Annotated in this window: 30 protein-coding genes (1 of these 30 running past the window's edge); 11 read left to right on the forward strand and 19 right to left on the reverse strand. The window is 64.9% G+C overall.

Annotation, left to right across the window (positions count from 1 at the left end; genetic code table 11):
* Nucleotides 1-10 precede the first annotated feature (10 nt).
* Nucleotides 11-6,382, forward strand: a complete 6,372-nt coding sequence (locus JAO73_RS03205) for a T9SS type A sorting domain-containing protein (protein WP_317191195.1) — start codon at nt 11-13, stop codon at nt 6,380-6,382.
* A 276-nt stretch (nt 6,383-6,658) separates the two neighbouring features.
* Here JAO73_RS03205 and JAO73_RS03210 read toward each other — a convergent pair whose 3' ends face one another.
* From JAO73_RS03210 to JAO73_RS03245, 8 genes are all read right to left on the reverse strand, one after another.
* On the reverse strand, nt 6,659-9,862 hold the full coding sequence (locus JAO73_RS03210) for a fibronectin type III domain-containing protein (RefSeq protein ID WP_198975732.1): 3,204 nt from the start codon (nt 9,860-9,862) through the stop codon (nt 6,659-6,661).
* Between the two features lie 441 nt (nt 9,863-10,303).
* Complete coding sequence (locus JAO73_RS03215; RefSeq protein ID WP_233168676.1) at nt 10,304-11,926, reverse strand: glycoside hydrolase family 28 protein; 1,623 nt, start codon at nt 11,924-11,926, stop codon at nt 10,304-10,306.
* Nucleotides 11,927-12,054: 128 nt separating this feature from the next.
* On the reverse strand, nt 12,055-14,199 hold the full coding sequence (locus tag JAO73_RS03220) for a hypothetical protein (RefSeq protein ID WP_198975734.1): 2,145 nt from the start codon (nt 14,197-14,199) through the stop codon (nt 12,055-12,057).
* 11 nt (nt 14,200-14,210) lie between these two features.
* Complete coding sequence (locus tag JAO73_RS03225) at nt 14,211-17,609, reverse strand: DUF4450 domain-containing protein (protein WP_198975735.1); 3,399 nt, start codon at nt 17,607-17,609, stop codon at nt 14,211-14,213.
* 176 nt (nt 17,610-17,785) lie between these two features.
* Entirely contained in the window at nt 17,786-20,785 is a 3,000-nt protein-coding gene (locus tag JAO73_RS03230) for a glycoside hydrolase family 2 protein (RefSeq protein WP_198975736.1), read from the reverse strand.
* 171 nt (nt 20,786-20,956) lie between these two features.
* Nucleotides 20,957-22,522, reverse strand: a complete 1,566-nt coding sequence (locus JAO73_RS03235; protein WP_198975737.1) for a RagB/SusD family nutrient uptake outer membrane protein — start codon at nt 22,520-22,522, stop codon at nt 20,957-20,959.
* A gap of 39 nt (nt 22,523-22,561) precedes the next feature.
* On the reverse strand, nt 22,562-25,717 hold the full coding sequence (locus JAO73_RS03240; RefSeq protein ID WP_198975738.1) for a SusC/RagA family TonB-linked outer membrane protein: 3,156 nt from the start codon (nt 25,715-25,717) through the stop codon (nt 22,562-22,564).
* 452 nt (nt 25,718-26,169) lie between these two features.
* Nucleotides 26,170-27,246, reverse strand: a complete 1,077-nt coding sequence (locus tag JAO73_RS03245; RefSeq protein WP_198975739.1) for a glycoside hydrolase family protein — start codon at nt 27,244-27,246, stop codon at nt 26,170-26,172.
* 163 nt (nt 27,247-27,409) lie between these two features.
* Between JAO73_RS03245 and JAO73_RS03250 the strand changes: the two genes are divergently transcribed.
* The 3 genes from JAO73_RS03250 to JAO73_RS03260 all read left to right on the forward strand — a co-directional run bounded on the left by JAO73_RS03250 (nt 27,410) and on the right by JAO73_RS03260 (nt 30,880).
* Entirely contained in the window at nt 27,410-28,738 is a 1,329-nt protein-coding gene (locus JAO73_RS03250; RefSeq protein ID WP_198975740.1) for a rhamnogalacturonan acetylesterase, read from the forward strand.
* Between the two features lie 128 nt (nt 28,739-28,866).
* On the forward strand, nt 28,867-29,808 hold the full coding sequence (locus tag JAO73_RS03255; protein ID WP_198975741.1) for a glycoside hydrolase family 43 protein: 942 nt from the start codon (nt 28,867-28,869) through the stop codon (nt 29,806-29,808).
* Between the two features lie 16 nt (nt 29,809-29,824).
* Entirely contained in the window at nt 29,825-30,880 is a 1,056-nt protein-coding gene (locus JAO73_RS03260; RefSeq protein WP_198975742.1) for a glycoside hydrolase family protein, read from the forward strand.
* A gap of 22 nt (nt 30,881-30,902) precedes the next feature.
* Here JAO73_RS03260 and JAO73_RS03265 read toward each other — a convergent pair whose 3' ends face one another.
* The 9 genes from JAO73_RS03265 to rhaT form a co-directional block, all read right to left on the reverse strand.
* Nucleotides 30,903-32,180, reverse strand: coding sequence for a hypothetical protein (locus JAO73_RS03265; protein WP_198975743.1), 1,278 nt, complete (start codon nt 32,178-32,180; stop codon nt 30,903-30,905).
* 61 nt (nt 32,181-32,241) lie between these two features.
* A complete protein-coding gene (locus JAO73_RS03270; RefSeq protein WP_198975744.1) occupies nt 32,242-35,109 on the reverse strand; it encodes a glycoside hydrolase family 2 protein in 2,868 nt (955 codons plus the stop codon).
* Nucleotides 35,110-35,224: 115 nt separating this feature from the next.
* Nucleotides 35,225-36,967 (reverse strand): hypothetical protein, encoded by a 1,743-nt coding sequence (locus tag JAO73_RS03275; protein ID WP_198975745.1) that lies wholly within the window; start codon nt 36,965-36,967, stop codon nt 35,225-35,227.
* Between the two features lie 91 nt (nt 36,968-37,058).
* On the reverse strand, nt 37,059-37,859 hold the full coding sequence (locus JAO73_RS03280) for a rhamnogalacturonan acetylesterase (RefSeq protein WP_233168677.1): 801 nt from the start codon (nt 37,857-37,859) through the stop codon (nt 37,059-37,061).
* A 66-nt stretch (nt 37,860-37,925) separates the two neighbouring features.
* Nucleotides 37,926-38,729 (reverse strand): rhamnogalacturonan acetylesterase, encoded by an 804-nt coding sequence (locus JAO73_RS03285; RefSeq protein ID WP_198975747.1) that lies wholly within the window; start codon nt 38,727-38,729, stop codon nt 37,926-37,928.
* 112 nt (nt 38,730-38,841) lie between these two features.
* Complete coding sequence (locus JAO73_RS03290) at nt 38,842-40,794, reverse strand: rhamnogalacturonan lyase (protein WP_198975748.1); 1,953 nt, start codon at nt 40,792-40,794, stop codon at nt 38,842-38,844.
* Nucleotides 40,795-40,958: 164 nt separating this feature from the next.
* Nucleotides 40,959-42,479: a RagB/SusD family nutrient uptake outer membrane protein gene (locus JAO73_RS03295; protein ID WP_198975749.1), complete on the reverse strand. Its 1,521-nt coding sequence runs from the start codon at nt 42,477-42,479 to the stop codon at nt 40,959-40,961.
* Nucleotides 42,480-42,512: 33 nt separating this feature from the next.
* Complete coding sequence (locus JAO73_RS03300; RefSeq protein ID WP_198975750.1) at nt 42,513-45,635, reverse strand: SusC/RagA family TonB-linked outer membrane protein; 3,123 nt, start codon at nt 45,633-45,635, stop codon at nt 42,513-42,515.
* A 305-nt stretch (nt 45,636-45,940) separates the two neighbouring features.
* A complete protein-coding gene (rhaT, locus tag JAO73_RS03305; protein WP_198975751.1) occupies nt 45,941-47,026 on the reverse strand; it encodes an L-rhamnose/proton symporter RhaT in 1,086 nt (361 codons plus the stop codon).
* Between the two features lie 243 nt (nt 47,027-47,269).
* Between rhaT and JAO73_RS03310 the strand changes: the two genes are divergently transcribed.
* From JAO73_RS03310 to JAO73_RS03340, 7 genes are all read left to right on the forward strand, one after another.
* The gene (locus tag JAO73_RS03310) at nt 47,270-49,378 is read left to right on the forward strand and encodes a bifunctional aldolase/short-chain dehydrogenase (RefSeq protein ID WP_198975752.1); all 2,109 of its coding nucleotides are present in this window, start codon (nt 47,270-47,272) and stop codon (nt 49,376-49,378) included.
* A gap of 292 nt (nt 49,379-49,670) precedes the next feature.
* On the forward strand, nt 49,671-50,681 hold the full coding sequence (locus JAO73_RS03315) for a GntR family transcriptional regulator (RefSeq protein WP_198975753.1): 1,011 nt from the start codon (nt 49,671-49,673) through the stop codon (nt 50,679-50,681).
* Between the two features lie 165 nt (nt 50,682-50,846).
* Nucleotides 50,847-52,127 carry a sugar isomerase gene (locus tag JAO73_RS03320; protein ID WP_198975754.1) on the forward strand — a complete coding sequence of 427 codons (1,281 nt, stop codon included), beginning with the start codon at nt 50,847-50,849 and terminating at the stop codon, nt 52,125-52,127.
* Nucleotides 52,124-53,509, forward strand: a complete 1,386-nt coding sequence (locus tag JAO73_RS03325; RefSeq protein WP_198975755.1) for an FGGY-family carbohydrate kinase — start codon at nt 52,124-52,126, stop codon at nt 53,507-53,509. The genes JAO73_RS03320 and JAO73_RS03325 overlap by 4 nt, the downstream gene beginning before the upstream one ends.
* Nucleotides 53,510-53,664: 155 nt before the next feature.
* Nucleotides 53,665-54,405: a (Fe-S)-binding protein gene (locus JAO73_RS03330; protein ID WP_190923312.1), complete on the forward strand. Its 741-nt coding sequence runs from the start codon at nt 53,665-53,667 to the stop codon at nt 54,403-54,405.
* On the forward strand, nt 54,402-55,799 hold the full coding sequence (locus tag JAO73_RS03335) for a lactate utilization protein B (RefSeq protein ID WP_198975756.1): 1,398 nt from the start codon (nt 54,402-54,404) through the stop codon (nt 55,797-55,799). Before JAO73_RS03330 ends, JAO73_RS03335 begins: the two co-directional genes overlap by 4 nt.
* A complete protein-coding gene (locus JAO73_RS03340; protein ID WP_198975757.1) occupies nt 55,796-56,362 on the forward strand; it encodes a LutC/YkgG family protein in 567 nt (188 codons plus the stop codon). Before JAO73_RS03335 ends, JAO73_RS03340 begins: the two co-directional genes overlap by 4 nt.
* Nucleotides 56,363-56,779: 417 nt before the next feature.
* On the opposite strand, the gene rhaM is transcribed toward JAO73_RS03340, so the two are convergent.
* Together rhaM and JAO73_RS03350 are read right to left on the reverse strand one after the other, a co-directional pair.
* Nucleotides 56,780-57,094, reverse strand: coding sequence for an L-rhamnose mutarotase (rhaM, locus tag JAO73_RS03345; protein WP_198975758.1), 315 nt, complete (start codon nt 57,092-57,094; stop codon nt 56,780-56,782).
* An 8-nt stretch (nt 57,095-57,102) separates the two neighbouring features.
* A protein-coding gene (locus JAO73_RS03350) for a glycosyl hydrolase (RefSeq protein WP_198975759.1) crosses the window boundary here: on the reverse strand, nt 57,103-57,671 show its 3' portion. Its footprint extends 2,272 nt past the window's final position; 569 of the gene's 2,841 nt are visible here — the last part of the coding sequence; its start codon lies beyond the right edge, outside the window; it ends in the stop codon at nt 57,103-57,105.

The raw sequence follows: 57,671 nt of genomic DNA on the forward strand, positions 1-57,671 counted from the left end.
GGACAATTTTGTGCAGACGGCGGGGCCGCTGGTGCTCGACGCGGCCAACAACCGCCTGCTCGTGGCCGACACCCGCCCGAGCCAGTCGACGACGAGCCTGACCAACACCAAGATTGTGGCCGTGAGCCTGGCCGCCGGCAACGCCGTGTCCACCCTCCTCACCGCCCCCTACATCGCCGGCTCCACCTCGACGGTGGTTAGTGGCCTGGCTTTGCTCGAAGCAGTGTCCCCCACCGTGACGACGGCGACGCCCGGCAGCCCGACAAATACCAGCGCGGCGCTGGGCGGCAACGTGACCGCCGACGGCGGCGCAAACGTGAGCAGCCGGGGCGTGGTGTACAGCAGCACCAACACCACGCCCACCATTGGCGGCAGCGGCGTGACGCAAGCGGCCAACGGCACGGGCACGGGCACGTTTTCGGCCACCATATCGGGGCTGGCGCCCGCCACCACCTACTACGTGCGCGCCTATGCCAGCAACAGCGCGGGAACCAGCTACGGCAGCGTGTTGAGCTTCAGCACCCTGCCCAACGCGCCGGTGATTACCAGCCCGACCAACGGACAGGCATTCGCCAGCAATACGCCCCTCTACACGGGCACGGCGCAGGCCGGCAGCACCGTCACGGTCTTTGTCGACCTCACGGCCATTGGCACCACCACGGCCACGGGCGGCAATTTCAGCCTGGCCCAACCCACGGCCCTGGCCGAGGGCAGCCACACGGTGTATGCCCGGGCCACTTTGAACGGCGCGACCAGCGCCAACAGCACCACTTTTAACTTTACGGTAGACACCAACGCGCCCAACACCACCCTCACCGCCACCCCGCCGGCGCTCAGTAACAGCGCCTCGGCCACGTTCACGTTCACCGGCACCGACACGGGCAGCGGCGTGGCGTCTTTTCAGGCCAGCCTCGACGGCGGGGCTTTTGCGACGGCCACCAGCCCGCGCACGTACACGGGCCTGGCCGACGGGTCGCACACCTTCCAGGTGCGGGCCATTGACAACGCCGGCAACGTGGACCCCACGCCGGCGACCTATAGCTGGACCGTGGACACCACTCCCCCGGCGGCGCCGGTGGTGCTGACGCCGGCCAACGGCAGCCAGTTGAGCACCACAACGCCCACTTACACGGGCACGGCCGACCCCGGTACCACCATCACCGTGCTGATAGACGGCAGTTCGGTGGGCACCACCACGGTTTCGGGCGCGGGCAACTGGACCTTCACGCAGCCCACGGCCCTGGCCCAGGGCAGCCACACGGTGAAAGCCCGGGCCAGCGATGCCGCTGGCAATAGCAGCGTCGACAGCAACACCAACACGTTCACGGTGGACACGGCCCGCCCCGCGGTGGCCATCACCTCGACGAGCGGCGCCAACGGCGGCACGACCGCCACCTCGCCCCTGCAGTTCACGGCCACGTTCTCGGAAGGCGTGGCAGGCTTCGTGCCGGCCGACGTGACGGTGGGCAACGGCACGCTCTCCGGCTTTGCCGGCAGCGGCTCGACCTACACCTTCAGCGTGACGCCGGCCACGCCCGGCACCCCGACCACGGTGAACGTGCCGGCCAACGTGGCCCAGGACGCGGCCGGCAACGGCAACACCGCCGCCGCGCAGTACAGCCTCACTTATACACCTCCCACGGCCTCGGTGGTATCGGTCACGCGCTTGACGCTCTCGCCCACGGCCACGGCCCAGGTGCGCTACCGGGTCGTCTTCTCGGGCACGGTAACGGGCCTGACCACGGCAAACTTCAACCTGACTACTTCGGTCCTGAGCGGCGCAGCTGTGGCCAGCGTGTCAGGGTCGGGCACTACCTACACGGTGGTGGTGAACACCGGCACCGGCGACGGCGCCCTGACGCTGAACGTGGCCAATTCCACGGGCGTTTCGCCCACCCTCAGCAACGTGCCCTACACGGCCGGCGAAACCTACAGCATCACCAAGAGCTTCGCCGCCGCGCCCACGCTGCGCATTCAGGCGGCGGGCAGCGCCAGCGGCAACAGCGACGTGACGGCCTTCGTGGACGTGGTGCAGGTGCTGCAAAGCGGTACGAGCACGGTGGTGCCCAACGGCTTGCAAAACGGCAGCTTTGAAACCAACAACGTGCCGGCTGCCGGCTTCAAGAAGACGGCCGACGGCGTGGTGGCCGCGCCCTGGAGCTTCACCAGCACGTCCGGCGTGGCGCGCTACGGCAGCGGCTTCGACTCCCAAGTCCCGGGCCAGCCCCAGCCCCTGCCGCCCAACGGCGACGCGGTGGCCCTGATACAGAGCGCCGGCGACAACAACGCCAGCCTCTCGCAGAACCTGGCCGTGCCCACGGGCAGCTACCAGGTGAACTTCCAGACGGCCCAGCGCTACTACACCGCGGTCGACCAGCGGTTGAACGTGTTCGTCAACGACGTGTTCGTGGGGGCCATCCAGCCCGGCCAAACCCCGGCGTACGAGCCCTTCACTTCGGCCACGTTCACCGTGTTTGCCCCGGCCCTGACGGCCACCGTGAGCACGACCGCAGCCAGCCCGACCAACACCTCGCCCATTCCCTTCGCGGTGAGCTTCTCGCAGAGCGTGGGCACGAGCTTTACGGCTGCGGACGTGACGGTGACGGGCGGCACGCTCACCAGCGGCAGCTTCTCGGGCAGCGGCGCGGGTCCCTACACCTTCACCGTGACGCCAGCCGGGTCGGGCACTGTATCGGTCAGCCTGGCCGCGGGCGTGGCCCTGGACGCCAACAATACGAGTAACTCCGCCAGCAACACGATGAGCGTGCAGTACGCACAGCTCGTGACGGCCGCTCCGGTGGTCCTCGCGCCGGCGAACGGCAGCTTGCTCAGCACCAGCACGCCGGCTTACAGCGGCACGGCCCCGGCCAACAGCACGGTGACCGTGTACGTGGACTTGACGTCCATCGGCACGACCCCGGCCGATGCCACGGGCAACTGGGCCATAACCCAGCCCGTGGCCCTGACCCAGGGCTCGCACACGGTGTACGCCACGGCGCAAACCAGCGGCAGCACGGTGAGCGCCAACTCCAACACCAATAATTTTGTCATCGACGCGGTGCGGCCCACGGTGGCAATCACGAGCTCGGCCGGCGCCAGCGGCGGCACGACGGGCACGTCGCCGATTCCCTTCACGGTGACCTTTTCCGAGAACGTGAGCGGCTTCGTGACCGGCGATATCACCGTGAACAACGGCACCATCTCGGGCTTCTCGGGCGCTTCGGGCAGCACTACCTACACGGTCACGGTGACGCCCGCCACGCCCGGCACCGCCACCACCGTGACCGTGCCCGCCAACGTGGCCCAGGACCCCGCCGGCAATGGCAACACCGCGGCGCCCGCGTCTTACTCGCTGACGTTTGTGGCCCCTACCATTACGGTGGCCCCGGCTACGCTGCCCAACGGCACCGTGGCCGTGGCCTACAGCCAGACGCTGACGGCCTCCGGCGGCTCAGGCTCCTACACTTATACTGTCACGAGCGGTGCCCTGCCCGCGGGCCTGACCTTGGCTGCCGGCGGCACACTGGCCGGCACGCCCACGGCCGGTGGCACGTTTAATTTTGCCGTGACTGCCACCGACGCCTCGGCGGCACCCGGTCCGTATAGCGGCACCCGCGCCTACACCCTGACCATTGCCGCCCCGACCATTGCCGTAGCGCCGGCCACCTTGCCCAATGCTACTGCGGGTTCGCCTTACAGCCAGGTCATCACGGCCTCGGACGGCACGGCGCCGTACACTTATACCGTCTCGGCCGGTGCCCTGCCCGCAGGCTTAGCTTTAGCTCCCGGCGGCACGCTGGCGGGCACGCCCACGGCCAGCGGCACGTTTAATTTCACGGTAAGGGCCACCGACGCCACCACCGGCGCGGGCCCCTACAACGGCTCGCGGGCCTACACGCTCGCGGTGGCGGCCCAGCCCGGAACGGCGGCGCCCACGGTGTTGGCTCCGGCCAACGGCGCCCTGACGAACAACTCTACCCCAACTTACTCGGGCACGGCCCCGGCCGGCAGCACGGTCACGGTATACGTCGACCTCACGGCCATTGGCACCACCACGGCTTCGGGCGCGGGCAGCTTTTCCCTGCCCCAGCCCACCTCGCTCGCCGACGGTAGCCACACGGTGTACGCCACGGCGCAGGCCGCCGGCGCAACCGTGAGCGGCAACAGCAACACCAACACGTTCACGGTGGAAACGGCCCGCCCCGCGGTGGCCATCACCTCGACGAGCGGCGCCAGCGGCGGCACGACCGCCACCTCGCCCCTGCAGTTCGCGGTGACGTTCTCGGAAAGCGTGACGGGCTTCGCGGCCGGGGGCGTGAGCGTGGGCAACGGCACGCTTACGGGCTTTGCCGGCAGCGGCTCGACCTACACCTTCAGCGTGACGCCGACCACGGCCGGCACCGCCACCACGGTGAACGTGGGCGCCAACGTGGCCCAGGACGGGGCCGGCAACGGCAACACCGCCGCCGCGCAGTACAGCCTCACCTACCTCGCCCCCATCACGGCGACCATCTGGACCGGCAACCTGAGCACCGACTGGTTCACGGCCGGCAACTGGACCGCCGGCGTGCCCACCCCCACCGTAGACGCCACCATTCCGACGGTTTCGACCCGGTCGCCGATATTAACCGCCGGCACGGCCACGGCCAAAAACCTGACCATCGGCGTCAGCGCGGGCGTTTTGCACACCGGCGGCACCTTATCGTTGACGGGTAATTTCATCAACAATGGCACTTACACGGGCTTTAACACGACCACCGGCGGCACCGTGGCCCTCACCGGCACCAGCGCTCAGACCCTGGGCGGCAGCAGCCCGCTCCGCTTCTGGAACCTGAGCGTGGGTGCCAGCGGGGCCACGCAGGCTGTGGCCGTCGACATCGCGCGGGTGCTGACCCTCACCGGCAACCTGAGCACCGGCGGGCAGCCGCTCACGCTGCTCTCGTCGGCGCAGGGCGACGCGCTGGTGAACAACGCCGGCGGCGTGGTGAATGGCACGGCCACGGTGCAGCGCTACATCGACCCGAGCCTGAACCCCGGCCTGGGCTACCGTCACTACTCGGCCCCGGTGAGCAACACCACCGTCAACGACCTGGCCACGGCCGGCTTCGCGCCGGTGGTGAACCCGGCCTACAACACCTCGCCCACCCCGAGCCAGGTCACGGGCTTTCCCACCGTGTTTGGCTATGACCAAAGCCGCCTAGCCCTGACCAATAACCTGAACCCCTTCGACAAGGGCTTCTTCTCGCCCGCCGCCCTGAGTGACCCGCTGGCTGTGGGCCGCGGCTACACCGTCAACATTGCGGCCTCGCAACTGGTGGACTTTGTGGGCACGCTCAACAACGGCGACGTGAACGTGCCGCTGGCCAGCAACCGAGCCAGCTTCCCCGACGGCGGCTGGCAGCTGCTGGGCAACCCCTACCCCGCCCCCATCGACTACTCCACGGTGCCGGCCAGCGACCGGGTGAATCTGGAAGGCGCCATCTACGTGTACAGCAGCACGGCCCAGTACGCGGGCCAGTACCGCAGCTACGTGAACGGCGTGGGCGGCAACCCCGTCATTCCCGCGGGCCAGGGCTTCTTTGCCCGCGTGGCGGCGGGGCAGTCGGCGGGCTCCATCACCTTCCGCAACGCCAACCGCCTCACGGCACCCAGCGGCACCACCTTCCAGCGCGGCACCTCGGAAACCCGTCCGCTGGTGCAGCTGACGCTGCGCGGGGCCACGGGCGCGGCGTCCGACGAGGCGTACGTGTACTTCGAGGCCGGCGCCACGGCCGGCATCGACCCACAATATGACGCCGTGAAGCTGCCCAACACCACGGGCCTGAACCTGGCTTCGGTGGCCGCCGGCACGCAACTCGCCATCAACGGCCTGCCCACCGGCAGCACCACCACCGTGACCGTGCCGCTCGCCGTGGCCGTGCCGGCCCCGGGCACCTACACGCTGCGCGCGGCGCAGGTGCTCAACTTCCCGGCCGGCGCCCAGCCCTTCCTGCGCGACCTGCAACTGGGCACGCTCACCGACCTGAGCCTGACGCCCGCCTACACCTTCACCCAGAACGCGGCCGCCACCCCCCCGCGCTTCGAGCTCGTCTTCGGGGCCCAGCAGGTGCTCGGCACGGCCTCGGCGTCCTTGGCCGCCCAGGTGGCCTTGTTCCCCAACCCGGCCACGCAACAGGTGTATGTTGAACTACCGTCGTCGCTCAGCCGTACAGTTGTAACGGCCGGACTGGTGGACGCCCTGGGCCGCACCGTGCTGACGCAGGCCCTGCCCGCCGGCCTGGCCCGGCATACCTTGCCGCTGACCAATCTGGCCACTGGCGTTTATTCGCTGCGCTTACTTACCGAAGCCGGCGTGGTTGTGAAAAGGCTGGTAGTGGAATAACAGCCTCTTTCAATGCATGATAAAAGCCCCGGCTGTGCCAGCAGCCGGGGCTTTTTTTATCTACTCAAGACCGGCAAAAGCAGGTGCCGGCCCAGCACCAACGGCCTCCTACCAGCCATTGCCTGCATCGGGCCAGGCTCACCAAACATCTTTGCCAAATGCTGTGCGGCAACCGTTTGGAAAACTTCCTTGTAGGACCGGGCTACCTCACTCCCACCAATAAAAAAGGGCCGCCCCAGTCGGGGCGGCCCTTTTTGGCCTTTATGCAGCCGAGGCTTATTCCAGCACTACTTTCTGGGTATAGACTTCGGCACCAGCCTGCACACGCAGCGTGTACACGCCGGCGGCCAGGCCGCGGGTGCTGAGCAAGTGCTCGGCCGTGCCCGAGGGCAGGGCTTGCGAACGCACCGCCTGGCCCAGGGCGTTGAGCAGCGTGGCCTGGCTGGCACCGGGAGCGCTCAGGCGCAGGGCCAATTGGCCGGTGTTGCTGGGGTTGGGGAACACCTGCAGGGCACTGCTGTTGGTTTGGGCGCGAGCGGCCAGCACGTTGGTGGCGGCAATGGTGAACGCACCGGGGGTATCGGAGCTGCCGTAGCCGCTCACGGCCACGTAGTAGCGCGTGCCCACCGAGAGGCCGCTTACCGCCACAGGGCCGCTGAAGGCCGTGTTGTTGGCGCCGCTGCCCTGGCAGAATACCTGCGTGAACGGCCCGGCCGAGCAGCTCGGCGACGAGTACACGCGCACCGCGCCGGCGGCCGTGCCCGTGATGGTGAAGGTCGAGGTGGTGGCGTTGGCCGTGAAGGCGAACCACACGTCTTTAGGCAGCGAGCCGCCCGCGCAGGCGGGCAGCTGAATGCTGGCCTGCGTACCGGTGGTGGCGCCCACCGTGGTGCCCGACACCGCCGTGCTGCCCAGGGCCAGGGCACCGCAGGGCTCGTCGTTGGCCGGCACGGTGAGGGGCGTGGTGAAGGGGAAAGGACCGGCCAGCGTGCTGCTGCCGTTGAAGCCGCCGCAAATCTGCTGCACGTAGAACTGATACGCCGTGGTGGCGCTCAGGCCGGTCAGCGTCGTGGTGTTGGCGGTGAGGCCCGAAACGGTGGTGCCGCCCGTGGCGGGCAAGAAGCCGTTGAGGCCGTAAATCACCGAGTAGGTGCTGCCGGCGGCCAGCGTGCCGCTCCAGTTCAGCACGGCCGTGCTGCTGGTGAGGGCACCCGTGCCGAGGCCCGTGGGCGCCGGGCAGTTGGGCACCGGCGAGGCGCAGATGGTGAAGTTGCCGAGCGTGCCCGACGTGCTGTACTCGTTCACGCGGATGTAGTAGGTCGTGCTGGGCGTGAGGTTGTTCAGGTCCAGTACTGGGGCAGCCGTGTTGGAGGCCGTGCCCACGCAGGAAATGTAGGTGAGCGGGCCGGTGCAGGCCGTGCCCGAGTAGGCCCGTACCACGCTGGCCGCGCCGCCCGTCACGGTGATGCGCACCTGCGTGCTGGCGGGGCCGGTGGCCGCCGTGGTGAACCGGAACCACACGTCGCGCGGGGCCGAAATGGAGCCGCAGCCCGTGCCCTGCGCGCCGCCGGCATACACCGTGCTGGGCGTTTGGGTGGCCCCCACCGTGGTGGTCGATATGGGCGTGCACACGTTGTTGACGGTCAGCACGGTGGCACCGCAGGGGTCGTCGTTGATTATCTGCGTCGTGAAAGCCACCGGCCCGGCCGTGCCCGAGTTGGCGCCGCCGGCGCAGTTCAGCGTCACGTAAAACTGGTAGGTGGTGCCCGGCGTCAGGCCCGTGATGGTAGTGGAGGGCCCGGTGAGGCCCGAAACCGTGGTGCCGCCCGTAGCGGGGTTGAAGCCGGTGGGGCCGTACACCACGGAGTAGGTGCCGGTGCCGCCCGTGAGCCAGGTCAGCGTGGCCGTGGTGGTGGTGGTGGTGGCCGTGAGGCCGGCCGGCGTGAGGCAGCCCGTGGCCGACTCCAGGATGATGTTATCCAAGCCAATGTCGTTGCTCAGAAAGTCGCCGCGGCCGCGGAAGCGAATCACGGCCGTGGCCGAGGTGCTGCTGATGGGCAGCACCTGCGTCACGAAGCCGGGGCCCGTTACGCCAAAACCCACCAGACGGCTGAAAGTGGCGCCGCCGTCGTTGGAAATCTGCACCACCAGCGAGTCGGAGCCCGCCGAGTTGTTGATATCAAAGCTCAGGCGCTTGGCGCCGGCCGCGCTCAGGTTCACATACAAATCGAGCAGGGCCATCACGCCGGCCTGCGTGTAGCCGCTATGAAAACGCGCCGAGCGCGAACCCTGGCTGGCCACGGGGGTGTAGAGGTAGGAGTTGGGCAGCGTCCAGGCCGCGGCGGCCGCGTCGTCGTCGCGGCGCCACGAGTTGTTGCCGGTCGCCGGCGAGTTGCGCCACGAGGCGTTGGGCACGTCGCGGGTGCTGCACACGTCCAGCCAAGTGCCTTCAAAGCTTTCGATGACGGGCAGCGTGGCGTAGGTGGGCGCCGTGGAGGAAATGGTGACCGGCGCGGAGTTGGCCGATTGCGCGGTGGCGCTACAGGTTACGCGGGCCCGGTAGAGCGTGGTGGTGGTTTGGCCGGCCACGGTGTAAGTGGCGTTGGTAGCGCCCGTGATGTCGGCGTAAGACGTGCCGCCGTTGGTGGAGGACTGCCATTGGTAGGCCAGGCCCCCGTCGGTGGACACGCCGGTGAGCGACACCACGATGCCGGCGGCCGCGCAGGTGTTGGTGGCGGTGGCTACGGCCGTGCCGGCCGTGGGCGCACTGTTGCACACGGGGTTTACCGATACGCCCATCACGTTGAGGACGCCCGCCGTGGAGGTTTTATTAAACGTCACGCTTTGCACCAGCTTGGCGAGGTTGGCCGGGGCCAGCGTGAACTTGTATTCGTAGAGGCGCGGGTCGGTGGTGTTGTTGGTGATGACGTTGTCGGCGGTGCTGACCCGGCCAATGCCGGCAATGGTTGCTCCCGAGCCGCCAAACCAGTCGCCTACCGAAATGGACGAGAAAATCTGGGTGGTGCCGTCGCTGAACGTGACCGTAACGCCCACCGTGCTCACGCCACTACCCGACGAGGCCAGCACGTAGAGGTCGCCGGCCGTGCGGGGCGTGGCCAGCGTGAGCGTGCCCGTGGCCGCCGTGGCAATGCGCAGCGAGTTGTTGGCGGTGTAGGAGGCCAGTTGGAAGCTCAGGCCCGGCGTAGCGGCGCTGTTGATGAGGCCCGAAGCCGGCAGGCCCACGGTGGCCGACGCGCCGGCGGGGTTGGTGTAGCCCAGCGCCATGAGGGCGTACGACACGCCATCAAAATCGGCGGTGGTGCGCGTCGCAGCGGCCCCGGTGCCATCGGCCACCACATCGGCGGTGTAGCCGGTCACGGCCACGGGCACGGGCGCCGCCTGGGCTGCCCCCGCTAAAAAAGCCCCCAGGCCAAGGGCCCGAAGCACTGGCTGGCACGTTCGCGTAAACAGGTTCTTCATAGGAAAAATGACTGGTTAGAATTTTTCCAAATGTAAACGCAAACCCTTCAGGCAATACCCTGATTCAGATGATTTTTAGCTGATAAGTGCTGAATGAATTTTAGGTGAAATTTTGCACTTTCAATGAAAAAAGCGCTATTTATTCATTGCAAAATCAACATGCTGTTCGTTATCAAGCAAAGTTGCTAATTGAGTCCACCAAAACTTGTCTTTTTGGCAATCAGAGAAGTGACTCAATTATGCGGAATGGCCCAATTATTTTAGGCTGATTGACCGCAGAACTAACTTTTTATTTGAAAGGCCCTTCTCTGACTAGGCACCTCATCCGGCTAGAGCCGGTATTCTGTCTAAAGCTCCATGAAAAATGAAGGGCCCTGGCTCTGCATTCGAAACAGGCCCCCGACCCTGGCTGAAATCCGACAGGCCCGCTTTCCCCCATGCTTATTTCCTGGTCATGCTGACGACCTTTTTATTCACGCCGGCCCCGAACTCCAGCGCCTGTTTGGCTTTGCTCGCGTCGGTGCGGGTCAGGGTGATTTTTTGGGCTTTTTCGGGGCCGGACACGCGCAGCAGCACCGCTGCGCCGGGCGCGTAGCCGATGCCGTCGAGGGTGATGTTGCGGCTGTTGTGCACTTCCATCACCGGGTCGGTCTTGGTGGGCAGCAGGGTCACGTTGGTGAGGTTGATGCGGTCGGCCTCGATGCACACCAGGCCCTGCTCGCTGCGCAGCACCGCGTTGCGGACGCTGATGTCCTGAATGGCCATTTCGGGCAGGCCGCGCACCAAAATGCCGGTTTTGGCGCCGTTGCAAGTCACGTCCGAGATGTAGATTTTGCGGAATTGGGGCGTGCCTTCGTCCACGGGCTTGGGCGGCGAGGCAGGGCGCTCCTTCGAGCCGGGCACCTGCGGGCTGGGGTCCTTTATCATGTAGTACATGTCAAAGAGCAGGGCTTCGTTGAGAATGTCTTTCATGGTGACGTGGTCGATGAAGATGTTTTCGACCACGCCGCCGCGGCCGCGCGTGGTTTTGAAGCGCAGCCCAATGTCGGTGCCAATGAAGGTGAGGTTGGAGGCGTAGATGTTGCGGGCCCCACCCGACATTTCGGAGCCGATGACGAAGCCGCCGTGGGCCCGGTACACCGTGGTGTTGCGGATGAGAAAGTTCTCAGTAGGCACGCCCCGGGCGCGCCCCTGCTCGTTGCGGCCGCTCTTGATGCAGATGCCGTCGTCGCCGGCCGTAAAGGTGCAGCCCTCCACAAGGCCGTTGCGGCACGACTCCAGGTCCAGGGCGTCGGTGTTGGGGCTGTAGGGCGGGTTGATGACCTGCACGTTGCGCACCACCACGTCGTCGCTCAGCAGCGGGTGCACCGTCCAGGCCGGCGAGTTCTGGAACGTGACGCCCTCAATGAGCAGGCGCTTGCAGCCGTCGAGCACCAGAAAATCGGGCCGCAGGTAATCCTTAATGTCCTCGAAGTCGGCAATGTTCTGCTTTTCGGACGTGAGCACACCGGCTTCTTTCACGGTGGTGCCTTTGAGGGCCTGAGCCGTGGGGTACCACCGGTCCTGCTTCTCGTTGAGGGCGCCGCCCGAGGCCACCAGCTTTTTCCATTCGCTTTCCAGGGTGCGGGCTTTCTGCACCATCCACCAGGCCTCGCCGGCCCCGTCGAGGATGCCGCGGCCGGTGATGGCCACGTTCTCGAGGTTCTTGCCGTAGATGAGCGGCTGGTTGCGCACAGCGGCCAGGCCCTCCCAGTTGGTTTTGATGAGCTTGTAGTCGGCCAGGCGCTCGCTGAACTGCACCAGCGCGCCGGTGGCCACGTGCAGGTTCACGTTGCTTTGCAGCTCGATGGGGCCGGTGCGCCACTGGCCGGGCGGCACCAGCACCACCCCGCCGCCCTTGGCCGCGCAGGCCGCAATGGCCTGCTGGAACGCGGCGGTATTGGTGGTTTGGCCGTCGCCCACGGCGCCGTATTGGGCAATGGAAAAGGTATCGGCGCGAAAGGCCGTGGTTTTGACGGGCGGCAAGGCCGCGCGGGTCTGGGCCGCGGCGGCATGCGTTAACAAAACGGCGAGGCTGAGGAGAAAGGATTTGGTCATCGTTGGCGGGGTGTGGCGTGGACTCAGCGAGTCCGCGCTTGGCGAGTGGAAAGGGCGCGAAGCCGACGCGGACTCGCTGAGTCCACGCCACAACACTACGGCATTTTCTGCAGGCCTTCCCACTTCACTTTCCAGTTTTTGGGAATGCCGGGGTTGGCTTCTTTGCAGCCGTCGTAGCCGGCGCACATGAGGGCCACGGCCGCGAGCAGGCCGCCGTTGCCGGGCAGGTAGAGCGGCAGGCGGCCTTCCTGGTAGTTGTGGCCGTTGGGCAGGTAGGTGTTCTTCTGCACCTTCATCAGCAGGGCATCCACGGCTTTTTCGGGCAGGCCGAGGCGGGTGGCCGTCATCGACGTCATCGGAAAGTCCCAGCCCCAGGTATCATTCCAGCTCCAGTCGCGCCACACCAGGTCGAAGGTGCGGCGCATGGTGGCGGCGTCCTGCTGGCCGGTGGCGGGCATCACGCCCAGCGCGGCCAGTACCGAGGGATGGTCGGTTTTGAATTCGGGGTTGGTGTAGGAATCGGGGGCGCTTTCGGTGGCCAGGTACACGCCGTTGGCCTCGGGCAGCTTCGAGAGCTTGGCCAGTACCTCATCCCATTTGGCGTTGCGCGGCTGGCCCTGGCGCTCGCGCCATTGCTGGGCAATGTCGAGGGCCCAATGCCAGTACACCAGCTCGAATGTGGGGTTGAAGGTTTCTTCGGCCTTGAACCGCTCCTGGGCCGGAATCACGCCCTTGCCGAGGATGTACCGGTCTTTTTCCTGCTCATAAAATGGAAACGAGGCCATGAACTCGGCCGTCTGCGCCACTCGCTCCTGGTAGAGCTTCAGGGTGGCGGCGTTGGGGTGGGCGCGGTAGGCTTCCTCGGCGAAATAGATAGTGTGCGGCTGCTGCCACAGCAGGAACGCGCCCACCGATGAGGGGCCTTCCTCGCCCCAGGGGTCGGTCATTTTCTGCCAGCGCCAGCCGGCGTAGCCCTGGCGCTGCGCAATGCCCCGGGCCACGGCCTGCACGTCGGGCCGGGCGTACCAGGTCAGGCTCTTTTCCAGGATTTCGGGGCGGCCCCAGAGGGCAAAGTGGGCCGCGTGCCACCAGTGCATTTCGAGGTGCGGGCGGCCGTACCAGCTGTTCAGCAGCAGGCCGGTTTCCTGGGGCGGCTGCGAGCCGGCGTTGTGCAGGCGCGTGAGGTATTGCGAGAGCACCACGCGGCGCTCCAGTTCCTGGGCGCGCGGGTCGGGCGTGCCGCCAAAATCGACGGCGCCGCCACTCCGCCAGAAGGCAGCCCACTGCTGGCGGCTGCTGGCCAACGTAGCGGCAAACGTGGGCGCCGCAGCGCTGGCTTTGAGCGGCGTAAACTGGCAGCTGAGCTCCAATGTGGCGCTTTGCCGGCCGGGGGTGAGCACGAATTCGTGGGGCTGCCCCGCGGCCAGCGTGGCCGGCTGGGCCCAGCTCAGGGCCACAAAGTAACGCGTGGTATCGAGTTGATGGGACACCAGCGCGCGGCCGGGCTTCTGCTCCGCAATGCCCGACTGGTGCTGTTCGGGGTGCGAGTAGTCGACCGCCATATCGGCCCACCCGGCCGTGGGAAAGGGAAAGCGCAGGGCCACTTTCAGCCGGCCTGCTTTCAGTAGTTCCGAGCTCACGCGCACCGCCACCGCGTCCTGCCCCTGGTGCCCCACGGTGAGCACGTCTACGGCCGCTCCCTCCACCGTGAAATGGCTCTTGATTTCGCCCGTCCACGGGTTCAGCTCCTGCTTGATGTTTTTGATGTCCCGAACGCCAGCCTTTTGGCCGTTTTTCTTCAGCATGACAAAGCCCAGGTTGCCCAGCTGCAGGCGGTGCGGGTTGGCCCGAAAGTAGTCCACGGCCTCTTTGTTGCCGGGCGTTTTCACCTGCACGGCGTAGCTCACGGGGCGGCCGTTGAGGGTGTAGGTGCGCAAGCTTTGGTCGAATTTATAGCCTTCCTTATTCGGAAAACGGTGCCAGCCCCACTCCGACTCGGTGCCCAGCGGCAGGCCCTTTTCGTAGTGCTGCGGGAAGGTCTGGAGGCCGGTAAAGTCGGTGGTAAAGGCAAACCGGCCGTTGCCGACTGACAGCGAGTTGAGCGAATCGGTAGTGGTGACAACGACCTTGTGGCGCTCCACCACGGCCTGGCGGTTGATGGGCGCCGACTGCGCGCCGGCCCGTCCCGGCGCTACAGCCGCCAACAACCCAATGAGGAACACGCTAAGCGAAATTTTCATGGAAACAGGAATTAATTGCGGGCCAGCGTCACGCTCATCAGCCCGATTACCACGTCGTTGGCCAGGGCCCGCACGGTGAGGCTTTTGAGCTTTTTGGCCGGGTTGAGGGGCAGTTCCAGCACGGTGGCCGCGCCGCCGTCGATGGCGCGGGTGCTGAAGCCTTTGATGCTGGTGTACTGCGAGAAGTTGCGGGTCATCAGGCCGGTTTTGAGGTGGACGCGCAACGGCTTGGGCGCGCCGGTCTGGAAAGCGAACCCGTCGTCGGCGTAGTCCTGCTCGATGGGCCACCAGGTATCGGGGTTGCGCAGCGGCAGCGTGGCGGTGCTGCCGTCGGCGTAGGTCACGAGCACCTCGCCGTTCACCAGCTGGCTTTGCATGGGGTTGGTGCTGCCGGCCATGAGCAGCACCGCACGGCTGGCGCGGCCCCGCAGCGGCAGCGTCACCTCGTCGGGGTAATTGTCCCACTGCGACACAAAAAGCACGTTCTTTTCCCCGACCGCGCCGGGGGTGCGCAGGGGCGCGCCACCGGGCAGCCTTATTTCGTTTTTCGGGCCGGCCAGCTGGCGCAGGCCGCCGTCGTCGATGGTGGCCTGCGTGAGCGGGTAGCACCAGTTGCCGATGCCCTGCGTGGGCAGTTCCAGTGTAGCTGTATGGGCGCGGGGCGTGAAGTATTGATTCTGAAAAATGCGCGTCACTTGGTCATTAAAGCTGCGGCTCAGGTCCACGGTTTCCCACTTGGTGGCAGTGGTTTCTGCAGCAGCATAAGCCGCTTTTGCAGGCTTGGCTATGTTCAGGTTCAATGGCTCCCACCACGTCAGGGCACCTTGCCGGAGCTGCACAAAGGCGGTGCGCGCCCCGGGCTCCCCTCCTACCTGGGCCGTCAGGCCGTGCTCGGTGGTTTTGGGCTGGCGCAGCGCTTGCTGTGGGTCGAACACCTTTACAACGGTGGCCTGAGGAAAATCAAGAGCCAGCGCCGCGCCAGCGACGTAAGAATCTTTAGTAGCAGCGCCATCGGGCGCCGCGCCCCGCCACTGAATTTCCACCACGTATTTCGCCGCCACCGCGCTGCTGATTTCAATCACGGGCCGGCCCACGGCCGCGTCCACGTTGCGCCAAGGCGCGGGCTGCCCATTCACCAGCACGGCCTGCACCTCGGCGGCGCGGGCCTGCACTTGCAGCTGCAGCTTCAGGGGCCTGGCGAAAGCGGGCGTGATGGTGTAGGTGTCGCGGGCGCCTTGCCGCTTAAATGCAAAGGCAACATCCGGCACGGTCAGGGCCGCCTCATTCCAGGCCGCGGGCAGGCCCGGGCGAATGCGCAGCGTCCCGTGCAGGGCGTCGGGCACTATGCCAAACAGGCCCTCTACCAACGAGCGACTAGCCACCCCGATGGGGTCGGCAAAGTCGCGGTACAGCTCGCCGCGGTTGGCGTCGTAAAAGGAAATCTGCTGGAAGTTGCCGGGGCTGCTGCCCAGGTACATGCTTTCGAGCAGGGCGCTTTTCCAAAGCAGGAAAGCTTCTTCGGAACGGCCGCCCTGCCAGTTGGCCAGCGTGGCGTGCAGGTTTTCGGCCAGCGCCACGTTGTTCAGGGACCAGTCGTAGGGCTGCCAGTTGGTGGTCGAAAGCAAGTAATAACCCGCGTCGGGCAGGCCCGCGGCGCGCACCGGAATGTGCGGCAATTCGGCATCGATATAGCGCAGGACTTGGTAGGCCTGAAACGCATCGGGCACCTCCGAATCGAGGGCGTGGTACACCGTCCAGAGCCCGGCGGCGGGGTGCAGCTGCTGCCGGCCCAGGGCGTCCTGGTACTCGGCGTACCAGCCCTTGTCCGGCATCCAGAGCCGGGCGTTCAGGGCCTGGTGAATTTTAGTGGCTTCCTGGTGGTAGGGCGCGGCGTCCTGGCCCAGCAGCTGGGCCAGCTCGGCGGCTTTCAGGTTGGCGAAGTAGTTGTAGGCCGAGCTGTGCGTGACCGCGCCGCCGCTGTACTGCAGCGCATCGGAAGCCCAAATGGCGGCGTAGGCGTCGTAGAGGCCGTCGTTGTCGGGGTCGAAGTTGCGCTTTTCCCAGGCCAGGTGGCGCTGCAGCACGGGCCACATCAGCCGGGCAAAAGCGAGGTCGCCGGTCCAGTTGAAATGGCGCAGCAGCTCGTCAATGAACACCAGGTTCATGTCGTAGTGGTGCGGCCGAAAATCCCCGCTCGGGTTGCGGCTGATGTAGCCTTCACTGAACACGGCGGTGCCCAGCTTCTCCAGCTGCCGGGCCAGGTGCAGGGCCGTGTCGGGCGTCACGGGCCCTTTGGGCGGCTTGGTGAGCTGCGACTTGGCGTAGCTGCCGAAGTGCAGCTGGGCGCGGTCGTGCCAGCCCAGCGGGTCGGCGGCGTAAGGGCCGCGCCAGCCGTTCAGCCGCATGCGCCAGGCAATGGCGCCGTGCATGTACGAGGGCGATTCCCAAATGGCATCGGCCGCCACGGCCAGCGCCCCGCCCAGGGTGTTGAGGTAGGGGTCGGGCGTGCTGATTTTCACGCGGCCCGCCAGGGCCACCCGGGCCGCTTCGGCGCGGGCAAAAGCGGCCAGGAGGGCCGCATAAGCCGGGGCCGGTTCCGCCGCGTCTTTTTGCACCGCGAAGTATAAATCCTCGCCCCCGCGCACCGGGACCGCTCCGGCCGCTGCCGGCGTGGCCGACGCCCGCGATGCGAAAAGCTGCTGCGGCGTCTCCTGCTGCGCGGCATCGGCCACGTGCGTCTCGGACGTGGGCGGCACCACCCCCAGCAGCGCCTGGGGCGGCGCGGGAACCGCCCCCGCTTTGACAGGCAGGCGGTAGCTGAGCGTAAACGTGTTTTTCTTCAGCGCAAACGTGTTGCCCTGGCAATATTCCGGCTTGAGGTAAAAGCTCGATTCCGGGTCGGCTCCAATGTCGCCGTCGCGGCTGAATTTCTTGCCCGTAGCGCCGCCAAACGCCCACAGCAGCCGCACCCGGCCGGCGGGCACGTTTTCAAACCGCGCCTTCACCACCGCGCCTTCGGCCTCGGCCAGCGCCAGCACTTCAAGGTGCAGCCGGCCGGCGCCCAGCAGCGGGTCGCTGATGTCGTAGAGCATCAGGCCCGGCCGGTAGCGGGCCGTGATATTTTCGGCCGCAATCAGCCACTTGCTCCGGCCGTTGGCCAGCAGCCCGAACTTCAAATTCCCGCCCATGCCGGGCAGGTAGAGGGCAAACTCGGGCAAGTCGCCGGCCTCCACGCGAAAGGCCGTGTTGGTGCCGTAGAGGGCGCGGGTGAAGCGATGCGTGCCGTTCGTGATGACGAAATCCTGGCCCTCGGGACGGTAGCGCAGGGTGCGCGGCTGGTTGTGCCAGAGGGCAGGCGGCGGGGCGGGCTGGGCGTGGGCGGCACAACTGAGCAGGAGCAACAACGTCACCAACACCGACCTCACCCCCTGACCCCCTCTCCAAAAAAGAGGGGGCACCGGTGCGTGAAAACGATTCTTCAACCAAACCTGGTTGGAGCAAGTCCGGTGCCCCCTCTTTTTTGGAGAGGGGGTCAGGGGGTGAGGTTTCCCAACCGCGCAAGTAGCATCGTTGAATTGCATAAATCCTATGGCGCAGGCGTTCCGGCCGGCGTTTCATACACCTCCACTTCCACCAGCCCCAGCGTGCCGGGCGGGCCAGCCTGGTCGGTCACGGCGGCGGCTTTGGGCGCTTCCAGCTCGGTGATGTTGAAGGCATCTTTGGCCTGCGTCTGGCCCGTTAGCTCGATGCGAACTTTCTGGCCGGTACGCGGCGGGAACACGGCTGTAAAATAACCCAGGCTGCGCTCGGTTTTTCCGCTGAACACCTCCTGTCCATCCACCAGAATGCGAATCGGGTAGGTGCTGCTGCGCCAGCCGGTCAGCTTCATGGCCACCTGGCTGATGCCGGCGGGGCGGGCCAGGGTGTATTCAATCCACGGCCCGGCCTGCTGGCGGTTTGAAACCCATTCCGACAGCTCGTTGTCGTCGAAGCTGAAAGCGGCGTTGGCCGCGTTGGAGCTGGCGGTAGTCGTTTTGATGGGCACCGTCACCCGCGAAACCGTGAAGGCTGGCCCGGCCGGCGTGGGCCCGCGCCCCAGCCGCACCGGCAAATCCGCGCCGGGCAGCTGCGGGCTCAGGCCATTTTCTACCAGCACCGGCTGCGATTTCAGGCTCACCGTAGCCGGTTTCAGGCCCTCCGAAGCGGCGGTGATGGTGACGGTGCCGGCCTGCGGGGTGCTGCGCACCAGCACGCGGTTCACGCCGCCTTCCACGGGCAGGCTTTTGGCCAGAATGTAGTTGCCGGGCCCCTGGGCCAGGCCGCCCCGCCACTCGGCCGGGCCGCTGAGGGCGAAGCGGACCAGGTTCAGGGCCGTGGGGCAGCGGCGGCCCTGGGCATCGACCACTTCCACCTCCACCAGGGCCAGGTCGGCGCCGTCGGCGTGCAGGCCGTGCGGGCCGGTGGTGGGCGTGAGGCGCAGGGCGGCCGGCGGGCCGACGGTCTGGTGCTCAGCCTCGCTCACTTTTTGGCCAGCGGCGTCGTAGCTCACGGCACGCAGGGTGCCGGGCTGCCAGGCCACGTTTGGGAAAGTGAACAGGAAGCGGTACTGCGGCTGCCCAAAGCCCAGCGACTTGCCGTTGAGAAACAGCTCCACTTTTTCGCCGCTGGATACCACATCCACGTTTTTCACCGTGCCGGCCGGGTAGTTCCAGTGGCCGATGAGGTGGGTGCGGGCGTGCTCGGGCTCCACCCAGCCGTCCCACATTACCTGGTGGGCATAGTAGCCGTCTTTGGCAATGCGCAGGGCATCCACCTCGCCGCTGCGGCGGTAGTTTTCCTCGCCGCGGTAGTGGGTGTTGGTGTCGCTGAACACGATGTTGACGCCGCCGGCGCTGCTGCGCGTGCCGGTGCCGGGCCGCTCGTGCCAGTAGTCGTACCAGCGAATTACGTCCTCGCGGGCCTGCGAGTCCTGGTTGCGGTTGTAGTCGGCGGCGTTGGCGCCCTTGTAGAGCGGGCCGGCGCCGTCCTTGTGAAAGGGTGGGCTCAACTCGTCCCAATACTTGCGCAGGGCCTCGTCGCGCGAGTATTCCATGGCCCACAGCGGCTTGGTGGCGCTTTTGTTGATGTAGAGCATCTCGCCGCCGTACTCGGCCTGCGGAATGTCGAGCATCTCGCGCGAGCCGATGGCGCGGCCGCCGTGCGGGTCGTACTGGTCCCGGATGGCCTTCAGCTCCTGCATGTGGGCGGCGCTGATGCTCTCGTTGCCGCCTTCGTAGAACAGGATGCTGGGGTTGTTGCGGTTGTAGATAATGGCGTCGCGCAGCAGCTCCAGGCGCTGGCCCCAGCGGCGGTCGGCCACGTCTTTTTCGGCGTCGCCGGCGGGCATGGCCTGGGGCAGGCCCACCCGGTCGCAGCTTTCGATGTCCTGCTTCCAGGGCGTGACGTGCATCCAGCGCACCAGGTTGGCGTTGCCGGCCACCATCAGGCCGTTGCTGTAGTCGCTCAGCCAAGCGGGCACGCCCAGGCCCACGGCGGGCCACTCGTTGCTGGTGCGCTGGGCGTAGCCGTGCACCTGCATCACCCGGTCGTTTAGCTTGATGTGGCCGTGGGCAAATTCGGTTTTGCGAAAGCCGGTGCGGGTTTTCACCTCGTCGACAACCTGGTTATTGACAAGTAATCGGGTCGAAACCGTGTACAAATACCCGTAGCCCCAGCTCCAGAAATGCAGCCCCGCCAGCCGGCCCTGAGCCTGCACCGTCTTCATCTCACCCGGCTGCATGGTGGTTTTGCCGCCTTTGAAAGTGCCCACGGTTTTGCCCGTGCCATCGGTGACCACGGTTTCAAAGGCAAAGGTGCGGGCGGCCGAAAACTCGTTTTTCACCTGCGCCTCGGCCACCACGGTGGCGCGGCCGGCGGCCACGTCGAAATCCTGCGCATACACGTACACGCCGGTGGTGCCCAGCGCCGAGAATAGCGGCAGCGTCTGGTGCAGCGGGCTCGTCACGTGCAGAAACACGTTTTTCGGGATGCCGCCGTAGTTGGCGTTGAAGTTGCGATTGCTCCACTGGAACGTGGTGCCGGTGGCGCGCTCCTTGTAGTCCCAGTCGTTGTCGGTGCGCACGGCCAGCACGTTGTCCTGGGGCGCGGGCTTCAGGTAGGGCGTCAGGTCGAAGCCCACGGCCATTACGCCGTTTTCGTGCAGGCCCAGGCGCTGGCCGTTCAGCCAGAACTCGCCGGCCATGCGCACGCCCTCGAACTCGACAAACACCTTCTGGCCCGCCGCGCCGGCCGGCAGCCGGAAGTGCTTGCGGTACCAGGCCACGCCCGTGCTCAGGTCCTTGATGTCTTTGCTGAAGGCCTCGTCCTCGTTCCAGGCGTGGGGCAGCGTCACGGTCTTCCAGGAGGCATCGTCGAAGGCGGCGGCTTCGGCACCGGGCGCCTCCCCCACCCGCACCTGCCAGCCGGGGTTGAGGCTGAGCCGGGCGCGCGGCGGGGCGCCGGCCGCGGGCTGCAAGCTGCCGCAGCCCAGCAGCACCAGTGCCAGCCGCCACCACAGGCACACAGAAACGGATGGCCGAAACGTCATAAGGGTGGGAAGGAAAAGTGGAGGAACGCAAATGAAGGCCGCGGGCCCGCGGGTACCCTCCTGTACTGTGGGGTATGCCGTCGGTCGCCGGCAAGGCCACACGCAACTGCGCCCGGCTTCGGCCCCGCAAAGGACCAAAACCGGGCGCAGGGCCGCCGCTAACGCAGCGGCTTAGTAGCCGTCGTTCTGGGTGTAGAGGCCGGGGGCCGAGCCCAGCTCTACCTGCGGCACGGGTAGCAGCAGCAGGTTGGCCGTGATGGGGCGCACAATCTTATTGTTCGGCGGCGGGGCGTCTTCGCGGGCGGCCCAGGCGTTCATCGTGGTCAGGGCAAGGCCCGAGCGCATGAGGTCGTTCCAGCGCAGGTTTTCGCCGGCAAACTCGCGGCGGCGCTCCTCCATGAGGGTTTCCAGCGTGAGGGTGGTGAGGGCGGGCAGGCCGGCGCGGGTGCGGATGGGCGTGAGGCGGGCCGCCGCCGTGGCGGGCGTGCCGCCAATGCCGCGCACTTCGCACTCGGCCTTCATCATCAGGATGTCGGTGTAGCGCAGCACGATGTAGTTGGTGCCCCAGTCGGTGCGGCTGGTGCCTTTGCCGGCCGTGTTCAGGTACTTCTTGTAGAAGGGGCGCGTGTCGGTGGTGCCGGCGTTGGTGTAGCCCTGCTGAATGGTGGCGGCGCGGCGGGTGTCGGTGGTGGTAAACGACACGTTGTTCAGGTCGTTCGACACGGGCTTGATTTCAACGGAGCCGGCCGAGAACGGCAGGGCCAGGTTGCCGGCGCTGGTCGAGGTGTAGAAGGCATCGGGCACCACCACGTTCATGAACGACGAACCCAGCGTGCCCAGGCCGTTGGAGATGTACTGAAGGTCGAACAGCACCTCCGAGTTGTTCTCGTTGGTGGGCGAGAAGATGTTGGCGTAGTTGGTTTGCAGCGAGTAGGCCGCCGACTGCGGCGTGCCCGTGCGGTTGATGAGCTCGTCGAGCAGCGCGCTGGCTTTGTCGTACTCGTTGCTGTTCAGGCCCGGGCCTTTGATGCCGTAGTCGGGGCCCGACTTGGTGAGGTACATCAGGGCCAGCAGGCCTTTGGCGGCGCCGTTGGTGACGCGGCCCACGCCCGAGGTGAGGCCGATGCCGCTGCCCGTGTAGGCGGCCGGCAGCACGCTGATGGCCGCCTTCAGGTCGGCCTCAATCTGGGCGTACACGGTGGCCACGTCGGCGCGCGGAATCTTGGCCACTTCCTGCGGAATGAGCGGCTTGTCAATCACCGGCACCCGGCCAAACTTGCGCACCAAATCCAGGTAGGCAAACGCCCGAATGAACTTGGCCTCGCCCTCGTAGCGGGCCCGCAGCGAGCCCGTCACGGCGCCGTTCTGGGCCAGTTGGTCGAGCATGGTGTTGGCCCGGAAAATGGTGGAAAAGTCCGATGCCCAGGCGTCGGCCACGTAGGGATTCACCACCAGCAGCGCGGCCGAGAAGTTGTTCACCGGGTCCCAGTCGCGCGAGCCGATGGAGCTCACGGCAAACATGTTGTCGGAGCGCAGCTCCGAGAGAATCACCTCGCGGTCGGGGAAGCCGCGCAGCGAGTTGTACACGGCCGACATGGCCTGGTCGAAATCGGCCGCCGTCTTGTAGAAGTCCGGCACCGAGCCGTTCGAAATCGGGGTTTGCTCCAGGTCTTTTTCGCAACCGCCCAGCGTCACCAGCGCGCAGGCCAGGGACAGGGAGAGAAATATCTTTTTCATGGGAATTTTAGTAGCTATGAGCAGCCAAGTACTCGCCAATTAGAAAGTGAGGTTGAGGCCGAGCACAAGGGTTTTGGCCAGCGGCAGTCCGCCGTAGTCCGAGCCCGAAATGAAGGTGCCGGTGTTGCCCGTGTTGAGGGCGTCGGGGTTGAGGCCGCCGTAGTACTTGTCCCAGCCAAACCAGTTCTCAGCCGTCACGTACACGCGGGCGCCCTGCGCCACGCGCTTGCTGATGAGCTGGCCCAGGTCGTAGCCCAGCGTGATGGTGCGCACCCGGTAGTAGTCGGACGAGTACAGCCAGTCGGTGTTGCGGATGAAACCGAAGTTGCCGGTAGCTTTGCCTTTCACGCCGGCGCCGGGGTTCTCGGCCGACATCCACCGGTCGCGGGCGCGGCCCAGCGCGTTCTCCTTGTAGCCCACGCTGGTGCGGTCGATGGCGCGGCCCAGGGTGGAGTAGATGGAGCCGCCGTACTGGCCCTGAACCAGGAAGCTCAGGTCGAAACCCTTATAGCGCAGCGTGTTGGTGAGGCCGAAGGTGTAGGTCGGGTTGGGGTTGCCCACCACCTGGCGGTCGTTCACGTCAATCTTGCCGTCCTTGTTGTAGTCTTCGTACTTGGGGTCGCCGGCCGTCTCGTTGCCGAATCGGGCCGCGCCGCCGTCGATGTCGGCCTGGCTCAGGATGCCAGTCTGCTTCACCACGAAGATGCTGTACACGGGCAGGCCCACCTGCAGAATGTTGCTCTCGGTGTCGAGGCCGTTGGGCACGTAGATGGTGGCATCGCCGGTGCCCAGGTGCACCACTTTGTTCTCATTGTGGCTCAGGTTGAAGGAGGTCGTCCACGAGAAGGCGCCTTCCAGGTTGCGGGTGTTCAGCTCCAGTTCCCAGCCGGTGTTGCGCACCTCGCCGATGTTCTCCAGGTTGGTGCCGAAGCCGGCGGCCGTGAGCACGGGCACGTTCAGGAGCAGGTCGAGGCTGTTCTTGGTGTAGTAGTCGAACGAGGCCGTGATGCGGTTTTTGAGCACGCCGAAGTCGGCGCCGAAGTCCACGGTGCGGTTGCGCTCCCATTTCAGGCGCGAGTTGCCCACCTTGTTGGGGGCCTGGCCGGGGGCGATGAGGCCGCCAAAGGTGTAATTGGTGATGCCCAGCGTGGCAATGCTGGAGTAGTCGCCGATGGAGTTGTTGCCGGAGTAGCCCAGGCTGGCGCGCAGCTTCAGGTCGCTCAGGAACCCAACCGACTGCAGGAAAGGCTCCTGCGAGATGCGCCAGCCCGCCGATACGGCCGGGAACACGCCGGCCCGGTCTTCCTGGCCGAAGCGCGACGACGCGTCGCGGCGCACGCTGGCCGAGAGCAGGTACTTGCCGTCGTAGGAATACTGCAGGCGGCCGAAGGTCGACAGCAGCACGTTTTGCGAGGCCGTGGGCCCCGAGGTGGTGATGGCCACCGCGCCGTTGAGGGTGCGCACCGTGTTGTTCACGAAGCCGCCCGACGACGAGGCGCTGTTGTTGTCGAGGCGGGAGAAGTTGTAGGAATAGCCGCCCAGCAGCGAGAAATCGTGCTTGCCCAGGGTCCGGCTGTAGGTGGCCGTGTTTTCGTTCACAAACGTCTGGCGGCGGTAGGTGCTGTACGAGCCGCTGGCCAGCGACGTGGACAGGTTGCGCGTGGGCGGGGCGTACGAGTTAGACGTCGACTCGTTGTTGTCGAAGTTCAGCGAGGAGCGCAGGCGCAGGCCGTTCACCGGCTGGTACTCGCCAAACACGGTGCCCAGCGTGCGGTAGTTGCGGGTGTCGCCCTCGTAGGCGTTAATCACGGCAATGGGGCTGGCCGTGCTCACGCCCCAGCGGTAGGCTTCGTTCTTGCCGTAGGCGGTGTTGATGCCGGCCGTGTCTTCCACAATGGGCGTTTCCGACAGCAGCTGGTGGAAGCGGTTGTCTTTGCCCTCGATGCCGGGGTCTTTCGAAATGGAATAGGTCGGGTTGATGGTGAGGCCGAACTTGAGCTTGTCGTTGGCCTTCACTTCCACGTTGGCGCGGGCCGTGAAGCGCTTGTAGCCCAGGCCCAGGGCAAAGCCCTGCTGGTCGTTGTAGTTGCCCGACACGAAGTAGTTCACGTTATCGGTGGCCCCGGAGGCGCTCACCTGGTAGTTCTGGCTCACGCCCGTGCGGTAGAGCTCGTCCTGCCAGTCGATGTATTTCAGGCCGGGGTGGCCGGGCAGGGCCCAGCGGTCGTCCAGCATCAGGTCGGGGTTCACGTTGTTGCCGGTGAGGCCCAGAATCTGGCGGCGCTGGGCCGTGGTCTGGTCAGCGGTGCGGCCCGTGCCCGATTTCACCCAGTTGTTGTTGATGATTTCGGTGGCGCGCGCGGCCCACTCCTCCCCGCTCAGCAGGTCGAGCTTCTTGGCCGCCCGCGAGCCGCCCACGTAGCTGTTCACGCTGATTTGGGGCTTGCCCGAGCGGCCGCGCTTGGTGGTGATGAGCACCACGCCGTTGGCGGCCCGCGAGCCGTAGATGGCGGCCGCGGCGGCGTCTTTCAGCACCTCAATCTTCTCGATGTCGTTGGGGTTGATGTTGTCGAGCGGGTTGCCGCTGCCGAAGCGGCCGTTGGCGCTGGCGCCCACGTTTTCGAGCGGAAAGCCGTCAATCACATACAGCGGCTCGTTGCCGGCCGAGATGGAGCCCGCGCCGCGCACCTGAATGCTGAACGGACGGCCGGGCACGCCCGAGGTCTGCTTCACCTGCACGCCGGCCAGCTGGCCCACCAGCGCCTGGTCGACGCGGGCAATGGGCCGCTCTTCCAGCTTGCGGGCGTCCATGGTGGCAATGGCGCCGGTCACGTCGGCCCGCTTCTGGGTGCCGTAGCCCACCACCACCACCTCGTCGAGGCTCTTGGTGTCGTCGGCCAGCTTCACGTTAAAATCTCCGGGGCCGCTATAGGCCCGCTCCTGCGTTTGAAAGCCGATGAAGCTAAACACCAGCGTGCCGGGCTTCTCGGGCACCGACAACGAGAACGAGCCGTCGGGGTTGCTGGTGGTGCCCAGGGTGGTGCCTTTCACCACCACCGTCACGCCGGGCAGTCCTTCGCCCTTGGGCGAGGTCACCTTGCCGGTGAGCTGCCAGTCGGCCACTAGGCGTCGCGTGGCGGCGGGGTGCGCTGGCGCAGCCGCCACCACCGGCCCCGTGAGCAGAAGCAGTGGCACGCAAGCCGCAAGCCGCAAACGTTGCCAAGAGTAAAAAGTATTCATGATGTGGGAATTGGGTGAGACTTTTAACTTAACTCGAGGGGTGGAGGGCGGAACCTGGACCAAACTTAGAAGTCGGGTGAGCCCTTACTCTCCTGTAGACTACTGGTTAGGCCCTTGTAGCTACCATATTGTCCGGTTTGTGTACTCGATTTTCCGAAGTGGCCTTTGGCCTGCGGCGCCGGGCAGCGGCCCAGCGGGCGGAGGCGGCTCGGTCCGGGGCCCGCAGTTGCAGCTACGGGCCCCGGCCAGTGCCTGGGGTTTGGGTAGAACCGCAGGGCCTCACTCTACCATTTATGCAAATATTTCTTCTTTCTGCCGCAGTGCCCTCCCGCACCCTCCTGCCCACTCGCCAGGTGTGGCGGGCGGCTTAGAATTTGCTCTGCAGCGCCAGCACGGGGCGCGCCGGGCTAGCTCACTCGAAACACGAAGGACGAAGCCGTCATGAATTTGCCACCTTGCGAGGCACAGAATAAATACTCGGGCTTGCCGTCGCGCAGCAGCAACTGCGGTCGTTCGAGCCGTCCGTAGCGCTTGAGCTTGGGCGGCGCCGGTGGCTCGGTCACGCCGTAGTCGCGGATGGGCAGGAAGGCAATTTTAGGAAACGTCCAGGCCTTGCCGTCTTCCGACTCGAGGAATAGCCCCACTTCCTGGCTGTACACGCCCATATCCCGGGCCAGCAGGCAGAACCGGCCGTGCTGCCGCCACACAAAGGCGTCCTCGAACTGCCGGTTGTGGCCCTGGCCGGAAAAGTCGATGACGGGGTTGCCGGCAAACTTCTCGTAGGGCCCCTGCAGCCGGTCGGCAATGGCGAGGCCGTATTTGCGGTTGCCGCGGATTTCCTGGCCTTTGGCGTCGTCGTACTCCTTGGTGTTCCAGGACTTGTAGTAGAGCCAATACTTGCCCTCGTGCTTCACAAAGGCGGGGTTGGTGGTGCAGTGGTCGTCCCAGGCGCCGGCGGGGCCGGGCAGCAGCAGGGGCTGGTCGGGGCGCGTCCAGGGGCCGTGGAGGGTGGGCGCGGTGGCCAGGCCGATGCGCTTGGTGTCGGTTTTGCCGTTGGCGTTGCCCATGAAAAACAGGCAGTACTGGCCGTCTACGAGCTGAATGCTGGGGTTGTGGCAGGTGGTGGCGTCCCAATGGCCAGGGCCGCGCGGGGCCAGCACCACGTCCAGAAAGGTGAACGGGCCCTCGGGCCGGTCGGCCACGGCGTGGCAGATTTCGGAGCCGTTTATCCAGCCGCTCATGCCCTTGCTGGCCACCCAGCGCGAGAAAAAGACGTGCACCTTGCCATCGGGCCCGTAAATGGGCGAGTTGCACCACACGTAGTAGTCGGGCAGCTCCAGGGCCCGGCCCACCGGCTTCAGGTGCCGGCTGAACTTGGAAAAAGCAGCTTTGGGGTAATCAGTTAGCCGGCCCGAAAAGCCGGCCAGCGCCCGCGCGAGCGGGGCCAGTACCAGACCGGTAAGAAAGGTGCGACGAGTTGGCATGGGTGGGCGGGGTTGGGAAGCGGTGCAAGAAGGCCGATGGCGCCGGCCACACCCTCCTGCACTCTGCCGGTTCACGTCGCCCCGGCCATGACAGTGCAGGTAAGCGCCCGCCCGCGGTGCCGGTACTTTTAACCCACCACTGCTTTCCCACCTCGTTCCCTGCATGAAACCATCCTTTTTTGCCGCGGCGGCGGGCGTTTTGCTGGCGGCCTCAGCGGCCGCTCAAACGCCCAAAACCACCTTCAAATTCGACTTCGGCCCCGGCAAAGCCGCCGCCGGCTACCAGCAGGTGCTGCCCACGGCCGCGTATTCGGAGGCTGCCGGCTACGGCTTCGATTTCGGCACGACGGTGACGGGCGTGGACCGCGGCGGCAAAGACGCGCTGAAAGGCGATTTCGTGACCAGCAAGCAGCCTTTTTACTTCTCGGTGAAGCTGCCCGAGGGCAACTACACCGTGACCGTGACGCTGGGCGACGCCAAAGGCCCCAGCAGCACCTTTCTCAAGGCCGAGTCGCGCCGGCTGCTGCTCGAAACCACGGCCACCAAGCCGGGCCAGTTCACCACCCAAACCTTCACGCTCAACGTCAAAAGCCGCCGCATCAACGACACCGAAACAGTGGCCCTCAAGCCGCGCGAGCTGCGCAAGCTGGACTGGGACGACCGCCTCACGCTGGAATTTGACGGGGCAACCCCCTGCCTGGCCGCGCTGGAAATAACGCCCGCGCCCACGGCAACCACTGTTTTCCTGGCCGGCAACTCCACCGTGGTGAACCAGGACGACGAGCCTTGGGCGGCCTGGGGCCAGATGCTGCCGCGCTTCCTCAAGCCTGGCGTGGCGGTGGCCAACCACGCCGAATCGGGCCTTACGCTGGGCTCCTTTCTGGGCTCGAAGCGCCTGGCCAAGGTGCTGAGCGTGATGAAGCCCGGCGACTACCTGTTTATTGAGTTTGGGCACAACGACCAGAAGGACAAGGGCGCAAACGACGGGGCGTGGAAATCATACTCTGAGCGGCTGCACCTCTTCGTGCAGGAGGCGAAGAAAAAGGGCGGCATCCCGGTCATCGTCACGTCCACCAGTCGCCGCACCTTTGGGGCCGACGGCAAGATTGAAAACAGCCTCGGCGACTTCCCCGCCGCCGCCCACAAGGTGGCCGAGGAAGAGAAAGTGGCCCTCATCGACCTCAACGCCATGACGGCCAAACTCTACGAAGCCCTGGGCGTGGAAGAATCGAAAAAAGCACTGGTGCACTACCCCGCCAACACCTACCCCGGCCAGACCGCGCCGCTGGCCGACAACACCCACTTTAACCCCTACGGCGCCTATGAGATTGCGAAGTGCGTGGTGGAAGGCATCAAAGCCAACAAGCTGAGCCTAGTGAAATTCCTGAAAAACGACACGCCGATGTTCGACCCGGCCAAGCCCGATGCGCTGGCGGGCTGGGTGTGGCTGGACAGCCCGCGCAGCGAGGTCACGAAGCCGGACGGAAATTAAGCGTAGAGACGCAACATCTTGCGTCTCGTCGTTGAACGACTGAAACCGCGCAAAGCCGCTCGAAATAAACAACATCAGCAACGACGAGACGCAACATCTTGCGTCTCTACCCCGGTTCTGCCAATTTCATGAAATCAATCTTGCTCATTCTTCTTGCCGCCCTCGGCGCCGGGGCGGCCCAGGCCCAGACGCCGCTCAAGAAAAACGAAGCCCTCGTCTTCTGCTACTTCAAAGGCAACGGGCGGGACGGCCTGCACCTGGCCAGCAGCCGCGACGGCTACACCTGGACCGCCCTGAAACACGACAGCACCTTTCTGCGCCCCACCGTGAGCAAGGACCGGCTGATGCGCGACCCCTGCATCCTGCGCGGAGCGGACGGACTGTTTCACATGGTCTGGACGGTGAGCTGGCAGGACAAGGGCATCGGCTACGCCACGTCGAAAGACCTCATCCACTGGAACGAGCAGCGCTTCTTGCCCGTGATGGTGCACGAGCCCGGCGCCCGCAACACCTGGGCCCCGGAAATCAGCTACGACGCCGGCAGCAAGACTTACCTCATCTACTGGGCCAGCACCATCTCCGGCCAGTTTCCGGCAACGCAGAGCACGATGGAGAACGGCTACAACCACCGCATCTACGCCACCAGCACGCAGGATTTCCAGACCTTCACCCCTACCCGTCTGCTCTACGAGCCTGGTTTCAACGTCATTGATGCCAGCATTCAGCCCGATGGCAAGCGCTTCGTGATGTTTTTGAAAGACGAAACCCGCGAGCCCGTGCAGAAGAACCTGCGCGTGGCCTTCGCCGACCAACTGGCCGGCCCCTACGGCCCGGCCTCGGCGCCCATCACCGGCAACTACTGGGCCGAGGGGCCCACCGCCGTGCAGTTGGGCCAGGAGTGGCTGGTGTATTTCGACAAGTACCGCGACCACAGGTACGGGGCCGTAAAGTCGACCGATTTGACGCACTGGACCGATGTATCCGACCAAATCAGGGTGCCGGCGGGCCTGCGCCACGGCACCATTTTCCGGGTTTCGGCCAAGGAGTTGAAGCGGCTGGAGCAACAATAGGAAGCCCATGAATCCGATGACGACTCTAGGCCGACTCCTTGCCGGAAGCCTGCTAGCAATGGCCCTGGCGGTGGCCGCCCCCGGCCAGACCATGGCGCAAAAAGCGGGGGCCAAACCTGCCGCCACGGCCAGGCCCGCCCCCAAACCCCTCTTCCGCGACCCGGTGTATGACGGCGCGGCCGACCCGGTCATAGTCTGGAACAAGCAGGCCAAGAAGTGGTGGATGTTCTACACCAACCGCCGCGCCACCGACACCACCGCCACCGGCGTGACCTGGGTGCACGGCACCCGCATCAGTATTGCCGAATCGGGCGACGGCGGCACCACCTGGACTTACCGCGACACGGCCAACATCAACTACCGGCCCGACCGCGGCTACACCCACTGGGCGCCCGACATCGTGGAGGACCGGGGCCGCTACCACATGTTCCTGACCTACGTACCGGGCACCTTCACCGACTGGCAGCACCCGCGCGTCATCGTGCAGCTCAGCAGCACCGATTTGCGCACCTGGCAGTATGTGCAAACCCTGCCGCTCGTCACCGACAAAGTCATCGACGCCAGCGTGCACCAACTGCCCGACGGCACCTGGCGGCTGTGGTACAACAACGAGCGGGACCACAAATCCATCTACTACGCCGACAGCCCCGACCTGCAGCACTGGACCGACCACGGCCAGGCCCTGAACGAGCGCGGCGAAGGCCCCAAAGTATTCCGCTGGCACGAGCAGTACTGGCTGATAATCGACCAGTGGAAAGGCCTGGCCGTGTACCACTCCATCGACCTGCTGCACTGGACGGCCCAGCCCGAGCGCATTCTCGAACAGCCCGGCCAGGGCCGCGACGACCAGGCCATTGGCGGGCACTGCGATGTGGTGGTGAGCAAGGGCCGGGCCTTCGTGTTCTACTTCACGCACCCCGGCCGCAGCACGGCCAGCCCCGCCCCCGCCAACAGCATTGCCGCCAAGCGCAGCGTGATTCAGGTGGCGGAACTGGAATTCAACAACGGCCGGCTGACCTGCGACCGGGACAAGCCCACGTTCGTGCAGCTGGTGCCGCCGCGCGGAAAATAGGTTCTTTTCAGGGGCAAAACGCCTACTTGGGCAGGGCGTCGGAGTCGGCGTTGAGGCGGTAGCTTAGGGTGAGGGCCAGGCTCCAGGGCTGGTAGTTGAGTTGGTAGAAATAATCGGGCTCGTAGACGCGGCCGTTGGCCATCAGGGTGAGGCGCTTCTGGCTGAAGCCGGCTTCGAGGTAGGGCAGCAGCGTGCCACGAAAGGGGTAGACGAAGTCGCTCACCCGGTCGCCGTACACGAATTCCGACGTCACGCCCCAGAAGCTGTTCACCTCGTAGCCCAGGCCCGCCACCGCCTGCCCCCGCGTGCCCACGGGCAGAAAGGCGCGCAGGCCGAAATGGGCCACCACGTTGGTGCCGCTCCACTGAAACGAGCTGGCCAGGGTGGTGCTGGTGGCGGCCACCTGCAGGGGCTGGGTGCTGCCAAAGCGCGAGGCCTGCACGTCGCCGTGCAGCGCAAACTGCCGCCCGCCGGCCACCACGTCGGCGTAGAGGCCGCCCAGCGCGTGCACGGCGCCGTCGGCGTTGTAGCCTTCGAGGGGGCCGCCGTTTCCCAGCGGGTCGTGCAGGCGCAGGGAGTTGTAGCGCAGGCCCGCCGTGACGCCCCAGCGCATGACGACGTGGGGCCGGGCCGCGGCCGCCGTGGGTTCCGGCAGCTCGGCCGGCTGCGGCACGCCCGAGCACGCGCGGTTGTAGGTGCGCACCACGCGGCGCAGGCCCTCGTCGGTGAAAGCGGTGCCGGGCAGCAGCGCCGTCACGGCCGGGCAGTCGCCGAAATACAGCAGCAGCTGGCCCCGGAAGTTGTTGGCGTCGGCAATGCGCTCGGTGCCGTCCTTGTAGAGCAGATAATTGTGCGCGGCCAGCTCCAGGCGGGGTTGGCCGGGCCGCTGCACGAAGTAGTGCCGGGTTTCATTGAGCACAATGCCCAACAGCGTGGCCGGGCCCTGTACCAGCACGTCGGCCATCACCGAGTCGGGCCGCGGGCGGTGCGTGATGCGGTGGCTGAGGTAGGGCAACCGGGTTTCGGCGTCCATGTCGATGGTCAGCAGCTCGTGGCGCAGCAGCCGGCCGCTGGCCAGGCCCACGCTCCGCAGCTGCTGGCTGGTGTAAGTGACGGGCCGCGCCGTGGCAGTGGGCCGGAAGCGTACGGTTTTAGCCGGCTCCTCCCAGAAGGCGTTTTCCACCTCACCGCGCAGCGTGTCGCCGCGCTGCAGCACCAGGTAGCCGGGCTCAAAGGTTTGGGAATAGGCCGGATGGGCCCCGCACACCAGCAACAGGGCCCCGAGTAGAAGTTTTCGCATGCAGCAACAAGAAAGGCTGCCCCAATGTAGCAGCCTTTCCTTTCACCTCACAAAAGCCGGTTTAGAACAAGTCGTCCTTCACGGGGGCCACGTAGGGCTGGGGCTTGCTGTCGGACGGCGCCAGGCCGAAGTAGAAGTACAGCGTGCGCCGGATGGGTGCGCCGCTGAAGTGGTTGGTTTCGGAATTGGGGCCCAGGTTTTTGGGGTTGTTGTCGATGTTGAGGCCGAGCTTGGTGCCGATGGGCGGAATGGCGTCGAGGAACGACAAGTCGCCGATGGGCAGGCCCGGCTGGGGCTTCACGCCCGAGAGGCCGTAGAAATTGAAGCGGCGGACGAACAGGTTTTTGTCCGGGCTGGCGATGAGGAACTTGCCTTCCACGGTGTTCATTTCCATCCAGGCAATGTCGGCAAAGTAGCCTTTGAACTCGGGGTAAATCCAGGGCGCGGCGGCGGTTTGGGTGTTGTTGTTGGCGTTTTCCCACACGTTGAGGGTGGTGCCGGCCAGGCGGTTTTTCCAGGCGCGGTACGGGCCCTGGCCCAGCCACTTGGCCCCGATGACGAAGTTTTCGGGGTAGGTGAAGCTGATGCCGGCGAAGGGGTGGTCGCCGGTGAGGGCGTACTCGTATTCCATTCGCAGCCAGCCGTTGGCGTGCATTTTCCAGCGCACGGTTTTCAGGTCGCCGGTGTAGCGGGCTTCCACCACTTCGCCGTCGGGCTCGGTGCGGTGCGTGAGGCCGGCGAATGCTGCCGTGCCGGCCACCAGCACGGGCCCGTTCGTGAAGGAGAGCTTGTCGCCGTTGTTGCCCTTCACGCCGGTGAGGCGGCCGTTGGTCTTGTTGAAGGTGACGGTGATGTTGCTGGCCTTTAGGGTGAGCGTGCTGTCGACGTCGGTGACTTCCACGGCGGCTTTGTCCTTGCTTTGGAGGCTGAGCACGCCGTCGAGCAGGCGGGCGTTGCCGCCGGTTTTCCAGGTCCATTTGTACACGAGGTTCTTCTGCGGGTCGAAGGCCGAGAGCACCAGCGCGTCGTAGCTCTGCCAGTCTTTGGGCAGCTCCAGCTTCAGCTTGCCGGTGGCCAACGGGGCCACGGCGGGGCTTTTGAGGCGGCTTTTCTTCCCGCCGATGCTGCCCGCAAACGGGTCGTTGGGCTTGCGGTAGTTCACCAGCTCCCACTGGAAAAAGCACTGGCTGAGGTTGGTGAAATGGTAGCGGTTTTCAACGTCCAACGAGCCGTTGAACTTGGCGGGCAGCTCCTTCAGGCCGATTTTGATGGGCGAGAAAATCTCGCGAATGGCGTAGAAGCTCCCCTCCTTCTCGCGGTGCGGGCCCATGAGGCCGTCGGGCGCGTTCACGCCGTTCACGTCGATGATGTTGTGCTGGTCGGTGCGAGCTATGCCCTCGTCCACCATGGCCCACAGAAAACCGCCACCCGAGCGCTGGGCCTTCCAGTGCAGCTCCCACATATCGGCCAGGCCGGCGCCGCCGCCGCCGTCGTCCTGGCTGTGCAGGAATTCGGTGGGCATGTAGATGAGCGAATCGGCCAGGATGTCGCGGGTGCTGTAGTAGTTCTCGTAGTGGTTGCAGTCGATGCCGCTGGCCGCGTTGCCGGGCCGGTGGTGCGGGTGAATGACGGGCCGCTTGGTGAGGTCGTACTGGTAGAAAACGGCGTCCAGCTCCTTGTTGGTGCCGCCCTCGTTGCCGTTGTCCCAGAAGATGATGCTGGGGTGATTCTGGTCCTTCTCCACCATGCTGCGCACCAGCGGCGTGCCAGCCCTAGTGCTGTAGAATTTCTGCCAGCCGGCCAGCTCGTCGAGCACGTACACGCCCAGCGAGTCACAGAGGTGCAGGAACTCGGCATCGGGCGGGTAGTGCGACATGCGCACGGCGTTCATGTTCATCTCCTTCAGCAGCTTCACGTCCATCAGGTGGATGCTGTCGTTGAGGGTGCGGCCGGTTTCAGGCCACCAGCTGTGGCGGTTGGTGCCCTTCATTTTCACCTGTGTGCCGTTCACGTAAATGCCCTTGCCGCGCCGCACCTCGATGGTGCGGAAGCCGAAGGGCTCGGTAGTCTGGTACTGCGTTTCCTGGCCGCTGCGCAGGGTGAGGCGGGCGCGGTAGAGGCTGGGGGTTTCGCTGGTCCACTGGCGCGGGGCTTTGACGGTGGTGTTCAGGCGGGCCACAGTGTCGCCGGCGGCTACGTTGGCGCTGGCGGTGCCCACGGTCTGGCCTTTCTGGTCGAGGATGTCGGCCTGCAGCTGGGCGGCCTGCTTCACGTTGCGCAGGTTGGCGCGGAGCGTGAAGCTGCCGTTGGCGCGGGCGTCGATGGCCACGTTTTCGGCGTACTGCTGCGGGTAAGACTGCAGGTACACCGGCCGGAAAATGCCGCCAAATACCCAGTAGTCGGCCAGGCGCTCGGCGTTGTTCACGCTGGGCTCGGCCGACATCTTGCTCACTTTCACTTCCAGCAGATTCGCTTCGCCGAACTTGAGCTTGTCGGTGAGGTCGTACTTGAAACGATAGAACGCGCCCTGGTGAATGGGCCCGGCCACTTGGCCGTTCACCTTCACCTCCGTGTCGGTCATCGAGCCTTCAAACACGATTTCGACGCGCCGCCCGCGCCAGGCGGCGGGCACCGTGAAGCTGTGCTTGTACAGGCCCTGCTCGTCGGCGAAGCGGAAGTTCTTGCCGTAGGTTTTGTAGTCGCGGCCGTAGTTGTAGAGGCCGAAGCCTTCCTGTTCCCAGCACGAGGGCACGGCAATGCGGGTCCAATAGCCGCTTTTGCGCCCGCCGGTGCAGTAGAAATCCCACTGCACGGTGCGGCGGTTGTCGCGGCCGGAGAGGTACTGGATTTGCTTTTGGTTGGCGGGCGTTTGGGCGCGGTTGGGCAGCGCGAACAGCAGGGTCAGGAGCAGGAAGCAGATGTATTTCATAGGTAGTATTTTGAACGTCATGCCGAGCGCAGCGAAGCACCTTGCTGGGGGCAGTAATTAGTTGAAGCACGCGAGATGCCTCGCTGCGCTCGGCATGACGCGCTGTTTCGCGGTGCTAGTAATGCGTGTGGTTGACCACGCTGTTTCTCAAATATTCCAGGTTCTTCTTTGAATCCTTGCCGCTGTGCGCGGCGCTCCGGCTGCCGAAGACGCTCAGGCGGCCCTGGTTCAGGGTGATGACTTCCTCGGCGCCCTGGCCGGTGAAATCGAACATGTGAAAGACCGTATCGGGGAAATACAGCTCGCCGGTGCCGGCGTCGTTGAGGCGGAACTTGTGCCAGAATAGCCAGGTAGCGCCGTCGCCGCGCCAGTTGCCGCGCACGAAGTCGGGGTTGCCGTTGATGGGGTTGCCGGGCCATTTCTTCACCAGGTTGCCACCGTTATCGAACCAGTAAAGCTGGCTGGACAGGCCGGGCTCGTCGGTGCCGCGGGTGCCGTAGGTGCGGCCGCCGATGACGACCTGCGGGCCGGCCACGCCCCGCAGGAAGTTGCCCACGGCCAGCTGCTGGCTGTGCTCGGCGGTGTTCTGCCAGATGATGGTGCCACTCATGCCGTCGTAGACGAACACGCCGGTTTCGCTGTTGGCGGTGGCGATGTCGAGCTTGCCGTCGCCGTTCAGGTCGTTGAATTTGTAGCTATCGGCGTGGTCGTGGTTGTCGGGCAGCAGGTCGAAGCGGTTCCAGATTTCCTTCCCGTTGGTGTCGAGCAGCAGCGAGCCCACCAGCACCTCATCGAGGCCGTCGGCATTGAGGTCGACGGGGTACACGTAGTGGCCCAGGTTGTCTTTTTTGCGATGCTCGGTGTGCTGCCAGAGCTGCTTGAGGTCGGCCGAGTAGGCCGTCACGTTCTGGGTGCCGCCCATGTCGGTGTAGGCCACCAGGTCGTTGGCCGGGCCGGCGTGCAGATGGGCAATGGCCAGCCGGAAATTGTTGTACACGTGCGGCAGCGGCTGGGTGGGCCAGGCCGTTTTACGCAGGATTTTACCGCTGCGGCCATCGGCCACCACCAGCCACTCCTTGCCCTCCAGGAAGCGCCAGTGCACCACCTCGGCGCGGCCGTTGTGGTCGAAGTCCCAGAGCACGCCGGGCGCTTCAAATTCCGACCGTTCTTTCACGTATTCGGTCGGCGCTTTGTAGGCCCATAGCTCCTTGCCCGCGTTGTTGAACACGTGAGCCGAAAAGTCGGGCTCCAGCACCAGAAAATCGGTTTTGCCATCGCCGTCCACGTCGCCGAATTTGACAGCGTTTGACTGAGGAATGGTGTATTGCTTCAGCAGCGCCACATCTTCGGGCAGCTGGTAGGGCCGCACGTCCTCTTCTTTCAAATTCGCGTTTTTGCTCAGCACCAGCACATCCACGGCCGCGCCCATTTCAATGCGCGTCAGCTTCACGTATGCCGGGCCGGCGGGCAGTTCAAACGTGCCGCCGGCCTGCCAGCTCAGCGGGCCGCGGCCGAAGCTCTCGCCCGTCACCTCGTCGTTGATGGCTACTTTGAAGCTGGTGCCTTTTTCGCCCTGGCTGCGCACGTACAGCGTGTAGCGGCCAGCTTCCGGCACTTGCACGCGCACCTGCATGTTGGTTTTCGACTTGAGCACCAAGGCGGTGTTGTTGAACATCCAGGGCGCCCGCAGCGCGTTGGCATCGGCAATAACGACGCCCTTGGGAATCTCCTGAATGAAATCCGATGCCGGAACGATAACGGTGGCCGGCAGCGGCACGGGCCGGGCAGCGGGGGCTTGCGCGCTGCAGAGGCTGCACAAGCTGCTAAGCACCGTGGCCACAACGGCAATTTTTCTCATGCAAAAAGGCTGTAGCGCAGACGCCAGGAGTCCGCGCAGGTGTTAGAATCGAGTGCAGACGACGCGCGGGACTCGCAGTGTCCGCGCTGCTTTATTTCTTCAAATACTTGCTCAACGCCAATCCCTTCGTGGCTTTGATGCCCTCGGCCACGGTGGCAGCATTTAGCTGCGCGCCGGCTTCGATGGTGTGGGTGTGGTCTTTGGAGGTGAAGTACACGGTGCCCACTTTGGCTTCGCCTTCGCGGTCGTATTTGTCGGCCACCAGCCGGTTGAGGTCGATGAAATAGGCGCCGCCTTGTTTGGCAGCTTCGGCGGCCCACTGGGTGTAGCCGGTGGTGGCGCGGTTCACTTTGCCGTCTTTCCAGCCGTTGCGCGGCACCAGCGAGCACACGATGGGCGTGGCGCCTTTGGCCTTGGTTTCGGCAATGACTTTCCGCAAATACCAGCCGTAGCTGTGCACCACTTCCGGCTGCTTGGTGAGGGGGTTGTAGATTTCCTGGCTTTCCTCGCCGTTGCTTTTGAGGGTGCCGCGGGCACGGGCGGTATCGGCCAGCGGGCCGTCGTCGTTGTGCCCAAACTGCATGACGACGAAGTCGCCGGGCTGCAGCTTGTTCTTCACCGCGTCCCAGAGGCCCTTGGTTTGGAACGTGCGGCTGCTGGTGCCGCCCAGCGCGTCGTTTTCGATGCGAATGCGGGTGGTGTCGAAGTGCGCGGGCAGGTAGTTGCCCCAGCCCCAGAGGCCGCCGTCGCCCTTGCCTTTGCCGTTTTTCACCGTCGAGTCGCCGATGAGGTAGAGCGTGGGCTTGCGCTTGGGCGGGCGGGCGGTGAAGGCGGCCAACACCAACGCAAGGACGAGCAGGCCGAAGGTGAAGGTGGTTTTGGTAAATTTCATGGATTGGTATTTCTTATCGTCTGTCATCCTTATCTGGCGGCCGAGCAGCGAAAGATGACACACGGTTTATTTCTTCAGGTACTTATTCAGCGCCAGCTTCCTGTTGGCCCGGATGCCATCTACCACCGATTCGGCGTTGAGGCGGGCGCCGGCTTCGTTGGTGTGGGTGTGGTCGCCGGGGAAGAATTTCTTCACCTCGTCCGGGCCCAGCTTCTCGTATTTCAGGGCCGTGATGTCGTTCAAATCGATGAACGCCACGCCCTCCTGCTGGGCCACTTCCTGGGCCCACTTGCCGAAGTCGTTGCTGGCCCGAATGACTTTGCCCTCCTTCCACTCGTTGCGCGGAATCATGGAGCACACGATGGGCGTGGCCCCTTTGACCTTGGCTTCGCGAATGAATTTGCGCAGGTAGAAGCCGTAGGTGTTCACGGTTTCGGGGTGGCCGTCGGGCCACACCAGGGCTTTGGTTTCCTCGCCGGTGCCGCGCAGCACGCCGCGCCGGCCGGCCTTGGTGGTGTCGGGCACGCTGCCTTCGTTGTGGCCGAACTGCATGACGAGGAAGTCGCCGGGCCGGATGGCGTCGATGGTGGTTTTCCAGCGGCCTTCGGTGATGAAGGTGCGGGTGCTGCGGCCGGCCTTGGCGTTGTTGCGCACCCGAATGCGCGTGGTGTCGAAATGCGCTGCGATGACGTTGCCCCAGCCCAGCTGCGGGGCGTTGGTGTTGTTCACCGTCGAGTCGCCGATGAGGAAAAGGGTGGGCCGCGGGCCGGGCTTGCCAAAGCTGGCCAGCACCAACAGCAGCGCCGCAACGCCGCTGAGCAGCAGGGCCGATGAGGTAGCGCGGCGGGCCACAGAAAGTCGTTTGTTCATAGGTGGGATTGGTGAGGTAGCGCGGGGAGGCCAGCGCAGTGCTTCCGTACTCAAAAGTTGGGCCTGTTGCCGCGGGGCGTGTCCTGCACACACCTGTGCTGGGCGCCTGGCGCTAGTTCAGGCCGGGCTTCTCCCCTTTCATGCCTTCGCCCAGGAAAAAGCCGGGGTGCGGGGGCTGGTTGTAGCCCACGTTTTCGCGGGCCACGCCGAGGCGGTAGGCGCGGTCCTGCATCAGGGTCACGAGGCGGTGCTGGGTGGGAATGGTGGTGCTGAAAATGAGCAGCGCCGAGTTGTCGGCGGTGCGCCACACCACTTCCTCGCGCCAGTCGCCCAGCAGGTCGGCCGAGAGGCAGGGCGTGGCTTTGCTGCCGTTGCACGAGGCGGCGCCGAAATCTTTGCCTTCGAGCAGCTTGGTAAGCTGGCCGGCCTGGTAATCCCACTTTTCCACGCGGGTGTCGTTCAGGAGCTCGCGCAGCAAGTCGCCGTCCCACCACAGGCCAAAGTTGACGGAGCGCGGCGAAGGGCCGATGCGCTCGCCCTGGCAAGTCAGCAGGCCTAGCTCGGGGTTGCTCACCCACAGCTCGGCGCCGGGGTGGCGCGGGTCGATGTCGGCGGCCATGCCGCGGCCCACGTCCTCGCCAGGCAGCTTCGCGATGAGGATTTTGCCGGTGCCGGCGGCGTAGAGGGCCGCACCGGGGCCGTTTTCGTGGCCGGGCACTTTTTCCTCGTTTTCGTGCACGCCCCAGGCTTCGAGGCCGGCCCGGGCGGGGTCGAAATCCGATACGTGCAGGGCATCGCCGTGGCGCAGGCCGGTGCTGAAGAGGCCGGTGCCGTTGTCGTCCACCACCATCGAGCCGTACACGATTTCGTCTTTGCCGTCGCCGTCCACGTCGTTCACGCTCAGGCCGTGGTTGCCCATGCCGGAGAAGGGGTTCTGGGCGTCTTTCGAGTCGAATACCCAGCGCGAGGTGAGCTTGCCGCTGCGCCAGTCCCAGGCCGCCAGCACGGTGCGGCCGTAGTAGCCGCGGCACATCACCACGCTGGGCTTGGCGCCGTCGAGGTAGGCCACGCAGGCCAGCATGCGGTCCACGCGGTTGCCGTAACTGTCGTTGCCGCCATTGCCCCCGATGCCGCCCCAGCCGCCCAGCTCACCCCGGGCGGGCAGGTAGGGCGTGCTGGCCAGGGCCGCGCCCGTGCGGCCGTCGAACACGGTGAAATACTCCGGCCCGGCCAGGACGCGGCCGTATTTGCTGTCGCGCGGGCCGGGCACGCCCGGGCCGCCGTCGGTGGGCACGGTGAGGGTGCGGTAGTCTTTGCCAGCGTCGCCCAGGGTTTTGCCCGTGCCGTCCACGGTGCCGTCGGCGGTTTTGCAGGCCACTTCGGTCCGGCCGTCGCCGTCGAGGTCGTAGGCCATGAACTGCGTGTAGTGCGCGCCGGCCCGGATGTTTTTGCCCAGGTTGATGCGCCACAGGCGGGTGCCATCCAGCTTGTAAGCATCCAGAATAACGGGGCCAGTGAGGCCGCTGGAGCCGTTGTCGCGGGCGTTGGTGGGCTCCCACTTCAGCACGATTTCGTACTGGCCGTCGCCGTCGAGGTCGGCGGGGCTGGCGTCGTTGGCGGTGTAGGTGTAGGGACTGGTTTCGGAGCCGCTGCTCACGGTGCCGCCGGGCGGCGGCTGCAGCGGCAGGCGCAGGTAGCCCTCATTCCACACTTTGGCGCTTTCGCTGAGCTTGGTCCCGCTTACCCGCACCGAGTACGTGTAGGTGGCCGCCTCGCCTTTTTTGGCCGTGGCATCGAGCCAGTTGGTGCCGGCCGTCAGGGGCTGCGCGTTGAGCTTGACCGGGCTGGCCGCGCCAGTCTGGCGGTACACATCGAAAGCGGTGGTAGCGGCGTCAGTTGTGAGCAGGCGCCAACTCACGAACACCCGGCCATCGGGCTGGGCAATGGCTACCACGCCCTGCCGCATGATTTCGGCGTGCACGATGGGGGCAGCCGGTGGAACCACTGACGGCCCCGCGCCCAGCAGCACCGTTGGTAGCAGCAAAGGCAAAAAGCGGGTTTTCATAGACGAAGGATGGAAGGGCGGCCTGTAGTAAAAATGAACGTCATGCCGGGCGTTGGCTCAGCATTTCACCACAAAAGCAACTGGTTACTATTGTGGGAGAGATGCTTCGACTTCGTTCAGCATGACGTTCGGGGTGCTACGCTTCAATCAAGCAAGCGGAAGGCTTAGTTGTAGCCGGGGTTCTGCTGCCAGAAGCCGGGGTTGATGCGCAGCTCCAGCAGCGGAATGGGAAAAATCAGGTCGTGGTCGTCGAGCTGGCGGAAGTTGGCGCCGGCGGCGGTGGTGCTGCGCTTGAAGGCGGTCATTACCGAAATGGCGTTGCCGGTGCGCACCAGGTCGTGCCAGCGCTGGCCTTCGGCCACAAATTCGTAGCGGCGCTCCTTGAGGATGGCGGCGCGAAAGTTGGCCTGCGACGCGGCCTCGGGCGAAGCAAGGGTGAAGGCCGTCAGGCCCGAGCGGGTCCGAATCTGGTTCACGAGCGGGATGGCCTGCGCGATGTTGCCTTCCTCGGTTAGCACCTCGGCGTACATCAGCACCACGTCCTCGAAGCGAATGATGGGGAAATTGTTGGGGTAGTCGGTGCGGTTTTGCACGCCGGCCACGCCTTTCTCCAAAAACTTGGTGAATTCCGGACGACCGGCCACGATGGCCCCGGAGGCGTTGCGGACCACCGAATCGAGCGTGGCGGCTTTGCGCTTGTCCGCTTTAGGCCAGTTGGCCCCGAACAGGGCGGGCGGCAGCGTGAAGTCGGCAGCAAAGCCGGTGAACGGCGACCAGTTGGTGGGAAACACCTGCCCTTGCTGCCACGGAATGGGGTTGCCCAGGCCCGTGCCGCCCGACTGGAACTGGATTTCGAACACGGCGTACTTGTTGTCGTTGGCCGATTTGAACAGGTCGGCAAAGTTCGCGGCTACCGAGAAAGTAGTGGGACTGGCCGCGGCGTACACGTCCATCAGCTGCTGCTTGGCCAGGGCCAGGGCGCTGGTCTGGCGCAGCGGGTAGCCGTACATGGTGAGGTACACCTTGCCCAGCAGGGCTTTGGCAGCCCACTTGGTGGCGCGGCCTTTGTCGGCGGCGGCGTAGGTGGCGGGCAAGTTGTCGGCCGCAAACAGCAGGTCGTCGACGATGAACTTGTACACGTCGGCCACGGGGGCGCGCGGAATCTGCTTCGACTCCTCAATGGTCAGCGTCTTGTTCACAATCGGCACGGCCCCGAAGAAGCGCACCAGGTCGAAATAGGCCAGCGCGCGCAGGAACCGGGCCTCGCCCTTGAACTGGGGCACGCGGGCAAAATTGAAGGGCTGAATGCGCTCCTGCAGCACGTTGGCGCGGTACACAATTTCGTAGAGGTCGGTCCAGGTGGCCTGCAGCTGCTGGGTTTGCGAGGTGGTGTTGAAGTTGCTCACGTCGCTGTAGTCGCGCTGCACCGTGGCGATGTCGGCGGCCACGTTGTCGGAGCGAAACTCGGCCAGAAACCAGTACGAGTTTTCGGGCAGGGACAGGGTGCCGTTGTAGATGGCCATCACGCCCTGGTTCACCTGGATTTCGTTTTGGTAAAACCCGTCCACCGTGTTGTTGGCCACGGGCTGGATTTGCAGAATGTCCTCCTTGCAGGAGGTGGCCAGCAGCCCGGCCGTGCCCAGGCCCACGGCGCAGGCCACTTGTTTCAGAAAAGAGATTTTCATCGGAATAAGTCGATTTGAAGGGGGTGGGAAGCCTTACAGCGTCAGGTTGAAGCCCAGGGTGTAAGTGCGGGCCTGCGGGTAGCTGCCGTTGTCGAAGCCGCCAAGTTGCAGGGCTTCGGGCGAGAAGCCGCCGGTGTAGCTGTGCCAGATGTAGGCGTTTTCGAGGGCCACGTAGAGGCGGGCGCCGTTGTAGAAGCGGGCCTTGGGCAGGGTGTAGCCCAAGGTGATGTTCTTGAGGCGGATGTAGTCGGACTTGTAGAGCCAGCGCGAGTCGAGCAACGAGCTGTTCTGGGCCGTGATGCTGGGCGTCTTGCCGTCGCCGGGCTCAGCCTCCGACTTCCAGCGGTTGTTCCAGTTGCTGGCGTGGTTGTAGAGGTAGCCCATGCCCGGACGGTCGATGCTGCGGCCGATGAGCGAGTAGAGGTAGGCGCCCTGCTGGGCGTTCACCAGCACGTTCAGGTCGAAGCCCTTGTAGCGGAAGGTGTTCGTGACGCCGAAGATGTACTTGGGCGTGGGGTTGCCCATGATGGTGCGGTCGGCGTCCGTGATTTTGCCGTCGCCGTTCACGTCGCGGTATTTGATGTCGCCCACGCGGGTGTTCGTCAGCTTGGGCTCGTTGTCCACCTCGGCCTGGGTCTGGTACACGCCGATGGCGTCGTAGAGGTAGTAGGAGTTGATGGGCAGGCCCACTTGCAGCAGGCTCACGAAGCCGCCGGGGCTGCTGCCGGTGGGCACCGGCGTGTCATCGTAATCGAGCTTGTCAACCCGGTTTTTGTTGTAGGAAGCGTTGAAGTTGGTGGTCCACTCAAACGCCCCCACCAGGTTGCGCGAGGTCAGGCCCAGTTCCACGCCCTGGTTGTACACCTGGCCGATGTTGACGTAGGTGCGGGTGAAGCCGGTGAGCGACGAAAGCGGCACTTGGTAGAGCAGGTCGGTGGTGTTTTTGGTGTAGTAGTCGGCCGACACCTGCAGGCGGTTGTCCAGCACGCTGAAGTCGAGGCCGTAGTTCCAGCTGGCCGTTTGTTCCCAGCCCAGGTCGCGGTTCTGGAAGCCGATGGGCGCGTAGCCGTTGATGCTGGCGCCGCCCAGCGAGTAGTTGCTCACGCCGAGCAGCGAAAACTGCGAGTCGTTCGGGATGCGGTTGTTGCCGGTCACGCCCCAGCTGGCGCGCGCCTTCAGGTCGGTGATGAAGGTGACGCCCTGCATGAAGCTTTCGCTGCTGATGCGCCAGCCCGCGCTCACGGCCGGGAAGTAGCCAAAGGGCCGGTTGGCCCCGAACTTGGAGGAACCGTCGCGCCGGATGCTGGCCGACAGCAGGTAGCGCTGCTTGTAGTCGTACTGCGCGCGGGCAAAATACGAGAGCAGGGCTTCCTTGCCGGCCGTGATGTAGCTGCGGTTCACGGTCGAGTTGGCGCGGTCGAAGAGGTACGTTTGGTCGTTGGGCAGCTGGCCGTTTTCCTGCTGCGAGAAGTCCACCTTGGTGCGCTCCACCGAGTAGCCCAGGATGGCGTTCAGGCTGTGGTCGCCAAACGAGCGGGTGTAGTTCAGCACGCTCTGAAACAGGTAGCGCGTGTTGAATGTCTGCGAGTAGCGCGAGGTGCTCAGCGAGCCCGGGGCGGCGCCCACCCAGTCGCGGCTGGCGTTGGTGGGCGTGTAAATCTGGTCCTGGAAGTAGCCGTTGTCCATGGCGCCGAGCAGCTGCAGCTGGAAGCCTTTGTAGAGGTCCAGGTTCAGGCCCATGTTGGCGTTGAGGCGGGTGCGGGTGCCGTTGGCGTCGGTGCGCTCCATCACGGCCACGGGGCTGATGTAGCGGCCCGAGTAGTTGTAGGTAAAGTACGGGTCGGCGCCGGCGTAAATGCCCGCGCCTTTCGGCGACACGGGCGGCATCTGGGCCGCGTTCAGGGCCTGGCCGCCGGTGCCGTCCACGCGGCCCAGGCTGCTCCACTCCATGCTGGGGGCCAGCGTCATAAACAGCTTGATGCCCTTGCGAATCTGCGCGTCGATGTTGGCGCGCAGGGTAGCGCGCTGCAGGTCGCTGCCGAGGATGATGCCGTTCTGGTTCAGAAACGAGCCGTTCACGTTATACGTCACGTTGTCGGTGCCGCCCGACACGCCCACCGTGTACTGCTGCATGATGGCCCGGCGAAAAATAGCTTTTTGCCAGTCGACGTAGTCCAGGCTGTCCTGGCCGTACTGCCACTTGGGGTCGTAGGTATAGCGGATGACGTTGGTCTGGCTCGGGGGCGTGCCGTTCACGGTGAGGCGCTGCAGGCGGGTGGCGCGCGAGTCCTCGGGCCGGTTCAGGGCGGGGTTCTGGTTCACCCAATCAATGTCAATGCCTTCCTTGCGCATCTGAATCCACTCTTCGGCCGACTGCACCTTCAGCCGGCTTTCGGCCAGCTGCACGCCCGTGTAGCCCGAAAACTGCAGCTTGGCCGCGCCTTTTTTGCCGCGCTTGGTGGTCACGAGCACCACGCCGTTGGAGCCGCGCGAGCCGTAGATGGCCGCCGAGGCTGCGTCCTTCAGCACTTCAATGTTGGCCACGTCGGTGGGGTTGATGCCGCGCAGGTTGTCCACGGGCACGCCGTCTACCACGTACAGCGGGTCGTTGGAGGCGTTGATGGAAGCCGCGCCGCGCACCCGGATTTGCAATTCGGCACCGGGCTCGCCGGTGGTCGTCTGCACGTACACGCCGGGCATTTGGCCCACCAGCGCGTTCTCGATGCGGTTCACCGGCCGCTCCTCAATTTCCTTGGCGGTGATGCCGGTCACGGCGCCGGTCACGTTGCCGGCTTTCTGGGTGCCGTAGCCCACCACCACCACCTCGTCGAGGCCCTTGGTGTCGGGGCTCAGCGCGGGGCTGATGGTGGTCTGGCCGTTGAGGGCCACCTCCTGGGTGGCGTAGCCCACGAAGCTGAACACCAGCGTGCCGCCCGTGGCGGGCACCTGCAGGGTGTAGGTGCCGTCGGGGCCGGTGCCGGTGCCCACGGTGGTGCCTTTCAGCAGCACCGTCACGCCGGGCAGGGCTTCTTTGGTGTCGGTGGTGGTCACCTTGCCGCTCACGGCTCGGGTAGCGGCGCTCTGGGCCAGTGCGGCCGGGGCATACAGCCCCGCCAGCACCAGCAGCAGAAAGGCCAACCGGTACAGTTTGTTCATAACTATTACTTGTGGTATGGTGGGTTTGGGAAAGGCCATGAGAAAGCCTCAACGGTAAGTAAGGGCTTCCTTAGCTAGGGGTGAAATTAGAGTTGCCGTATACCCTCACTTACCTGTGCTCACCTGAATTTGCCAAATTGTGTAGCATCTTTTCATTGTTGCTTCCTATTGGCGGAGTCATTCATCGCGCCCTGCCCGGGCCGGCGGGCCCAAACGCAGTCGTGCCCACCACTGTTTATCAACAGGTGGTGGGCACGACAGAATAATTTTCCGGTGAGAGTAGAGCCTTGAGGGCCGGGCAGTCCTTATTTGGTGGTCTGCACCGAGGCCGTTTCCTGCGCTTCCTTGTGCGCGGGGTCGCCCAGGTAGTTGCCGTAGCCCACTACCACCGTGGAGAGGACCACCGCAATGATGCCCAGCGTGACCGTGCGCATGGTGGTGCGGTTGGCGCCGCGCCACTCGTGCAGCACCAGCCCCCACATGCTGCTGAAGGCAATGATGAAGGCCATGTGCAGCGTCCAGCCCGAGAAGCGGTAGGCGCCCATTTTGCTGTCGCCCATGCCGTAGAAGAAGAACTGGAAGTACCACGTGGTGCCCGCCAGGGCACAAAACAGGATGTTGCGCAGCGCCGGGTAGCTGGGGTTGAGGTAGTCGGTGTACGTCTTGTTTTTAACGTTGAGGTAGATGCACCAGATGGCGTTGGTGGTGAGGCCGCCGAGCAGGATGATGACCAGAATGGCGTTGTTGACGAACAGCGGGTTGGTGCCGTTTTTGGCGGCCAGCTCGGCAATGGGCTGCCCGGCCGTGAGGCCAAACGAGAAGCAGGCGCTCATGATGCCCGAAAACACGGCCACCAGCAGGCCCTTCTTCAGGTCGAACTCGGCAATGGACTCCTGCTTCTGCTCCTGCGTGAGCGTTTTCTCTTTCAGCAAGCCCGCCCGGCCGCAAATCAGGATGCCGAGCACGCACACGCCCAGCCCCAGCATGATGTAGCGGCCCGAAGCCGAGCTCACCAGCTCGCCCATTTTGCCTTCGTAGATGGGCGGCACCAGCGTACCAAACACCGCGCACAGCCCCAGCGTGACGGCCATGCCCAGGCTCAGGCCCAAATACCGCATGGCCAGCCCAAACGTGAGCCCGCCCGTGCCCCAGAGCACGCCCCAGAAGTACGCCCAGAAAATGGTGGTGTTATCGGCCTGCTGCAGCACCCCAAGCAGGTTTGGCACGGTGAGGGAGCCCAGCACCCACGGCGCCACCAGCCAGCTCACGATGCCGCCCACCAGCCAGTAGCTTTCCCAGGCCCAGCCGTTGATTTTCTTGTAAGGCAAATAAAAACTGCCGGAGGCGAAGCCGCCCAGCGCATGAAGGATAACTCCCCAGATGACAGCCATAGTACTTTCGGTTTTGGGCAAAGCTGCCCGGTAAGTGAGCACAAACCCTCCTGTGCTCTCCTGACTGCGAAATAACGGCCCCCGCCGCACCCGGCCACGGCGCCCCGGTCCGTCCCTTGGCCGGGCCGTCAACATTTTTCTGGCTGAGCAGGAGAGTGCAGGATGTTGGTAGCCAGCCCGGCCGGGCACCTTTGCACCAAAGCAACCCAATCCCGATTTCTGTACCGCAACAGAAGCATCATCATGGAAAAAACCCTCACTTTCCAGCACGTGAGTTACCTCTGGGACGAAGCGAAAGCCGCCGAACTGGCCGGCGACGAAGTGGCCCTGTTCCTCTACCGCTCCAACCTGCTGGGCGCCGACCTGCGCCTGACCAACTACGCCGGCGGCAACACCTCCTGCAAAATCACCGAAACCAACCCCGTGACCGGCGAAGCCGCCGAAGTGATGTGGGTGAAGGGCTCGGGCGGCGACATCGGCACGCTCACCAAAGCCGGCTGCGCCAACCTCTACGTAGAGAAGCTACACCAGCTGAAAAACCGCTACCGCGGGCTGGAATTTGAAGACGAAATGGTGGGCCTGTTCGAGTACTGCCTCTTCGACCCCAAGTGCGCCACGCCCAGCATCGACACCCCGCTGCACGGCCTGCTGCCCTTCAAGCACATCGACCACCTGCACCCCGACGCCCTGATTGCCATTGCGGCCAGCAAGGACGGCGAGCAAATCATGCACGACATCTGGGGCGACAGCATGGGCTGGCTGCCCTGGCAGAAGCCCGGCTTCGACCTGGGCCTGCAGTTGGAGAAGATTGTGGCCGAAAACCCCGGCCTGCGCGGCGTCATCCTCGGCGGCCACGGCTTATTTACCTGGGGCGACACCAGCTATGACTCCTACATCAACACCCTGGAGGTGATTGAGCAGGCCGCCAAGTACCTGGAGGCCAACTACGGCAAGAAAGGCCCCGTGTTCGGCGGCGTGAAGCGCGAGCAAACCCTCGACGCCGCCGGCCGCCGCGCCGCCGCCGCCGCCGTGATGCCCGTGCTGCGCGGCCTGGCCAGCAGCCAGCGCCGCATGCTGGGCCACTACACCGACGACGCCCGCGTGCTGGAGTTCGTGAACTCGAACGACTTGCCCCGCCTCGCCCAGAAAGGCACCTCCTGCCCCGACCACTTCCTGCGCACCAAAATCCGTCCGCTCGTGCTCGACGCCGACACCATGCAGGGCGACGCCGCCAGCGTAAAAACCTACCTCGAAAGCCAATTTGAGGCCTACCGCAAAGACTACGTGGCCTACTACGAGCGCAGCAAGCACGCCAACTCACCGGCCGTGCGCGACTCGAATCCGGTCATCATCCTGTGGCCCGGCGTGGGCTTGTTCTCCTTCTCGAAAGACAAGCAGACGGCCCGCGTGGCCGCCGAGTTCTACACCAACGCCATCAACGTGATGAAGGGCGCCGAGGCGGTGAGCACCTACCAGGGCCTGCCCGAGCAGGAAGCCTTCAACATCGAATACTGGCTGCTCGAAGAAGCCAAGCTGCAGCGCATGGCCCCGCCCAAAGCCCTCTCGGGCAAGGTGGCCTACGTGACGGGCGGCACCGGCGGCATCGGCAAAGCCATCTGCGAAGAGCTGCTGAAGTTCGGCGCCTGCGTGGTGGCCGTCGACCGCGACCGCCTGGAAGAAACCCAGGCCGACCTGCGCAAGCAATTTGGCAAGGACAGCACCCTCACCGCCCCCATCGAAGTGACCAGCGCCGAGAGCATCGCCGAGTCGCTGCGCGCCGGGGTGCTGCAGTTCGGCGGCGTCGACATCGTGGTGAACTGCGCCGGTTTGTCGATTTCGAAGCCCCTGGCCGAGACCACGCAGGCCGACTGGGACATTCTGAACGACGTGCTGGTGAAGGGCCAGTTCCTGGTGAGCCAGGCCGCCGTCACCATCCTGCGCCAGCAGGGCCTGGGCGGCGACATCGTGAACATCGCCAGCAAAAACGGCCTCGTGGCCGGCCCCAACAACGTGGCCTACGGCACGGCCAAAGCGGCTCAGCTGCACATGAGCCGCCTGCTGGCCGCCGAGCTCGGCGGCGACAAAATCCGCGTCAACACCGTGAACCCCGACGCCGTGCTGCGCGGCTCCAAAATCTGGGAAGGCGAGTGGGCCGCCGGCCGCGCCAAGGCCTACGGCATCTCGGTGGAGGAGCTGCCGGCGCACTACGCCAAGCGCACGCTGCTGGGCGAGGAGCTGCTGTCGGAAGACATTGCCAAGGCCGTGCGCGTGTTCGTGGATGGTTCCCTGAGCAAATCGACCGGCAACGTGCTCAACGTGGACGGCGGCGTAGCCATGGCCTTCGTGCGCTAAGCGGCTGGCATGACGAATAATTAGAACGTCATGCTGAGCGCAGCCGAAGCATCTCTACCGCGAGAGTAACGAATTACTTCCTCGGTAGAGATGCTTCGGCTGCGCTCAGCATGACGTTCTTTTTTATCCGGCTATCTATCGGCTTGCATGGCCGAAAAGCCTACATTTGGGGCAGGGTCCCGGCCCACTGCTCCGCTCCTTTCTTTTCCTTGTGCAACTGAATTTCGCCGCCTCCCGCCGGGTTTCCCGGTGGTAAGCGGCCTGAATTCACCGCCCTTGCCCCCCACCCGGCATGTACCAACTCCAACTTAAGCCCCTCGATAAAACGCCGAAGTACAAGCAGATTGTGCAGTCGGTCATCATGGACATTGAGCGCGGCGTGCTGAAAAACGGCGACCACCTGCCCAGCATCAGCGAGCTGAGCGTGGAGCACTACCTGGCCCGCGACACCGTGGAAAAGGCCTACCGCGAGCTGCGCGAGCGGGGCTTCATCACCTCGGTGCAGGGCAAAGGCTACTACGTGGAAGCCAGCGACACCTCCAAGCTGAAGATTCTGCTGGTGTTCAACAAGCTGAGCTCCTATAAGAAAATCATCTACTACGCCTTCCTCGAAACCCTCGGCGACCGCGCCACCGTCGACCTGCAGATTCACCACTACAACGTGAACCTGTTTCAGGAAATCATCGAGAAGAACCTCGGCAAGTACAACTACTACGTGGTGATGCCGCACTTCACGCTCGACACCGATAAGTCGCTGTCGCGGGCCATTCTCAACACCATTCCCTCGCAGGAACTGGTGCTGCTCGACAAAGACATTCCGGAGCTCACCCACGACTGCCTGCGCGTGTTTCAGGACTTCGACAAGGACATTTTCGGCGCCTTGGAAAACGCCGAGGACCTGCTCGAAAAGTACACCCGCCTGGTGCTGGTGCTGCCTTCCGACGCCAACCACCCCGAGGAGCTGCCGTGGGGTTTCCGCTCTTTCTGCCTGATGCGCAACAAGGAGTTTTCGGTGGTGGAAAACGCCATGAACGAGGTGGTGCAGGCCGGCACGGCCTACGTCGTCATCCGCGAAACCGACCTGGTGGAGCTGGTGAAGAAAATCCGCCAGACCAGCTACCTGCTGGGCCGCGAAGTGGGCATCATTTCCTTCAACGAAACGCCCCTGAAGGAGCTGCTGAACATGACGGTAATTACCACCGATTTCGAGGCCATGGGCCGCACCGCCGCCACCCTGCTGCTGGAGAAAAAGCGGGTGAAGGTGAAGAACCCGTTCTACACCATTCGGCGCGGGTCGCTGTAGAGGCGCCTCACCCCCGGCCCCTCTCCCTGGGGAGAGGGGCCGGGGGTGAGGCGCCCTACGTCAGGTTTCCGGCGCAAAACAGGAGAGCCCAGAACAGTTGCGGCGAAGGGAAACGGGTAATTTGTTGTACCCATCCGACACCGGACTTACTTCTTCAACGGCCTTATGTTCTTTGACCAACGCCTAGCCGAACTCAACCAGCCGCTGCTGGCCGAGCACCACACGCAATTTCAGCACCTCGCCGACTCGCCGCGCCTGCGCCAGGCCGACATCCAGGCCGTGGTGCAAAAGCTGATTGATTTTCAGGTAGCCATTCCGAGCTGGGCGCTGGGCACGGGCGGCACCCGCTTCGGCCGCTTCGCGCTGGGCGGCGAGCCGAGCACGCTGGAACAGAAAATCAGCGACGTGGGCATTTTGCAGGCCCTCAACCGCTCGTCGAATTCCATCTCCCTGCACATTCCCTGGGACATTCCGCAGGACATTCCCGGCCTCAAGCAGCTGCTAAAAGAGCAGGGCCTGGTGATTGACTCGGTGAATTCCAACACCTTTCAGGACCAGAAGGAGCAAGCTCAGACCTACAAATACGGCTCACTGAGCAACACCGATAAGGCCGTGCGCGAGCAGGCCATTCAGCACAACATCGACTGCGTGCGCCACGGCCGCGACCTCGACGCCAAGACCCTGACCGTGTGGCTGGCCGACGGCTCCAACTTCCCCGGCCAGCAGCACCTGCGCCGCGCTTTCTCGCGCACCCAGGAGTCGCTGGCGGCCATCTACGAGGCCATGCCCAGCGACTGGACCATGCTCGTGGAATACAAGCCCTACGAGCCCAACTTCTACTCCATGGTGATTCCGGACTGGGGCACTTCGCTGGCCTTGTGCCAGGCGCTGGGCCAGCAGGCGCAGGTGCTCGTGGACCTGGGCCACCACCTGCCCAACACCAACATCGAGCAGATTGTGGGCCGCCTGCGGCAGTTTGGTCGCCTGGGCGGCTTCCACTTCAACGGCTCGATGTACGGCGACGACGACCTGACCACCGGCAGCATCAAGCCCTTCCAGCTGTTCCTCATTTTCAACGAGCTGGTAGACGCCGCCCAGGACCACTCGGTGCCCGCCGAAGCGGTGGCCTACATGATTGACGCCAGCCACAACGTGAAAGACCCGCTCGAAGACCTGCTGCAATCGGTCGAGAACATTCTTTCGGCCTACGCCAAGGCCCTGCTCGTGGACCGCGACGCCCTGGCCGAAGCCCAGGAAGCCAACGACGTGGTGCGCGCCGAAGAAATCCTGCGCGACGCCTTCCTCACCGACGTGCGCCCGCTGGTGTCGGAAGCCTACCTGCGCGCCGGGGGCGCCATCAAGCCCATTGCGGCCTACCGCGCCGCCGGCGTGCGCGAGCAGCTCATCAGCCAGCGCGGCAAGCACAGCGTATCGACCGGGCTATGAAAAAGAACATGAAAAAGTCGGTGTACGCCGTGTTCGACATCGGCAAGACCAACAAGAAGCTGATTCTTTTCGACGAGGACCAGCAGATTATTGACGAGGAGCTGCACGTGTGCACCGACGTGCTCGACGACGACGGCTTCGTGTGCGACCACCTGCCCCGCCTCACGGAGTGGGTGCTGGCCCACTGGCGCCAGCTGCGCCAGCACCCGCACTACAGCGTGAAGGGCGTGAATTTTACGGCCTACGGGGCCAGCTTCGTGCACCTCGGCGCCGACGGCGAGCCCGTGCTGCCGCTCTACAACTACCTCAAGCCCATTCCGGCCGAGATTGAGGCGCAGTTTTATGCGCAGCTGGGCCAGTCGAAGGAAGAATTTGCGGCCGACACCTGCTCGCCGCAGCTGGGCATGCTCAACTCCGGCCTGCAGCTGTATTGGCTGAAATACGCCAAGCCGGAGCAGTACGCCAAGGTGCACACCTCGCTGCACCTGCCCAACTACCTTTCTTACCTGATTTCGGGCGAGAAGTTCAGCGACTACACCTCCGTGGGCTGCCACACCAACCTGTGGGACTACCAGCGCGGCGAATACCACGAATGGGTACGCCGCGAGGGCATCGACGAGAAGCTGGCGCCGCTCACGCGCGACTCCATCGCCTCGGTGGTGGATGGCATCCTGGTGGGCGTGGGCCTGCACGACAGCACTTCGGCCGTGATGCCCTATCTGGCGCAAAACGACGAACCGTTCGTGCTGGTCTCGACGGGCACGTGGTCGGTTACCATCAATCCGTTCAACAGCCAGCCGCTCACGCCGGAGCTGCTGCGCCGCGACTGCCTCAGCTTCATGACGCCGCGCGGCGAAGCCACCCGCGCCGCCCGCGTGTTCCTGGGCCGCGAGCACGACTTCCAGGTGGAGCGCATTGCCGCGCACTTCCACGTGAAGCCGGACTTTTACCGTTCCATCGTGCTGGCCCGGCCCTACGACGAAACCTCGGCCGACTTCAAGCCCGGCTGCATGGCCGGCACCGGCCCCTTTCCCGACGAGCCGGCCGGCGAATGGGACCTGACCGGTTTCCGCACCGCGTCGGATGCCTACCAGCACCTCATGCACGGGCTGATTAACATCCTGCTCGAATCCATCCACTTGGTGTGGCAGGGCGAGAAAACCATCTTCGTGGATGGCGGTTTTGCCCGCAACCCGCTCTTCATGCAAACGCTGAGCTGGAACTTCCCCAAAGCGGAAATCCGCACGCTGGAAGTGCCGCAGGCCACCGCTTTGGGCGCCCTGGTGCACCTGGAGCAAGGCGAAGCGTTGAAGAAAACCCAGCCGCTGTTCACCGATGAGGACGAGATGCCGATGGTGATTGCGCAGAACCGGGCGAGCTAGATTGAATTAACGGCGTAAACGGGCGCCTCACCCCCGGCCCCTCTTCCAAGGGAGAGGGGAGCCTGACGCCCACGCATAACCGGTGCCCCCTCTCCCAAGGGAGAGGGGGTGAGGCGCCACGCCTGCACCCACCCGTACACGCCAGAAAAACCAGAATGAAAGTTGCCCTCTTCGTCCCCTGCTACATCGACCAGTTCTACCCCCAGGTTGGAATTGCGACGCTGCAGCTGCTGGAAAAGCTGGGCGTGCAAGCGCATTTCCCGGCCCAACAAACCTGCTGCGGCCAGCCGTTGGCCAACAGCGGCTGCGAGCGCGACGCCCTGCCCATCTACAAGCACTTCGTCGACACGTTTCAGGACTACGACTACGTGGTGGCGCCTTCGGGCAGCTGCGTGTACCACGTGCGCAAGCACTTCGACAAGCTGGACCAAACCGCCGAAGTGCAGCACGTGCGCGGCGCGGCCTACGACCTAATTGACTTCATCAGCACGGTGCTGAAGGTGGAAAGCCTGCCCGGTGCCTTCCCGCACAAAGTGGGCCTGCACCTGAGCTGCCACGGCCAGCGCGGCCTGCACCAGGCCAACGAATCGGAAATGACCCCGGTGCGCGACGGCCAGCTCAGCCGCCTGCTGCGCTCCCTGGACGGCATTGAGCTAACTAATCTGAATCGCAACGATGAGTGCTGCGGCTTCGGCGGCACGTTCTGCGTGAGCGAGGCGGGCATCTCGGCCCGCATGGGCCAGGACCGCGTGGCCGACCACGTGCGCAACGGCACGCAGGTGCTCACCGGCAGCGACATGTCGTGCCTCATGCACTTGGAAGGCATCGTGCGTCGGGCCAAGATGCCCATCAAGGTGATGCACGCCGCCGAAATCTTAAACGGAGTAACGTCATGAACCACGCCATTCGCGCCGACAAGTTTTTGCTGGATGCCGACCGCACCACCTGGCACGACGAGACCCTGTGGTTTGTGCGCGAGAAGCGCGACAAAGCCGTGTATGGCGTGCCCGAGTTTCAGGAGCTGCGCGAGCTGGCCTCGCAAATCAAAAACCACACCCTGAGCCGGCTCGACCTGTATTTGCAGGAGTTTGAGGCGGCCGCGCAGGCCAATGGCGTGCACGTGCACTGGGCCGCTGATGCGGCCGAGCACAACGCCATTATCCTCGACATCATCCGCAAGCAGGGCGCCACGCGCGTCGTGAAAAGCAAGTCGATGCTCACCGAGGAATGCCACCTCAATCCGTATCTGCTACAGAACGGGGTGGAAGTGGTGGACACCGACCTGGGCGAGCGGATTATTCAGTTTCGCGACGAGGCGCCGAGCCACATCGTGCTGCCGGCCATCCACCTCAAAAAGGAGGACGTGGGCGACACCTTCCACACCCACCTCGGCACCACCAAGGGCGAAAGCGACCCGCAGCGCCTGACGGAGGCCGCGCGCCAGCACTTGCGGGCCAAGTTTCTGGCGGGCGAAGTGGCCATTTCGGGCGTCAACTTTGCCATTGCCGAAACCGGCGCGGTGGTGGTGTGCACCAACGAGGGCAACGCCGACCTGGGCGTGAACCTGGCCAAGGTGCACATCGCGGCCATGGGCATCGAGAAAATCATTCCGCGCCTGAGCGATTTGGGCGTGTTCACCCGCCTGCTGGCGCGGAGTGCGACCGGCCAGCCCGTCACCACCTACACCTCGCACTTCACCAAGCCGCTGCCGGGCCGCGAGATGCACATCGTCATCGTCGACAACGGCCGCACCCAGCAGCTGGGCCGGCCCGATTTCCGGGCCTCGCTCAAGTGCATTCGCTGCGGGGCCTGCATGAACACCTGCCCGGTGTACCGGCGTAGCGGCGGCCACAGCTACGACTTCACCGTGCCCGGCCCCATCGGGGCCATTCTGTCGCCCAACATCGACATGAAAAAGCACGCCTCGCTGCCCTTTGCCAGCACGCTGTGCGGCTCCTGCACCGACGTGTGCCCCGTGAAAATCGACATTCACACCCAGCTCTACAAGTGGCGGCAGGTGCTGGGCGAGGCCAACGAAATCCCGGCCTCGAAGAAGTGGGGCATGAAGTTCATGGGCCGCGTGCTGGCCAGCACCCGCGTGTATGGCCTGGGCGGGCAGTTTGCGCGCCGGGCGTTGCGCCTGCTGCCGCACGGCCTCACCCACGCCCCTTCCTTCAACGCCTGGGCCGTGGCCCGCGAGCTGCCCGAGCCCCCCAAGCACAGCTTCCGCGAGTGGTACGCCCAGCAGCCCCAGCCCGCCCCGCAACCTAGCCCCCAGGTACCGGCATGAGTGCATCCCGCGACCGCATTTTAGTCGCCGCCCAGGCCAACAAGCCCGAAGAGCTGCCGCTGCCGACGGTGCCGCTGTTTGGCGGCGACGCCACCGCCGAGCGGTTCACGACGGTGCTGGCCGGCATTGGGGGCACCGTGGTGTGGCTCGACGGCTTGGCCAGCCTCGTGCCCACGCTGCAGCAGCTGTTTCCCGACGCCCAAAACACGGCCTCGCCCCTCTTCCGCGGCACCGTGCCCGTCGATGCGCAGACGCCCACCGGCATCATAGCCGCCATCGACCTGGCCGTGCTGCCCGGCGAAATCGGGGTGGCGGAGAACGGCGCCATCTGGCTGCCCGAGGCCAACATGCTGCACCGAGCCTTGCCCACCGTCACGCAGCACCTGGCGCTGGTGCTCGACCATCGCCGCATTGTGGCCACCATGCACCAGGCCTACGCGCTGCTGCCCCACACGGGCGGCTACGGCAAATTCGTGGCGGGGCCTTCCAAAACGGCCGACATCGAGCAGTCGCTCGTGATTGGGGCCCACGGCGCGCGCAGCCTCGTGGTGCTGCTGTATTGAGAACGAAGCAGGGTTTCGACAAAAAAGAAGCGGCCCCCAGTGGAGGCCGCCTCTTCGTCGTTTATTGTTTCACTTAAACTCACTTTGTCCTTTTAAACATTGATGGGGGCGCAGGCATTTTGGCTTTCGCGGGGCCCGTAAGGCGAACCCGGCGGCGACCATCAGGGCGGCTGCCGTGACTGCGACCGGCCTCAAATCCACGAGGCCATTGGGCTGGCAACACTGACATGGCGCGCCGCAGAGACAGATGAAAGAGGACTCCCACCCAATCTTTTACCATCCTGCTGCGCGCCAGTCAGGTTGTAAGTAACTCACCTTACAAAGCTGTCGCCTTGCCCGGCCGAAACCTTCCCGCACCCTCCTGCTATGGGAAAAATCTGGTGAGTGAATACTAACCGGCTTCTGCCAGCTGCCCGCTTAGGCCTGGTGAAACACGCGCGCCAGCGGCTGCACCACCGGCGAGTTGTCGGGATTGGTGTCCATCAGGTCGCCCATGTAGGCCCACCAGCGCTGCATGATTTCGGTGGTCGGCAACAGGTCGGTGGTGTGGCCGGGCACGCGCTTCTGCACCGCAAACAGGGTGCCGCTGGCCGCATCGAGGTAAATGGAATAATCCCGAATGCCGGCCTCGTGCAGCAGGGCCGTGAGCTCGGGCCAGATTTCGTCGTGGCGGCGCTTGTACTCAGCGGCCACGCCGGGCTTCAGCTTCATGGTGAAGGCTACTTCTTCCATAAAAAAAATTATTGTACCGGGGCGCCTACCGACGCCGGCGTGAGGGTGACCGGACCGAGCAAACCGGATTCCAGCGGCGCCCACTTCTCGGCGGTGAAGAGGCCGTCGGCGCCGCGGTTTTCCTTGAGCTTGGCGGGCATGTTGGTGTTGTAGAAAATCTTCCAGTCGACGTGGTTGCGGTCTAGGTCGCTGATGTGGTTGGCCATCAGGTTGCTCACCGTCACGGTGAGCGTGTTGGTGCTTTTGAGCTGATACTTGGGCAGGTACACTTGGTACACCGGCCCCAGCAGCGTGCCCACGGGCTGGCCGTTGAGCTGCACGCGGGCGCTTTGGGCCACGCGGCCCAGGTCGAGCAGCCAGCCGTCGGCGGCGCCCTGCGGCATGGCGAAGGTGGTGGTGTAAGAGGCCGTGCCCGAAAACTTCTTGCCCGCCTCGCCGGCCAGGGTGGTCCAGGAGGCCAGCTCGCGCACCTGCTGCTTGGCCGGCAGCTCCGGGCCGCCCGAAAGGAAACTCAGCTCCCAAGGCGCCGAGAGCGGCTGGGGCGCGGCCGCCAGGGTCATGTAGGGGTAAGCCGGGC

Source organism: Hymenobacter miniatus (assembly GCF_016427455.1).
GTDB classification, from domain to species: domain Bacteria; phylum Bacteroidota; class Bacteroidia; order Cytophagales; family Hymenobacteraceae; genus Hymenobacter; species Hymenobacter armeniacus.

Bases quoted from the DNA above. Each gene is read 5' to 3' on its own strand.
- JAO73_RS03210 (WP_198975732.1), bottom strand. From the start codon at position 9,862: ATGAAGAACCTGTTTACGCGAACGTGCCAGCCAGTGCTTCGGGCCCTT.
- JAO73_RS03220 (WP_198975734.1), bottom strand. From the start codon at position 14,199: ATGAAAATTTCGCTTAGCGTGTTCCTCATTGGGTTGTTGGCGGCTGTA.
- JAO73_RS03230 (WP_198975736.1), bottom strand. From the start codon at position 20,785: ATGACGTTTCGGCCATCCGTTTCTGTGTGCCTGTGGTGGCGGCTGGCA.
- JAO73_RS03235 (WP_198975737.1), bottom strand. From the start codon at position 22,522: ATGAAAAAGATATTTCTCTCCCTGTCCCTGGCCTGCGCGCTGGTGACG.
- JAO73_RS03245 (WP_198975739.1), bottom strand. From the start codon at position 27,246: ATGCCAACTCGTCGCACCTTTCTTACCGGTCTGGTACTGGCCCCGCTC.
- JAO73_RS03250 (WP_198975740.1), top strand. From the start codon at position 27,410: ATGAAACCATCCTTTTTTGCCGCGGCGGCGGGCGTTTTGCTGGCGGCC.
- JAO73_RS03255 (WP_198975741.1), top strand. From the start codon at position 28,867: ATGAAATCAATCTTGCTCATTCTTCTTGCCGCCCTCGGCGCCGGGGCG.
- JAO73_RS03260 (WP_198975742.1), top strand. From the start codon at position 29,825: ATGACGACTCTAGGCCGACTCCTTGCCGGAAGCCTGCTAGCAATGGCC.
- JAO73_RS03265 (WP_198975743.1), bottom strand. From the start codon at position 32,180: ATGCGAAAACTTCTACTCGGGGCCCTGTTGCTGGTGTGCGGGGCCCAT.
- JAO73_RS03270 (WP_198975744.1), bottom strand. From the start codon at position 35,109: ATGAAATACATCTGCTTCCTGCTCCTGACCCTGCTGTTCGCGCTGCCC.
- JAO73_RS03275 (WP_198975745.1), bottom strand. From the start codon at position 36,967: ATGAGAAAAATTGCCGTTGTGGCCACGGTGCTTAGCAGCTTGTGCAGC.
- JAO73_RS03280 (WP_233168677.1), bottom strand. From the start codon at position 37,859: ATGAAATTTACCAAAACCACCTTCACCTTCGGCCTGCTCGTCCTTGCG.
- JAO73_RS03285 (WP_198975747.1), bottom strand. From the start codon at position 38,729: ATGAACAAACGACTTTCTGTGGCCCGCCGCGCTACCTCATCGGCCCTG.
- JAO73_RS03290 (WP_198975748.1), bottom strand. From the start codon at position 40,794: ATGAAAACCCGCTTTTTGCCTTTGCTGCTACCAACGGTGCTGCTGGGC.
- JAO73_RS03295 (WP_198975749.1), bottom strand. From the start codon at position 42,479: ATGAAAATCTCTTTTCTGAAACAAGTGGCCTGCGCCGTGGGCCTGGGC.
- JAO73_RS03300 (WP_198975750.1), bottom strand. From the start codon at position 45,635: ATGAACAAACTGTACCGGTTGGCCTTTCTGCTGCTGGTGCTGGCGGGG.
- rhaT (WP_198975751.1), bottom strand. From the start codon at position 47,026: ATGGCTGTCATCTGGGGAGTTATCCTTCATGCGCTGGGCGGCTTCGCC.
- JAO73_RS03310 (WP_198975752.1), top strand. From the start codon at position 47,270: ATGGAAAAAACCCTCACTTTCCAGCACGTGAGTTACCTCTGGGACGAA.
- JAO73_RS03315 (WP_198975753.1), top strand. From the start codon at position 49,671: ATGTACCAACTCCAACTTAAGCCCCTCGATAAAACGCCGAAGTACAAG.
- JAO73_RS03320 (WP_198975754.1), top strand. From the start codon at position 50,847: ATGTTCTTTGACCAACGCCTAGCCGAACTCAACCAGCCGCTGCTGGCC.
- JAO73_RS03325 (WP_198975755.1), top strand. From the start codon at position 52,124: ATGAAAAAGAACATGAAAAAGTCGGTGTACGCCGTGTTCGACATCGGC.
- JAO73_RS03330 (WP_190923312.1), top strand. From the start codon at position 53,665: ATGAAAGTTGCCCTCTTCGTCCCCTGCTACATCGACCAGTTCTACCCC.
- JAO73_RS03335 (WP_198975756.1), top strand. From the start codon at position 54,402: ATGAACCACGCCATTCGCGCCGACAAGTTTTTGCTGGATGCCGACCGC.
- JAO73_RS03340 (WP_198975757.1), top strand. From the start codon at position 55,796: ATGAGTGCATCCCGCGACCGCATTTTAGTCGCCGCCCAGGCCAACAAG.
- rhaM (WP_198975758.1), bottom strand. From the start codon at position 57,094: ATGGAAGAAGTAGCCTTCACCATGAAGCTGAAGCCCGGCGTGGCCGCT.